Source organism: Streptomyces ficellus, from assembly GCF_030406405.1.
Classification (GTDB): Bacteria; Actinomycetota; Actinomycetes; order Streptomycetales; family Streptomycetaceae; genus Streptomyces; species Streptomyces ficellus_B.
Map to the genome: position 1 here is coordinate 1 of NZ_JAUEPL010000039.1, position 55,969 is coordinate 55,969.

At 71.4% G+C, this 55,969-nt stretch carries 54 protein-coding genes and 1 pseudogene (1 of these 55 cut by a window edge); 21 read left to right on the plus strand and 34 right to left on the minus strand.

The genetic code is table 11. From position 1 onward, the window contains the following. Window positions 1-160 (plus strand): annotated as a pseudogene (locus QWM81_RS22595) (ACP S-malonyltransferase); the annotation flags it as partial. Between the two features lie 75 nt (window positions 161-235). After that, on the plus strand, window positions 236-709 hold the full coding sequence (locus QWM81_RS22600; protein WP_290114108.1) for an MSMEG_6728 family protein: 474 nt from the start codon (window positions 236-238) through the stop codon (window positions 707-709). Between the two features lie 100 nt (window positions 710-809). Here QWM81_RS22600 and QWM81_RS22605 read toward each other — a convergent pair whose 3' ends face one another. The 3 genes from QWM81_RS22605 to QWM81_RS22615 form a co-directional block, all read right to left on the minus strand. Continuing rightward, on the minus strand, window positions 810-1,661 hold the full coding sequence (locus tag QWM81_RS22605; RefSeq protein ID WP_290114109.1) for a hypothetical protein: 852 nt from the start codon (window positions 1,659-1,661) through the stop codon (window positions 810-812). Between the two features lie 233 nt (window positions 1,662-1,894). After that, window positions 1,895-2,077: a hypothetical protein gene (locus QWM81_RS22610; RefSeq protein ID WP_290114110.1), complete on the minus strand. Its 183-nt coding sequence runs from the start codon at window positions 2,075-2,077 to the stop codon at window positions 1,895-1,897. Continuing rightward, a complete protein-coding gene (locus tag QWM81_RS22615; protein ID WP_290114111.1) occupies window positions 2,074-2,643 on the minus strand; it encodes a TetR/AcrR family transcriptional regulator in 570 nt (189 codons plus the stop codon). Before QWM81_RS22615 ends, QWM81_RS22610 begins: the two co-directional genes overlap by 4 nt. Window positions 2,644-2,713: 70 nt before the next feature. Here QWM81_RS22615 and QWM81_RS22620 point away from each other — a divergent pair, with 70 nt between their 5' ends. Next, a complete protein-coding gene (locus QWM81_RS22620; protein ID WP_290114112.1) occupies window positions 2,714-3,205 on the plus strand; it encodes an FBP domain-containing protein in 492 nt (163 codons plus the stop codon). Between the two features lie 4 nt (window positions 3,206-3,209). Here the strand turns inward: QWM81_RS22620 and tpg are convergent, their stop codons facing one another. From tpg to QWM81_RS22635, 3 genes are read right to left on the minus strand one after another with little or no spacing between them, the layout of a single operon-like run. Further along, window positions 3,210-3,764 carry a telomere-protecting terminal protein Tpg gene (gene tpg, locus QWM81_RS22625; RefSeq protein WP_290114113.1) on the minus strand — a complete coding sequence of 185 codons (555 nt, stop codon included), beginning with the start codon at window positions 3,762-3,764 and terminating at the stop codon, window positions 3,210-3,212. 3 nt (window positions 3,765-3,767) lie between these two features. Next, complete coding sequence (gene tap / locus QWM81_RS22630; protein ID WP_290114114.1) at window positions 3,768-6,200, minus strand: telomere-associated protein Tap; 2,433 nt, start codon at window positions 6,198-6,200, stop codon at window positions 3,768-3,770. A 42-nt stretch (window positions 6,201-6,242) separates the two neighbouring features. Then, the gene (locus QWM81_RS22635) at window positions 6,243-6,926 is read right to left on the minus strand and encodes a DUF5701 family protein (protein WP_435372426.1); all 684 of its coding nucleotides are present in this window, start codon (window positions 6,924-6,926) and stop codon (window positions 6,243-6,245) included. Window positions 6,927-7,110: 184 nt separating this feature from the next. Here QWM81_RS22635 and QWM81_RS22640 point away from each other — a divergent pair, with 184 nt between their 5' ends. After that, window positions 7,111-8,352 (plus strand): cytochrome P450 family protein, encoded by a 1,242-nt coding sequence (locus tag QWM81_RS22640; protein ID WP_290114116.1) that lies wholly within the window; start codon window positions 7,111-7,113, stop codon window positions 8,350-8,352. A 92-nt stretch (window positions 8,353-8,444) separates the two neighbouring features. Here QWM81_RS22640 and QWM81_RS22645 read toward each other — a convergent pair whose 3' ends face one another. Next, window positions 8,445-9,239, minus strand: coding sequence for a LysR family substrate-binding domain-containing protein (locus QWM81_RS22645; protein WP_290114118.1), 795 nt, complete (start codon window positions 9,237-9,239; stop codon window positions 8,445-8,447). A gap of 58 nt (window positions 9,240-9,297) precedes the next feature. Here QWM81_RS22645 and QWM81_RS22650 point away from each other — a divergent pair, with 58 nt between their 5' ends. Then, window positions 9,298-9,690, plus strand: coding sequence for a DUF5997 family protein (locus QWM81_RS22650; protein WP_290114119.1), 393 nt, complete (start codon window positions 9,298-9,300; stop codon window positions 9,688-9,690). A gap of 155 nt (window positions 9,691-9,845) precedes the next feature. On the opposite strand, the gene QWM81_RS22655 is transcribed toward QWM81_RS22650, so the two are convergent. The 3 genes from QWM81_RS22655 to QWM81_RS22665 all read right to left on the minus strand — a co-directional run bounded on the left by QWM81_RS22655 (window position 9,846) and on the right by QWM81_RS22665 (window position 13,426). Continuing rightward, a complete protein-coding gene (locus QWM81_RS22655; RefSeq protein WP_290114120.1) occupies window positions 9,846-10,856 on the minus strand; it encodes an aldo/keto reductase in 1,011 nt (336 codons plus the stop codon). Window positions 10,857-11,033: 177 nt separating this feature from the next. Further along, window positions 11,034-11,732, minus strand: a complete 699-nt coding sequence (locus QWM81_RS22660) for a hypothetical protein (protein ID WP_290114121.1) — start codon at window positions 11,730-11,732, stop codon at window positions 11,034-11,036. Continuing rightward, a complete protein-coding gene (locus tag QWM81_RS22665; protein ID WP_290114122.1) occupies window positions 11,729-13,426 on the minus strand; it encodes a PHP domain-containing protein in 1,698 nt (565 codons plus the stop codon). Before QWM81_RS22665 ends, QWM81_RS22660 begins: the two co-directional genes overlap by 4 nt. Window positions 13,427-13,633: 207 nt before the next feature. Between QWM81_RS22665 and QWM81_RS22670 the strand changes: the two genes are divergently transcribed. From QWM81_RS22670 to QWM81_RS22680, 3 genes are all read left to right on the plus strand, one after another. After that, window positions 13,634-14,992 (plus strand): jacalin-like lectin, encoded by a 1,359-nt coding sequence (locus tag QWM81_RS22670; RefSeq protein WP_290114124.1) that lies wholly within the window; start codon window positions 13,634-13,636, stop codon window positions 14,990-14,992. A 116-nt stretch (window positions 14,993-15,108) separates the two neighbouring features. Then, window positions 15,109-15,384, plus strand: a complete 276-nt coding sequence (locus tag QWM81_RS22675; protein WP_290114125.1) for a hypothetical protein — start codon at window positions 15,109-15,111, stop codon at window positions 15,382-15,384. Window positions 15,385-15,495: 111 nt separating this feature from the next. Further along, complete coding sequence (locus QWM81_RS22680) at window positions 15,496-17,520, plus strand: transglycosylase domain-containing protein (RefSeq protein ID WP_290114126.1); 2,025 nt, start codon at window positions 15,496-15,498, stop codon at window positions 17,518-17,520. A gap of 153 nt (window positions 17,521-17,673) precedes the next feature. Here the strand turns inward: QWM81_RS22680 and QWM81_RS22690 are convergent, their stop codons facing one another. The 7 genes from QWM81_RS22690 to QWM81_RS22725 all read right to left on the minus strand — a co-directional run bounded on the left by QWM81_RS22690 (window position 17,674) and on the right by QWM81_RS22725 (window position 24,270). Further along, on the minus strand, window positions 17,674-17,925 hold the full coding sequence (locus QWM81_RS22690) for a hypothetical protein (protein WP_290114190.1): 252 nt from the start codon (window positions 17,923-17,925) through the stop codon (window positions 17,674-17,676). A gap of 244 nt (window positions 17,926-18,169) precedes the next feature. Further along, window positions 18,170-19,345, minus strand: a complete 1,176-nt coding sequence (locus tag QWM81_RS22695) for a MalY/PatB family protein (RefSeq protein ID WP_290114127.1) — start codon at window positions 19,343-19,345, stop codon at window positions 18,170-18,172. 330 nt (window positions 19,346-19,675) lie between these two features. Beyond that, entirely contained in the window at window positions 19,676-21,157 is a 1,482-nt protein-coding gene (locus QWM81_RS22700) for an MFS transporter (protein ID WP_290114180.1), read from the minus strand. 482 nt (window positions 21,158-21,639) lie between these two features. Continuing rightward, window positions 21,640-22,011: a hypothetical protein gene (locus QWM81_RS22710; protein ID WP_290114128.1), complete on the minus strand. Its 372-nt coding sequence runs from the start codon at window positions 22,009-22,011 to the stop codon at window positions 21,640-21,642. Window positions 22,012-22,138: 127 nt separating this feature from the next. Then, on the minus strand, window positions 22,139-23,131 hold the full coding sequence (locus tag QWM81_RS22715; protein ID WP_290114129.1) for a DUF3048 domain-containing protein: 993 nt from the start codon (window positions 23,129-23,131) through the stop codon (window positions 22,139-22,141). 114 nt (window positions 23,132-23,245) lie between these two features. Beyond that, window positions 23,246-23,749 (minus strand): hypothetical protein, encoded by a 504-nt coding sequence (locus QWM81_RS22720; RefSeq protein ID WP_290114131.1) that lies wholly within the window; start codon window positions 23,747-23,749, stop codon window positions 23,246-23,248. A gap of 209 nt (window positions 23,750-23,958) precedes the next feature. Beyond that, window positions 23,959-24,270: a hypothetical protein gene (locus tag QWM81_RS22725; protein ID WP_290114132.1), complete on the minus strand. Its 312-nt coding sequence runs from the start codon at window positions 24,268-24,270 to the stop codon at window positions 23,959-23,961. 41 nt (window positions 24,271-24,311) lie between these two features. Here QWM81_RS22725 and QWM81_RS22730 point away from each other — a divergent pair, with 41 nt between their 5' ends. Beyond that, complete coding sequence (locus QWM81_RS22730; RefSeq protein ID WP_290114134.1) at window positions 24,312-24,482, plus strand: hypothetical protein; 171 nt, start codon at window positions 24,312-24,314, stop codon at window positions 24,480-24,482. Between the two features lie 84 nt (window positions 24,483-24,566). Here QWM81_RS22730 and QWM81_RS22735 read toward each other — a convergent pair whose 3' ends face one another. Beyond that, entirely contained in the window at window positions 24,567-25,013 is a 447-nt protein-coding gene (locus tag QWM81_RS22735) for an ATP-binding protein (protein WP_290114182.1), read from the minus strand. Window positions 25,014-25,273: 260 nt separating this feature from the next. Between QWM81_RS22735 and QWM81_RS22740 the strand changes: the two genes are divergently transcribed. After that, window positions 25,274-25,507 (plus strand): DUF397 domain-containing protein, encoded by a 234-nt coding sequence (locus QWM81_RS22740; protein ID WP_290114135.1) that lies wholly within the window; start codon window positions 25,274-25,276, stop codon window positions 25,505-25,507. A gap of 88 nt (window positions 25,508-25,595) precedes the next feature. Further along, window positions 25,596-26,504 (plus strand): helix-turn-helix domain-containing protein, encoded by a 909-nt coding sequence (locus QWM81_RS22745; RefSeq protein WP_290114136.1) that lies wholly within the window; start codon window positions 25,596-25,598, stop codon window positions 26,502-26,504. Window positions 26,505-26,764: 260 nt separating this feature from the next. On the opposite strand, the gene QWM81_RS22750 is transcribed toward QWM81_RS22745, so the two are convergent. From QWM81_RS22750 to QWM81_RS22765, 4 genes are all read right to left on the minus strand, one after another. Continuing rightward, window positions 26,765-27,577, minus strand: a complete 813-nt coding sequence (locus QWM81_RS22750; RefSeq protein WP_290114137.1) for an SAM-dependent methyltransferase — start codon at window positions 27,575-27,577, stop codon at window positions 26,765-26,767. 138 nt (window positions 27,578-27,715) lie between these two features. Next, entirely contained in the window at window positions 27,716-28,900 is a 1,185-nt protein-coding gene (locus tag QWM81_RS22755) for a hypothetical protein (protein ID WP_353938337.1), read from the minus strand. Window positions 28,901-28,951: 51 nt separating this feature from the next. Continuing rightward, window positions 28,952-29,488: a metallophosphoesterase family protein gene (locus QWM81_RS22760; protein WP_290114138.1), complete on the minus strand. Its 537-nt coding sequence runs from the start codon at window positions 29,486-29,488 to the stop codon at window positions 28,952-28,954. Between the two features lie 15 nt (window positions 29,489-29,503). Continuing rightward, window positions 29,504-29,722: an acyl-CoA carboxylase subunit epsilon gene (locus tag QWM81_RS22765; protein ID WP_290114139.1), complete on the minus strand. Its 219-nt coding sequence runs from the start codon at window positions 29,720-29,722 to the stop codon at window positions 29,504-29,506. Window positions 29,723-30,117: 395 nt separating this feature from the next. Here QWM81_RS22765 and QWM81_RS22770 point away from each other — a divergent pair, with 395 nt between their 5' ends. From QWM81_RS22770 to QWM81_RS22780, 3 genes are read left to right on the plus strand one after another with little or no spacing between them, the layout of a single operon-like run. Further along, a complete protein-coding gene (locus QWM81_RS22770; RefSeq protein ID WP_290114140.1) occupies window positions 30,118-31,227 on the plus strand; it encodes a type III polyketide synthase in 1,110 nt (369 codons plus the stop codon). Further along, window positions 31,217-32,437 carry a cytochrome P450 gene (locus QWM81_RS22775; RefSeq protein WP_290114141.1) on the plus strand — a complete coding sequence of 407 codons (1,221 nt, stop codon included), beginning with the start codon at window positions 31,217-31,219 and terminating at the stop codon, window positions 32,435-32,437. Before QWM81_RS22770 ends, QWM81_RS22775 begins: the two co-directional genes overlap by 11 nt. Then, window positions 32,434-33,006, plus strand: coding sequence for a cupin domain-containing protein (locus tag QWM81_RS22780; RefSeq protein ID WP_290114143.1), 573 nt, complete (start codon window positions 32,434-32,436; stop codon window positions 33,004-33,006). The genes QWM81_RS22775 and QWM81_RS22780 overlap by 4 nt, the downstream gene beginning before the upstream one ends. Window positions 33,007-33,082: 76 nt before the next feature. Here QWM81_RS22780 and QWM81_RS22785 read toward each other — a convergent pair whose 3' ends face one another. From QWM81_RS22785 to QWM81_RS22810, 6 genes are all read right to left on the minus strand, one after another. Then, on the minus strand, window positions 33,083-34,372 hold the full coding sequence (locus QWM81_RS22785) for an MFS transporter (RefSeq protein ID WP_435372427.1): 1,290 nt from the start codon (window positions 34,370-34,372) through the stop codon (window positions 33,083-33,085). Window positions 34,373-34,661: 289 nt separating this feature from the next. Further along, on the minus strand, window positions 34,662-36,095 hold the full coding sequence (locus tag QWM81_RS22790) for a flotillin family protein (RefSeq protein ID WP_290114145.1): 1,434 nt from the start codon (window positions 36,093-36,095) through the stop codon (window positions 34,662-34,664). A gap of 46 nt (window positions 36,096-36,141) precedes the next feature. Further along, entirely contained in the window at window positions 36,142-36,648 is a 507-nt protein-coding gene (locus QWM81_RS22795) for an NfeD C-terminal domain-containing protein (protein ID WP_290114146.1), read from the minus strand. Window positions 36,649-36,702: 54 nt separating this feature from the next. Then, the gene (locus tag QWM81_RS22800) at window positions 36,703-37,983 is read right to left on the minus strand and encodes a cation:proton antiporter (protein WP_290114147.1); all 1,281 of its coding nucleotides are present in this window, start codon (window positions 37,981-37,983) and stop codon (window positions 36,703-36,705) included. 211 nt (window positions 37,984-38,194) lie between these two features. Beyond that, window positions 38,195-39,724, minus strand: a complete 1,530-nt coding sequence (gene amaB / locus QWM81_RS22805; RefSeq protein ID WP_290114148.1) for an L-piperidine-6-carboxylate dehydrogenase — start codon at window positions 39,722-39,724, stop codon at window positions 38,195-38,197. Between the two features lie 211 nt (window positions 39,725-39,935). Beyond that, on the minus strand, window positions 39,936-41,111 hold the full coding sequence (locus QWM81_RS22810; RefSeq protein WP_290114149.1) for an NAD(P)/FAD-dependent oxidoreductase: 1,176 nt from the start codon (window positions 41,109-41,111) through the stop codon (window positions 39,936-39,938). 187 nt (window positions 41,112-41,298) lie between these two features. Here QWM81_RS22810 and QWM81_RS22815 point away from each other — a divergent pair, with 187 nt between their 5' ends. Then, complete coding sequence (locus tag QWM81_RS22815) at window positions 41,299-41,643, plus strand: LysR substrate-binding domain-containing protein (protein WP_290114186.1); 345 nt, start codon at window positions 41,299-41,301, stop codon at window positions 41,641-41,643. A gap of 145 nt (window positions 41,644-41,788) precedes the next feature. Here the strand turns inward: QWM81_RS22815 and QWM81_RS22820 are convergent, their stop codons facing one another. The 3 genes from QWM81_RS22820 to QWM81_RS22830 all read right to left on the minus strand — a co-directional run bounded on the left by QWM81_RS22820 (window position 41,789) and on the right by QWM81_RS22830 (window position 44,411). Next, window positions 41,789-42,316 (minus strand): DUF2613 family protein, encoded by a 528-nt coding sequence (locus QWM81_RS22820; RefSeq protein WP_290114150.1) that lies wholly within the window; start codon window positions 42,314-42,316, stop codon window positions 41,789-41,791. Beyond that, the gene (locus QWM81_RS22825) at window positions 42,309-42,752 is read right to left on the minus strand and encodes a MarR family winged helix-turn-helix transcriptional regulator (RefSeq protein WP_290114151.1); all 444 of its coding nucleotides are present in this window, start codon (window positions 42,750-42,752) and stop codon (window positions 42,309-42,311) included. The genes QWM81_RS22820 and QWM81_RS22825 overlap by 8 nt, the downstream gene beginning before the upstream one ends. Window positions 42,753-42,857: 105 nt before the next feature. Then, window positions 42,858-44,411, minus strand: coding sequence for an alpha/beta hydrolase (locus QWM81_RS22830; protein WP_290114152.1), 1,554 nt, complete (start codon window positions 44,409-44,411; stop codon window positions 42,858-42,860). 360 nt (window positions 44,412-44,771) lie between these two features. Here QWM81_RS22830 and QWM81_RS22835 point away from each other — a divergent pair, with 360 nt between their 5' ends. From QWM81_RS22835 to QWM81_RS22845, 3 genes are all read left to right on the plus strand, one after another. Next, window positions 44,772-47,675, plus strand: coding sequence for an FAD-binding and (Fe-S)-binding domain-containing protein (locus tag QWM81_RS22835; RefSeq protein WP_435372428.1), 2,904 nt, complete (start codon window positions 44,772-44,774; stop codon window positions 47,673-47,675). Window positions 47,676-48,011: 336 nt separating this feature from the next. Continuing rightward, window positions 48,012-48,161 carry a hypothetical protein gene (locus QWM81_RS22840; protein WP_290114154.1) on the plus strand — a complete coding sequence of 50 codons (150 nt, stop codon included), beginning with the start codon at window positions 48,012-48,014 and terminating at the stop codon, window positions 48,159-48,161. A 148-nt stretch (window positions 48,162-48,309) separates the two neighbouring features. After that, complete coding sequence (locus tag QWM81_RS22845; protein WP_290114155.1) at window positions 48,310-50,163, plus strand: glycoside hydrolase family 15 protein; 1,854 nt, start codon at window positions 48,310-48,312, stop codon at window positions 50,161-50,163. Between the two features lie 59 nt (window positions 50,164-50,222). On the opposite strand, the gene QWM81_RS22850 is transcribed toward QWM81_RS22845, so the two are convergent. Beyond that, window positions 50,223-51,728, minus strand: a complete 1,506-nt coding sequence (locus QWM81_RS22850) for a SulP family inorganic anion transporter (RefSeq protein WP_290114156.1) — start codon at window positions 51,726-51,728, stop codon at window positions 50,223-50,225. Between the two features lie 445 nt (window positions 51,729-52,173). Here QWM81_RS22850 and QWM81_RS22855 point away from each other — a divergent pair, with 445 nt between their 5' ends. The 3 genes from QWM81_RS22855 to QWM81_RS22865 all read left to right on the plus strand — a co-directional run bounded on the left by QWM81_RS22855 (window position 52,174) and on the right by QWM81_RS22865 (window position 54,197). Then, window positions 52,174-52,584 carry a MerR family transcriptional regulator gene (locus tag QWM81_RS22855; RefSeq protein WP_290114157.1) on the plus strand — a complete coding sequence of 137 codons (411 nt, stop codon included), beginning with the start codon at window positions 52,174-52,176 and terminating at the stop codon, window positions 52,582-52,584. A 65-nt stretch (window positions 52,585-52,649) separates the two neighbouring features. Continuing rightward, complete coding sequence (locus QWM81_RS22860; protein ID WP_290114158.1) at window positions 52,650-52,994, plus strand: STAS domain-containing protein; 345 nt, start codon at window positions 52,650-52,652, stop codon at window positions 52,992-52,994. A gap of 153 nt (window positions 52,995-53,147) precedes the next feature. Further along, window positions 53,148-54,197: a glucose 1-dehydrogenase gene (locus QWM81_RS22865; RefSeq protein ID WP_290114159.1), complete on the plus strand. Its 1,050-nt coding sequence runs from the start codon at window positions 53,148-53,150 to the stop codon at window positions 54,195-54,197. 74 nt (window positions 54,198-54,271) lie between these two features. On the opposite strand, the gene QWM81_RS22870 is transcribed toward QWM81_RS22865, so the two are convergent. Both QWM81_RS22870 and QWM81_RS22875 read right to left on the minus strand, forming a co-directional pair. Next, complete coding sequence (locus QWM81_RS22870; protein ID WP_290114160.1) at window positions 54,272-54,742, minus strand: SPW repeat protein; 471 nt, start codon at window positions 54,740-54,742, stop codon at window positions 54,272-54,274. A gap of 345 nt (window positions 54,743-55,087) precedes the next feature. After that, window positions 55,088-55,969, minus strand: the 3' portion of a protein-coding gene (locus tag QWM81_RS22875; protein WP_290114162.1) for a SulP family inorganic anion transporter. The gene runs 624 nt beyond the window's last position; only the last 882 of its 1,506 coding nucleotides appear in the window; its start codon lies off the right edge, out of view — the gene reads right to left on this strand; it ends in the stop codon at window positions 55,088-55,090.

Consider the following 55,969-nt stretch of genomic DNA (forward strand, 5'->3'; position numbering starts at 1 on the left):
GTCCGCCTCGGCACTGGGGACCGAGACATTCGCCGCCGACGCGGCGGGCACCCCCGGTGCCGTCGCCGGCCACAGCGTCGGTGAGATCACCGCCGCCGCGTTCGCCGGCGTCCTCGACGACACGGCCACGCGTCCGTACGAAGCCGAGCGCGGCACGGCGGGGCGATGCCGGGCAGGGCGCCCGGCGGGCGGCGCCGGACGTGCGGCGCCGGGCCGGGGGCGGTAGACACGAAAGGTGCAGACCTTCCTGCCGTACCCGCGGTTCACCGAATGCGCCGAAGCACTGGACCTCCGGCGCCTGGGCAAGCAGCGGGTGGAAGCGCTCCAGGTGCTGCGCGGGCTCACCGTGCCGGGGTACGGATGGCGGCGGCACCCGGCCGTACGGATGTGGACCGGGTACGAGGAGGCGCTGGTCCGCTACGGGCTGGACGTGTGCGAGGCCTGGACCGCCAAGGGCCACCGCGACACCTGCGCCGCCTCCCTGGTCGCCGGCTACCACGCCGTCCGGCCGGGCGCGCCCATCCGCCGGCAGGCGGAGCTCGCCGCGGAGGGAGAGCTACCGCCCTGGCTCGGCGACCCCGCCTTCCACCTCAGCCACCAATCCGCCCTGCTGCGCAAGGACCCGGGCTTCTACGGGACGCGCTTCACCGGGGTCCGGGACGACCTGCCGTATGTGTGGCCCGGCTCCGACCGGGACCCGGAGGTCTGATCGAGTTCGCCACGTCAGCGTGGTGAGCGAGGCCCCTGCTCGGCGCGCGTCGGCCCGGCCATGGGTTCGGGTGTTTGGGTGTTTGGGTGGTGGGACGGTCTCAGCGGGTGCGTACCGCGGTGACGGTGAAGCGTTCCACCTCGGCGATGTGCCCGCCCGTGGACGCGACGATGGTCAGCACCGGATCGGTCGCCTTGGTGAAGGAGACCGAAGACGACCACGGCTGGTTGCTGCCGCCGGCCGGGGGGCAGCACGACTCGCCCAGCGGCGCCTTGGAGGACGGCTGACGGATCTGTACGCGGATGCTTTCGTCCACGCCGGTGATGCGCCCGCCGGTCCGTACCGGGGAGCGGACGACGGACCCGTAGGCGGGCTTGGTCATGGAGAAGGTCGTGTCGTCGGTTCCCACGACCTCCCACGGGGCGTTCGGGCCGGTGCCGTACCGCACCAGGTGAATGACCGCCGCGCTGCCCGAGGACTCGGGGCCGCTCAGGCCCACGCCGATGCGGGCCTGCGTAGCGGTGACGGACCGCTTGGTGACGCGGTCGATCTCGCGGAAGCCCAGGTAATCCTGAGTGAACGACAGCGCCGTCTGCTCGGGGTCCAGATGCCAGGGCTGGTGGCCGCCGGCCGCGAACGCGCGCTCCCAGGCCTGGGCTTGGGCGAGTGTCGTGAAGGGCCACATCGGCTGCAGGCGCCCGACGCCGATGAGCGGCGCGCTGCTGGTGGGCGCCGGTGTCGTCGGCGACAGCGCGCTCGGTGCGGGGGCGGACGTGGTCGGGGACTGCGTCTTCACGCTGGGCGTGGGCGTCGAGAGTGACGGTGACGAGGCAGTCGGCGTGGGGGACGGCGGTGGCGTGTCGCGGGGCTCGCCGGAGGGATCGCAGGCGATGAGCAGCAGGCCCGTTACGGCGGTTACGGCACAGACGCGGAAGGGGAGCGTGATCTTCATTGATGCCCCAGGAAACGAGTACCGACCGTCGGCACTGTCTGTGCGACCATCTTGCCACCGGTCCGGCCCTCTAAACAAAGTCGTCCGTGAACGGGGCGCGTCCGCCGACGAAATGACCCGCCCTCCTCGAAGTCCGGCCGGTGTCCGCGCTCCTCGGACCAGCGAGTTCCTCGCGGGCCGAAGGAAGTTGATCCGCCTTTCGCACACGCCTGCGCTGCCGGGCAGGCTCACCGTCATGGTGGTCGCGGGATGTTCCAGGAACCGGGGTGACGCAGGCCGGGACAGTGCTGCTCGGTGACGGGACCGTCGTACGGGTGGAGTTGGACGGGCATGGCGCAGCGCCCCGACTCGGCGAGCGTGGAGTCCGGGATCAAGGTGTCCCCGGAAGCGGGGGTGGTGGTCGAGTCGGTGGTCATGGCCGGGGCCAGTTCCGCAGCAGGGCGTCGAGGGCGTCCAGGATCCGTGACCAGGTTTCTTGCGTGTCGGGGGCGCTGTGGCTGAAGCTTCCCGCCATCTCCAGGCTGACGTAGCCGTGGAAGACACTGCCCAGCAGCCGGACGGCGTGGGTCTGGTCCGGCTCCGTCAGGTCGTAGCCGCGCAGGATGGCGCGCGTCATCTGCGCGTGCCTGCCCCCGGCGCTGGCGGCGGCCGTCTCCGGGTCGAGCCTGAGCTGCGCCGCGGCGTAGCGGCCGGGGTGCTCGCGGGCGTAGTCGCGGTAGGCGTTCGCGAACGCCGCCAGGGCGTCTTTGCCTGCCCGCCCGGCCAGGGCGGCGGCCACCCGGTCGGCGAGTTCCGCCAGGGCCAGCAGAGCGATCCTGGTCTTCAAATCCTGTGAGTTCTTCAGGTGCGAGTACAGACTCGCGTCCTTGACGCCGAACCGCCGGGCGAGCGCCGAGACGGTCACCTTGTCGAAGCCGACCTCGTCGGCCAGTTCCGCCCCCGCCCGCGTGAGACGTTCCGCGGTCAGCCCTGCTCTCGCCATGACCATCCTCGTACAGCCGGAATCGATTAAGCATTTGCCTAATCATATTAGGCAGCTTACTTTACCCCCTATGAAGCCGCTGACTGAGCAAGAGATCCGTGCCGCGTTCCTGAACTGCACCAAGGGCGAGGCGAAGCGCCTGTCCGTCCCGAGGGACCTGGCCGACCGGCCGTGGGACGACCTGGACTTCCTCGGCTGGCGGGACCCGCAGGGCCCCGACCGCGCCTACCTCGTGACCGAGGGCGAAGGCCGCCCGAAGGCCCTCGCGCTGCGCTGCCCGAGCCCGGCCTCGTGGCAGCCGCGCCGCAGCATGTGCTCGATGTGCCTGACCACCCACACCGGAGGCGTCTCCCTGATGGTCGCGCCGAAGGCGGGGAAGGCCGGCCAGCAGGGAGACTCGGTGGGTGCCTACTTCTGCGCCGACCTGGCGTGCTCGCTGTACGTACGCGGCAAGAAGGACGCGGGCATCGGCGGACGGCTTCACGAGTCGCTCACCACGGAGGAGAAGATCCAGCGGACCGTGGCGAACGTCGCCGCGTTCATCGCCAAGGTGACCGCGTGACGCGTCAGAACGAGACGTCGAAATAGTCGATGTCGGTGAATTCGACTTCGAGGTTCTCGGCGCGGCGTCCGTTGTCCTTGAAGTAGATCTCCTGCAGGCCCTCGGCCACGATCTCACGCATCCGCCGGTCGTCGGCGCCCTGTCGCTGCGCCTCGAAGAGACGGTTGGCGTAGTCCGGGGGGAGGTGGACGGTCAGCCGGCGCAGCCGGCCGTCGTCGGTGGTGCCGATGGGCGCGGTGTAGCCGAAGCGCGCACGGGTTTCGACGGTGATGCCGGTGGCGGTGGCGGCCTCCTGGCGGCGGCGCTTGCGGACCTGGGGCTGCCAGCGGGCGCGGACTTCGGCGTCGATGCGGTCGGCGATGCCCTTGGGCGGGTTCTTCCGCTCCCCCTTGCGGTAACGCTCCACCGAGCGCTGTGTGACACCGAGGAGTTCGGCGACGGCCCTGGTCGTCCTGAGCTTGCCGAGGAGGAAGTTGACGCGGGCCTGGGTCGACTTGGGAGGGTTGCGAGTGAACGCCTCCTGCTCGGCGCGCTCCAAAGCGTCCTCGATGTCCCCCACGGCCTACTCTCCTTCGTCCATGACGGCGTCGCCGCCCTTGATGTGGCGGGCGGGGTTGTAACCCTTCTCCATCAGGTCGACCGCCCAGGCCATCTCCTCGACGCCCTCCAGCTTGGCCAGACCTGGCGCGGGGCCGACGCGGAAGACGCCCGGGACGGCCTTTCCGTCGTCGGTGCGCGGCAGGAAGTCGAGCGGGCTGGGACCGGCGGAAGGGTAGACGACACAGTCGGAGAGGACCGCGAGCGGGTACTGACCGCTCGTCTTCGCCATGTTGAGCATCTTGCGGTGCATGTTGACCCGCGCCTTGGAGATGATCGCGGCCCGGATGTCCGGGCGCCACGTCGGGCGCTCCAGCGCGGGCCAGCGCTCGCCGTCGCGGTAGTGGCGGCCCTGCGGGCGCTCACGCAGCTTGCCGACGCCGCCCTTGACCGTGGACTTGATCGCCGACAGCACCATGTCGACCATGCGGTGCCGGCCCACCGTACGGAGCAGGGCGTCGTCGTCCATCCGCGCGAGTGCGTCCAGGTCGCAGGCGTCGGCGAGCAGCAGGCCCGTGGCCCGCGGCTGGTGCTCGCGGATCGCGGCGCGCAGGTCGTCGGGGCCGGTGAGCCCGGCCTTGGCGGCGGGCAGGTGCCGGATCTGGTCCAGGTCGGTGTCGCCGGTCCTCTTCAGCAGCTGGTGGAGGGCCATGCGGGCGAGGAAGCCGCGCTCGTCGAGGTCCTTGGTGATGCCGAGGTCGGCCAGGGAGCCGACGTAGGCGTCCCTGAGCCGGTCGTGCCACGGGTCCAGGTACGCGCCGGTCTCCTGCCGCAGGAACGCCTTGACGGGCGTGACGTCGTAGCCGAGCTCGACCGCGTACGCCACGGTGGGGGTGGCGTACCAGGCAGGGCCCTCGGGGCGCAGACCGGACGGTGTGAACGGGCTCGGGAGGCGCGGGTCCACCTCCACGTGGGACAGGTCCACGAACCAGCTGCCGGGGACCTTCTTGTCGAACACCGGCCGCTCGACCTCGACCGGCTCGCCCAGGCCCACGGTGAGGCGGGCGGCGGCGGCGAGGAACGCGGTGTTGAGGTCGAGGCCCACGGCCCACGGCAGGGCGCACTCCTCGCCGGTGAGCAGATCCGGGTCGCGGACCCACTGGTACGCCTCCTCGTCCAGGAACCCTTCGGTCCACCCCTGGGCGACCGGGTGCTCCGGCGTGGCCTCCGGCGGCGCCGGGTCGGTCGCGGAGCCCAGGGAACCAGGGTTGTGGCCCTGGACCCACTCGCCGGTCGCCTCGTCCTTCACCGCGCGGGTCGGCGGTCGCAGCGCCGTCATCAGCTCCAGCCCCGACACGGCCGTGGAGCCGCGCGGGGTGATGACGCGCTGGGCGTAGACGCCGAGAACGCGGGCGAGTTCCGCCGGCGGCAGGTCGGCGGCGTCACCCCAGGCGCGGGCGTCAAGCGCGTCCCACGACAGGATGGCCAGCTGTACGCACTGGCGCCGGCCGGCCGTGGCGGGGCGGTAGACGCGCGCCCACGGGCCGAAGCCCCGCTGGGTGAGCCTCCACTTGGTACGGGCAAGCTGCTTGACGACCGGGTGGTCCTCCGGCAGCCGCAGCGAGCGGCGGGCCTCCGGGCCCTCCAGCCTGGGCGGGAGCCCGAACCGTACGGCCGCCGACTCGGTCAGCACGATCAGTGGGTCGGAGTCCTTGCCGTACCGGTGCAGCCGCGGCGCGCCGATGCCGGACTCGTTCAGAGTCCAGTCGACCAGCTGGGGGATGGTCTCGGCCGGGCACTCCATGACCAAGCCCCCGAGGCAGTACGCCGTGCCGTCACCGTCCAGCACCGCGAGCGGGCCACTGGAAAACCGCGGGTCGATGCTGGGCTTCGCCGCCGGAGCGGCCGTGCGCGCCGGACGCCGCGACGACGAACGAGGCGCGGGGTCCGGCGTGGCGGGGCCAACGGCGGCGGGTGCGGGAACGGCGGCGGCGGATGGGGCGGCGGGAGACGGCGCGGCGGCGGCGGTCGGCGCGGGGACGGGGGACGGCGCCGGGGCGGTGGTCGGCGCGGCCGACTCTGCGAGGCGGGCCACGTTCTCCGGCGTGGACGCCGCCTCGGAGCCGGGCTCGGGCTGCGAGTCAGGCTGAGGCTCCCACTCCCGCTCGGCCTGCGGCGTCGGCTTCGGCTTCGGCTTCGGCTCGGCCTCCACCGGGTACTTCGCCGCCCAGCCCTCCAGCAGCCGCTGGTACGCCTGCCGACGCGGTGCGCGCGGCTCGCTGCGGCCGCTCTCCCAGTTCTTCACCGTCTGCGTCGACGTCCTCAGCGCCTGCGCGAGACGCGCCTGGGTGATGCCGGCGGCCTCACGCAGCCTGGCGCGCTCGTCGGGCGACGGCAACTGCGGCTCGCCCTCCAGCAACGCATCCACTGCCGCGAACAGCTCTTCCTCGGTCGGCATGATCACCTCCGGCCCGGAACCTAGCACAATTTAACCCCGGATTTAGCCAGCGCTTTGAGGTTTGCGGCCCGTGGCCGAGGCGAAGCCCAGCCAGGTGTGCCGGTTGCCCGCCCAGCACCAGCCGACCTTGGGGGCGTCGCGTCGCTCGCGGCCGTCCCGCCCCGTGCCGTTGCTGATCCAGATGGCCGGGGTACGGGCGTCCAGGGCACCGTTCGCCTTGCGCAACCGGGAGCCGATGGTCATGAAGCAGTGGTCGCGCTCCAGTACCGCAGGCTGCTGGAGCACCCAGTGGATGCCCTCGGTGAGCAGCAGCGGGGTGCGGCCCTTCGCGATGAGGGCGGGCAGTGCCTCGTCCGGGCTCCAGTTGGCCATGAGGTCGCCGCGGTCGAGGCCGCTGACCAGGTAGAGGGGGGCGTCGGGCAGCTCGACGGTATCGAGGGGGGCGAAGCGGTCGACGTCGGTCATGTCGGCGACGACGAAGCCGGGCTTGCCGCCGTGGCGGAGCAGCGGCGCGAGGGCGGAGGCGGGAGCGCGGTCCGGGTGGACGGCGAGCAGAACGTCGCTGTCGCCTCCGCCCGCGCCCTCGGCGAAGGCGCGCAGCTCGGCGGCGGGCATCCCGGCGAGCTCGTGCACCCCGAGCTCGATGAGGTGTTCCGCCTGGGTGATCAGCGGCGGCAGAGCGGTCACGGTGGCGGAGGCAGTGGCGTTGGGCGCGGTTTCGGGCACGGTACTCCCTTGGTTCGCGGTTGGCGGCGGAGCAGTGGGCCCGGGGTGAACGAAACGGCCTGCCGGCATATTCCCGGCCGCTTCGTTCAACTCCGCCTGGCCTGCTGCCTACTTGACCTGGTGGACGGGTGAGCTCCACCGTTCCGTGGTAGCCAACCGTTTCGGACTCCTGAAGGGTTCCGCCGTGAACCAGCAATCCGCCCCGATCGTCCTCGACCCCACCGGCGCCGACCGGCACGCCGAGCACCGACTGCTGCGCGCCCAGGGTGCCGCCGCCCGCGTCGACTTACTCGGCGTGCAGGCGTGGGCCGTCACAGCGCCCGATCTGCTGAAGGAGCTGCTGACCAGTTCCTCCGTGTCGAAGGACGCCCGTCGGCACTGGCCGGAGTTCGACAGCGTCATCGCACGCTGGCCGCTTGCCCTGTGGGTCGCCGTGAACAACATGTTCACCGCGTACGGCACTGATCACCGCAGGCTGCGCCGGCTGGTCGCCCCCGCGTTCAGTGCCCGCCGCATCGCCTCGCTGGAAAAGACCGTCGACGACATCGTCACTCGCCTTCTCGACGCTCTGGAGGCCACCACTCCGCCCGGCGAGCCGGCTGATCTGCGCGAACAGCTCGCCGCTCCGCTGCCGATCGCCGTCATCGGCCACCTCATGGGCCTGCCCGAGAACCGGTGGCACGGCTTCCGCGCGCTGGTCGACGGCGTCTTCGACACCACGCTCACCTCCGAGCAGTCCGCCACGAACACTGAACGGCTCTACGGAATCCTGGACGACCTCATCGCCGCGAAGCGGGCCGAGCCCGGCGACGACATGACGTCCGTACTCATCGCGTCCCGCGACGCGGACGGCGACGGGTCGGCACTGACCGAGCAGGAGCTGCGCGACACGCTCCTGTTGATGATCAGCGCGGGGTACGAGACCACGGTCAACGTCATCGACCAGGCCATCACCGCACTGCTCACCCACCCCGATCAGCTTCAGCATGTCCGCGCAGGCCGCGCCGACTGGACCGATGTCGTCGAGGAGACCCTGCGCCACGAGCCGGCCGCCAAGCACGTGCCCCTGCGCTACGCCCTCGCCGACATCCCGCTGCCGGACGGACAGACCATCGCGAAGGGCGACGCGATCCTCGCCTCGTACGCCGCGGCCAACCGCCACCCGGACTGGCACGGTCCCGACGCCGACGCCTTCGACATCACCCGGGTCACCAAGGACCACCTCGCCTTCGGTCACGGCGTCCACTTCTGTCTCGGCGCGCCCCTCGCCCGCCTCGAAATCACGGCCGTCCTCAAGGCGTTCTTCCACCGGTTCCCGCAGGCGGAACTAGCGGTCGTGCCAAGCGAGTTGGAGGCCCTCGCCTCTTTGATCAGCAACGGCCACCAGGCGCTCCCCGTCCGTCTTCGTCCCCGAACGGCGGCCTGACGGGACCCCGCCCGCGCGCTGATCAGGGGGCCGGATTCCGCGCCGTCCCCGCGCCGTACCCGCTCAGTGCCGCTCAGTGCCGTGGGCACCGGCTAGGGGCGACGGCGAGGTTTGCCGCGCTTGCCGCCGCCCTTCGGGCCGCCTGAGCCGGCGGAGCCGCCGCGCGGGCTCTTGCCGGTCGACTTGCCGGCCGCGGGCTTCCGCCGTGCGTCGCCTGCGCCGGGGCGCTTGGTCTGCTTCCCCTGCTTCCCCTGCTTAGGCTGGGCCGGGGTGGCGGTGCGACCGCGCGAGCTGTTGACGGTGCGCCCGCGGACGATCCCGATGAAGTCCTCCACCAGGTCGGTCGTCTCCTCCTCGGGCCACGAGAGCGCGACGCGCGACTGGGGTGCGTCCGTGACCGGCCGGTAGGTGAGGTCCTTGCGGTGGTGGAGGCGGGCGAGCGACTGCGGGACGACCAGCAGTCCGATCCCGGCCGCCACCAGTTCGACGGCGTCCGCCGTGGTGGCGGGACGCTCGTTCGCGGGCCGGCCGGGCGGACGCTCCCAGTCCAGGGTGTCGTCGAGGGGATGCAGCACGATCTCGTCCGCCAGATCCTCGGCCGAGACCTCGTCGACCGCCGCCACGATGTGATCCTTCGGGACCACGACGACCGTCGTCTCGGTGTAGAGCGGGATCGCGGAGAGGTCCGTCCGGTCGACCGGCAACCGTACGAAGCCGGCGTCGGCGCCGCGACCGCGCAATACGTCGGATGCTTCGGCGGCGGACACCGCGACGAGGGTCAGCGGGGTCTCGGGCCGCCGCTCGTTCCAGACGCGCACCCACTTGGTCGGCGTCACGCCTGGGACATACGCGAGCCGGAAGGAAGGGGGTACGTCGGAGCCTGTCACCTCGCCAGGTTACCGGTCGTGGTCGGAGGTATCGCACACGCTCGCTACTCTTGACAGCATGACGTCGCACAAGAGCACCCAGACCATGAAGCCCGCGACCGCGGCGAAGAAGCTGGGTGTGTACCTCGAGGCCACCCCCACCGAGTTCCAGGAGGGTGTCGTCTCGCGCAGCGAGCTGAACGCGCTGCAGGCCGATCCGCCGGAGTGGCTGCTGGAACTGCGGCGCAACGGCCCGCACCCCCGCCCGGTGGTCGCGGCGAAGCTGGGCGTCTCCATCTCGGGCCTCGCGCGCGGCGGGATCACGGAGCCCCTCACCACGGAGCAGATCGACGCGCTGAAGAAGGACCTTCCCGAGTGGCTGGAGAAGGAGCGCGCCATCCAGGCGGAGGTCCGGAAGGAAGCCGTGCGGATCAAGGAGAAGAACGCGCCGCAGGACGATCAAGCCCACTGACCGCGTTCCCGCCTCTTGTCCGCCCTTGTCCGCGTCGGCCGCGCGCCCCGCAGGGCCGCCACCGGGGAGGGAAGCGGTGCGAGGCCCGGCCCGTGTGGGACTTCCGGGCCGGTCGGCCGGCGCGGAGTGGCGGCGTACACGGGCAGCCGGCGCGCCTACGCGCCGGCCGACTTCAGCAGCTGCTCGATCTCGGTGAGCTCGGCTTCGTCCAGCGGCGCCACCTGGAGTACGCCGAGATTCTGCTCGAGCTGCGCGACGCTGCTCGCGCCGACCAGCACGGACGTGACGCGCGGGTCGCGCAGCACCCAGGCGAGCGCCAGCTGCGCGAGCGTGTTTCCGCGTGCGGAGGCGAACGCGTCCAGTGCCCGCAGCAGGGCGAGCCGGTCCTCGGTGAGGGCGTCCGACCTGAGGAAGTGGCCGATCGCCATACGGGAGTCCGCCGGGATTCCGCGCAGGTAGCGGTCGGTGAGCTGGCCCTGCGCCAGCGGTGAGAAGGCGATGACCCCGGCGCCCGCGTCGGCGGACGCGGCGATCAGTCCGCTGTGCTCGATGCCCCGGTCGAGCATGCTGTACGGGTGCTGGTTGATCAGCAGCGGCGTGCCGAGTTCCCGCAGCATCCCGGCCGCTCGAGTCATCTGCTCCGGTGGATAGTTGGACAGCCCCACGTACAGCGCCTTGCCCTGGCGTACGGCGGCGTCCAGCGCCCCGACCGTCTCTTCGAGGGGAGTCTCGGGGTCGAAGCGGTGGGAGTAGAACACGTCGACGTAGTCCAGGCCCATCCGGCCCAGCGACTGGTCGAGGCTGGCCAGCAGGTACTTGCGGGAGCCCCATTCCCCGTACGGGCCCGGCCACATGTCGTAGCCCGCCTTCGTGGCGATGAACAGCTCGTCGCGGTAGGGGCGGAAGTCCTGGGCGTAGAGCCTGCCGAAGTTCGACTCCGCGCTGCCGTAGGGCGGGCCGTAGTTGTTCGCGAGGTCGAGGTGGGTGACGCCGGCGTCGAAGGCGCGCCGCAGCACCGCCCGCTGGGTCTGGAGCGGCGTGGTGTCACCGAAGTTGTGCCACAGCCCGAGGGAGACCCTGGGCAGCAGTACGCCGCTGCGGCCGCAGCGCTCGTACCGCATGTCGCTGTAGCGGTCGTCGGCGGCGCGGTAGGGGTCGGGCTTCATGGTGCGGTCTCTCCTGTTGGGCGGTGGGCGGCGGCGGTTCAGCGGCCGCCGCGGTGTTGCGGGGGCGGGTGGGCTGCGGCGGAGGGCTGTCAGGTCCGCCTCGGCAGTCTCGCTGCGGGGCTGTCGCGGGTCAATCGATTACTTCGCCGGTGTCGGGGGCGAAACTTTCGGCCCGCCTCACCGGACGCCATGGTCGGCGCAGCACCGGGTGGGGTCAGGGTCCTCGAACGGTACGAGGGTGCCGCCGGCCGCGGGCATGGTGGCGAGAGTGAGCCGCCCCGCCTGCCAGTGCGGGCGGACGTGCCCCCGGGTGACGAGGCGGGTGCCGCGGTCGGGGGCGCCAGGCGCGCCGATCACCGTGACCCTTTCGATCGCCGTCGTGGCCAGGAGGCGGGCGACGGTCAGCGTGCCGGTGAGGGCGCCGTGGCCGGGGTAACGCACCGCGCGCCCCGCGGTCCGGGCGCCGTGCTCGGCGGCGGCCACGGCGGCCCCACCCGCGAGAGCGGCAGGCCCGCGCAGCGGGCGGTCGCGCGGCGCCCGGCCGTGCGGCGGGCGGTCATGCGGCGGGCGATCGTCCGTCGCCCAGCCCGTGAGCGGGCGGTCCTCCTCCCGCGCGCTCCACAGCGCCAGGCCCCGTTCCGCCCCGCCGGGCGCCGACAGGCGCAGCCAGGCGGCCCGGGCCGCGGCCTCGTCGGGCAGCGGCAGCGCGATCGACACGGCGATGTGCGGGAACGGGCCGCTCCGCACCAGGTGCGTGCAGAACAACACGTCGTCGTCCAGGGCCAGTTCGTTCAGTTCGTCGGCGAGCGCGTGCACCTGCCGGTCGGCTTCGGGAAGTTCCCGGACCCCGGTGTCGACGCCGATGACGTATGTCATGAGGGAAGGACCCACACCGGGTTGGAGTAGAACCACAGGTCGCGCCACGGGTCGGCGTCGCCGACCACGTCCACGGCCGGGCCCGCCGGGTCCACGGAGGCGCCCATCAGGCCGGCCGCCGAGCGGTTGCCGTCGCTGCCGCGCAGGCGCAGGTACAGGGGGCGGTCGACGGGGCCGAGGGAGTACGTGAGGCGGACCGTGCCGGTCCGGCCGCCGGTGTCGTACGACCTGACGACCTTGGCCGTGGGCGCGGTGAAGGTGTCCTGGTCCGCCACCGCGCCGGTGACGTCGCCCTGGATGACGTCGACCCGCGCCAGCCGCGGTACGAACCCGGCCCAGTTGGGGGCACCCGCGAGGGCGATGTCGACCGTGAGCGTCACCTCCCGGCCGCGTGCGGTGTGCAGCGCGCCGCCGAGCGTGGCCCAGCGGCGGCCGTCGAAGACCCGTACGTCGAGGCCGCTGATGAGCTGCCCGTGGTCGACCCAGACGCGTCCGGCGCGGATGCCGTCCATGACGGCGGCGTACGAGAACCCCTCCGCGCCGACGTGGGTGCGGCTGTACTGGCCCGGCCAGTAGTCGCCCTCGGTGAGGTCGACGGAGCCGCCGTACACCGGGTCGGTGTGCTTGCCGTTGGCGGCGTAGTCCGAGGCGGGGCCACCGCGTACCGCCGTATCGGTGTAGACGTTGTGGGAGTCGGAGTTCGCCGTGATCCACCAGGGCTTGCCCTCGGCGAGGAGGCTGTCCCACAGGCCTCCGACGGTGGCGGTCATCCAGTCGAAGCCGCCCCAGGTGCGGTACGCCTCCAGGGGGAAGCCCGGGAACGAGTGGGCGCCGGGGCTGCCGTCGTACAGGCCGCGTGCCCGGCCCATGCCGGTCTTCTGCTCGATCCCGGCGGCCTGGTGGCCGGGCGCGCCCTCCATGCCGACCGCGATGGCGGGCTCTGCGTCGCGCCAGGCGCGGATCTCGTGCGGGGAGTCGACGCCCTCGCGGGAGGGGTGGTTGGCGAGCATGAGGACGTCCTTGACCTTGCGGCGCTGGACCTGCTCGGCCAGGAAGTGGAGGCCCGCGATGGCGAGGGCCTCGTTGGCGGGGGTGGAGGCGGTGGCCTTGCGTACGCCGCCGTCGTAGGAGGTCTCGAACTCCTTGAGGACCGCGACCTCGTTGCGGCCGGGGTGGACGAAGACGGTGCCGTGCTCGGCGGCCGGGATGTTCCACTCCAGGCCCTGGAAGACCAGCGTGTCCCGGTGGATGGCGCGGGCCTCGCGGATGTCGGGGTTGACCTTCTCCACGCCGATCCTGGCGTGGGTCTCGTTGCCGTGGTCGGTGATGACCATCCAGTCGAGGCCGTGGCGGGCGCCCTGGCGGACCTGGTCGGTGACGCGGTACTTGCCGTCGTTGCTGTACTGGGTGTGGATGTGGTGGTCGCCCGCGAGCCACAGGAAGCCGCTCGCCCGGTGAGGTGGCGCGGCGGCGGCCGTGGGTGCGGTGGCAGGAGGCGTGGGCGCGGCGGCGGCCGGGTTCGCGCCGGCGAGCACGCCCGCCGCCGATAGTCCCGCGCCGAGCAGCCCGGCACGGCGGAGCATCGAGCGGCGGGAGAGCTGACCGGGCGTCAGGGCCTCGTCGGGTACGGCCGGGTCGAAGGCGGGCGGCAGGGTGTCGCCCTCGTGCCCGTGGTGGTGATGGCCATGGCCCATGCCGGCTCCCGCGTCTCGTCGTTGGTCGTTTCGTCTGCGGTCGTTTCGTCGTCGGTCGTGCGCTGCCGACACTCGACACGGAAGGTGAACCTCGAACAATCACGGCCTGATCAACCGGCTGCCGGTGCATGACGATTGGTTTCGTCCCGCCCGGTTTCCCCGAGGCGCTCTGTACGGCAGGTGCGCCTGCCCTGAAGCTATGGGCCCATGAGACGACTCCTCGGCACCCTCGTCGCGGGCAGCCTCCTGGCCCTGGCCGGACTCACCGCGTCGGGCACGGCACCGGCGACCGCCGCCACCCCCTCCCCCGCCCCCGCTTCCGCCATCCCCTCCTCCGGGACCTTCGACGTCCTCACGTACAACATCGCGGGGCTGCCGCTCGGCCTCGGCGACAGCGATCCGGAGACCAACACCCCACTCATCGGTCAGCGCCTGGGCCCGTACGACATCGTCAACGTCCAGGAGGACTTCAACTACCACGCCTCTCTGTACGCGAACGACACGCACCCCCACCGCACGGCCACCAGCGGTGGCGCGGGTATCGGCGACGGCCTCAACACCCTGTCCGACTACGCCTTCGAGGACTTCCAGCGGGTCGACTGGACCGACTGCACGGGCACCGACTGCCTGACACCGAAGGGGTTCACGCTCGCCCGGGTCCGGCTCGCCGAAGGCGTCTTCGTGGACCTCTACAACGTCCACACCAACGCCGACACGACGGACGCGGCGCTCGCCGCCCGCCGCGCCAACATCCTCCAGCTCTCGCGCTTCATCCAGGCCAACTCGGCGGGCAACGCGGTGATCGTCATGGGTGACACCAACACGCGCTACACCCGTACCGGCGACAACATCCGCACGCTGCTCGATGACAACGGCCTGACCGACGCCTGGGTGCGGCTGGTGCGCGGCGGTTCCGTGCCCGCCCAGGGCAGCGACGCGCTGGTCTGCGACAAGGCGGCGCCGACCAATGACTGCGAGGTCGTCGACAAGGTCCTGTACCGGGGCGGCGGCCTGGTGAGCCTGACGGCCACCCGCTACAGCAACGAGTGGGCGTCGTTCCGCGACGCGGCCGGCGCGCACCTGTCCGATCACTACCCGCACGCGGTGAGCCTCTCCTGGTCCCTGCGGCCCGGCCTGCGCGCGAGCGACTTCTTCGGCGGGCCGCACGGCACGGCCTTCAACGACGCCGACGACCTGCCGGCCACGCCGACGCCCCGCACCCTGACCCTGCGCGGCGGCGCCCGCCTCGACGCGATATCGCTCACGCACGACGGCGGTACCGCGCTCCGCCACGGCGGCACGGGCGGCACCGCCACATCGCTCACCCTCGCGACGGGTGAGCACCTCACTTCGGCCACCCTCACCCGCGGTGAGAAGGACGGACGCACCCGGCTCTTCTCGGCTTCCTTCGCCACCAACCGCGGCCGCGTCCTCTCCGCCGGATCCCCCACCCGGGACACGGTGACGTTCACCGCCCCGTCGGGCTGGCGGATCGTCGGCTTCACCGGTCGGGCGGGGAACGAGATCGACAAGCTGGGGCTGGTGTACGCGCCCGTCCCCGGCTGAACCTGTCAGGGGGCGTGAAGCCGGGTGGGCGGGCCGTGTCGTCGTCGGCCTGCATTCGTTGCACATTTCAGCAGCAAAGACGGCATACCTTCTCCCCCTCACACACCTGGAGAGACATGTCCACTCAGCCCCGCACCCGACTGATCGCGGTTTGCGCCGGCATCGCGGGCGTGAGCATGGCCGGCGCCGCCCCGGCCGTCGCCGACCAGCCCCCCGCGGCCCTCGGCGCGCCCATCACGACCGACCTGAACAGCACGGGTCCCCTCGGGGCGCCGCAGTCCCCCGGGCAGGCCTCCCCCCTGCCGGTCGGCGGCGCCCTCCTCGGAAGTGGCCTCCTCGGTGGCCTGCCCGCCGGTGCCCTGCCCACCGGCGCCCTGCCCATCGGAGGCTGAACGCCGCGCGGCCGGAGCACGCGGTCGGAGCCCTCCTGAACAGGTGGCCGTCACGTCCCGTAGTAGGGGACAGCAAGGTCACCCGTACAGAAAGGGGGGCGATGAGCCGTGATGCGTCCCATCGGACGGGAAGCGTGGGTTCCGCGCCGACTGCCGGGAAACGTCCGCCGGTTCCGCGTCGATTACCCGCGCCGGGGCCTCCAGGGGCCGCTCAGGTGGGCCCCGTCGTGGCGGCAGTTGCTCGGGCTCGCGCTGCTCGGTCTCGGCGCGCTCGCCGCGCTGGTCGGCTACGTCTACTCCACGGTGCACGTCACGGACGTGAACGCCACCGCGCGGGCGGAGGCCAACGTCTACTACTGGGCGGACGGCACCCAGATGGTCAGTGTCGGGCCGGTCAACCGGCAGAACGTACCGCTGTCCGACATCCCGGCCTCACTCCAGAACGCCGTGATCGCCACCGAGAACGCCACCTTCTACACCGACCCCGGCTTCTCCGTGCGGGGCCTGGCCCGAGCCGTGGTCAACATGGCCCGCGGCCAGGAGGTGCAGAGCGGTTCGACCATCACGCAGCAGTACGTGAAGAACACGTATCTGACGCCGGAACAGACCCTGGACCGCAAGCTGCGCGAGCTGTGCCTGTCGGTCAAGCTGTCGAGGTCGCTGTCCAAGCAGGAGATCCTGCAGGGGTATCTCAACACCAGTTGGTTCGGCCGTAACGCCTACGGGGTACAGGCCGCCGCCGTCGCGTACTACGGCATGGACGCCAAGGACCTCGACCCCGCCCGCAGCGCCCTGCTGGCCGCGCTGCTCAAGGGCGGGGAGCTGTACGACCCTTCGCTGAGCGAGGCGCACCACCGCCGGGCCGAGGCACGGTGGCGGTACGTCCTGGACCGCCAGGTGGAGCTCGGCTACCTGTCGAAGGCCGAGCGGGCGACGTACACCGTCTTCCCCGAGCCGCGCCCGGAGTCGGTGTCCACGAGTCTGTCCGGCCAGACCGGCTATCTGGTCGACGTGGCCAACAAGTACATCAAGAACCGCACCGGGCTGACCACCGAGGAACTGGGGCGCGGCGGTTACCGGATCCGTACCACCTTCGACAAGGCGGAGGTCGAGCGGCTGCGCGGGACGGTGGAGGAGGTCACGCGGGAGTCGCTGGACCCGGCGCGCCGCATCGCCGACCGGGAGGTCCAGATCGGCGCCGCGTCGATCCGGCCGGGCGACGGGGCGATCCTGGCGCTGTACGGGGGGTCCGACGCGACCGAGCACTTCACCAACAACGCCGACACGGCGGGCGTTCCGGTGGGTTCTGCCTTCAAGCCGTTCGTCCTGGCGGCGGCCCTCCAGCACGGTGTCCGGTCGGACGGGGTGGTGGCGCGGGGACTGCCGGTGACCTCCGGCAGCTTCTACGACGCGACCGGCGCGCTCACCTCCGGTCGGGCACCACGGCTGCTGCCGGAGCGGGCGGGCGTCGGCGCGGGCGGCTTCCGGTCCGGGGAGGCCGGGGCTCCGTCCGGGCTTCCCACGCTGCGCCAGGCGCTGGTCCGGGGCGACAACGGCGTCTACAGCCGGCTGGGTGAGGACGTGGGCCTGGAGAAGGTGCGTGACATGGCTGTCGGCTCCGGGCTGTTGCCGCTGAGCATGGCGTCTTTGGAGCCGTCCTTCTCCGTCGGTACGTCCACGCCGAGCGCGATCAGGATGGCGGGGGCGTACGCCACGTTCGCCGCGGACGGGCAGCAGAGCGACCCGTACTCGGTCACCGCGGTCAGCCATCTGGGCACGCCGCTGGAGGGGCTGGACCGGCCGTCGAGCCGGCAGGTTCTCGACCCGGAGGTGGCCCGTGAGGTGTCCGGGGCGCTGCGGGACGTGGCCGTGGACGCCATGGCCCCGGACGCCATCCGTGCCCTGTCCCCGGTCGCCGCGGGCCGCACGAGTGAGGAGGACCGGCTGCCCGCGTCCTGGTTCGTCGGCTACACCGACCGGTTGTCGACCGCCGTGACCGTCTTCCGCAGCAGGCCGGGAACGGACGGTCTCCTGCCGCTGAACGGCGTGGGCGGCAACGAGTCGGGCCGGGCCGACTTCCTGCCGCTGCGGGTGTGGTCGTCGTACATGACCACGGCGTCACGCGCTGCCGAGTAGACGACGGGCGCGGCACGAAGAGGCCGGCGCCCGTCGTGGACGCCGGCCTCTCGGGTGGCCTCCCGTCCTAGCGGCTGCCGGTGAGCCTGGCGAACACCACCACGTTGTCCGAGTAGTAGCGCTGCGACTCGTCGTACTGGCCGCCACAGGTGATCAGCCGCAGCCCGGCATGATCGACGTTCTTGTAGACCTCGACGGTGGGGAATCGATTTCGATCTTCACGGTCAGCCGCCTGCCGTCCAGGCTGAGCATCACCGTGCCGTTGCCACCGGAGTCGTTCAGCTGGTCGAGGTCGATCTGGTACGCGGTCCCTTCGGCGGCGGCCGGGGAAGCGCCGGCCGCCGCGAGGCTGAGGGCGACGGGGAGGGCGATGAGTGAGACAAGACGAGTGCGCTGGCTTATCACGATCGTTCGTTCCCTTTCCGGCCACCCCTCGGGGGAGGGCGGCCGCGGTCGTCGGCACGGCGCGTCATTCGGCGTGGTGGTTCGGTGGCCGGCCGCAGGTAGCCGGTAGTACGCGCCGTGCGGGCGCCGTGTTCAACGCGGGCCCGGCCCTGAATACGGCGATGCCCGGCCACGGGGTGCGCGCGTGGCCGGGCGGCGAGGCGGGCGGGCGGGCGGTGAGGCGATCGGGCGGGCGGCGGAGGGATCAGAGGGCGTCGGCCATGCGCCGTACCGCTTCGGCGAGCAGTTCCGGAGAGGTCGCCAGGTTGAGGCGGACATGACCGGCGCCGCCGGTGCCGAAGGTCGGTCCGGAGCTGAGCGCCACCCGGCCCCGGTCGAGGAACGCGGCGGCCGGATCGTCACCAAGGCCGAGCGCCCGGCAGTCCAGCCAGGCCAGGTAGGTACCGTCCGCCGGCCGGTAACGGGCGCCGGGCAGGTGCGTGACGAGGGCTTCGGTGAGGAGGCGCCGGTTGTCGTCCAGGCCGTCCAGTACGGCGTCGAGCCACGCCCCGCCGTCCCTGAGGGCCGCGGTGTGGGCGATGACGCCGAGATGGCTGGGCCCGTGCCCCACCTCGGGTGGCATCGCCGCGAGGTCACCGGCGGCGGCGGGCCCGGCCACCGCGAGCGCGGCCTTGAGGCCGGCCAGGTTCCACGCCTTGGACGCCGACATCACTGAGAAGCCGCCCTCGGCGCCGGGCACGCTCAGGTACGGCACGAACCGGGCCGTACGGGAGACGACCGGAGCGTGGATCTCGTCGGCGACGACCCGTACGCGATAGCGGTCGGCCAGCGCTGCCACGGCAGCCAGTTCGCCGGCGGTGTGCACCGTGCCGGTCGGGTTGTGCGGGCTGCACAGCAGGTACGCGGCGCGCCGGCCGCCCGCGACGGCCTGCCGGAACGCGTCCTCCAGGGCCGTCAGGTCGATGCGCAGTCGCGCGTCGAGGGGCGCCTCCACGATCCGCCGCCGCATATGCTCCACGAACTGGTAGAACGGCGTGTAGACGGGGCAGTTGACGACCACCGCGTCATCAGGGCCGGTGACCAGCTTCAGTATCTCGACGATGCCCAGCATCACGTCGGGCACCAACCGCGTACGCTCCACCGCCAGCGTCTCCCAGCCCCACCGCTCGCTCGCGAACGACGCGAGCGCTTCGGCGTAGGCCGTCCCGGCGGGGTAGCCGGTGTCGCCCCTCTCCACGGCCTCGGTGATGGCCCGGGCGACGGGCTCGGCCAGCGGCACGTCCATCTCCGCGACCCACAGCGGCAGTACGTCCTCGGGATACGCACGCCATTTCACGCTCGTACGGCGGCGAAGCTGCTCCAGGGTGAGCCGCCGGAGCGGATTGGGATGGTCGGGCGAGCCGTGCGCCAAGTCCTCCATGCCCGGTGATTTTAGGCGACGGCCCTCAATGGAGCCGGCTGCCGGGCATGGCTCCACCAGGGTCGTCCGGGGTCGTCCGGGGTCGTCCGGGGTCGTCCGAAAGCGCCGCGGCGTCACTCGTGCCGGTGGTCCGGCCGCGTGCCGTCGCCGGATAACGGCTGCCGTGCGCCAGAGTGGGTGGGTGCGCCGGATCGCACCCTTCGCTCTCGCCGTCCTCCTCGGAGCCACGGGATGCGTGTCTGTACCACGTATCATCGCCGCGTCGCCTCAGCCGAAGCAGTTGGCGTCGCCGGCGGGCGATCCGGCGCCCTTTCCCCGTACCCCCGTTGATCACAGCCCGCCCGGGCCCGGCCCGCCCTTCAGCCGCTCGATGTCCGAGGGGCGCACCTGAATCACCAACAGGGCGATGAGCGCGGCGACGACGGCGAGGATCGCGGCCACGATGAACGCCGCGGAGACGCCGGACGTCAGTATCTCGTCGGCCCAGGGCGGCGGCAGCTCTCCGCTCCGCAGGAACCGCAGACGCTCCGCCGGGGTCGCCTGGGCCAGGAAGCCCGGCACCTGCCTCTCCGCCTCCCTCGCACTCGCCGTTCCGAACACCGTGACCAGGATGGACAGTCCGAGCGAGCCGCCGACCTGCTGGGTGGCGTTGAGGAGGCCGGACGCCGCGCCGGTTTCATGGCGGGGAACGTGGGAGAGCGCCATCAGGGTGAGGGAGACGAACTGCATCCCCATGCCGAAGCCGAAGACGAGCATGGGCCCCAGCACACTGCCCAGGTACGTGGAGTGCACATCGGTGAGTGTGAGCCAGGCCAGGCCCGCCGCCGCGAGCAGCGCTCCCGTGACCATGAACGGCTTCGGCCCGAAGGTGGGCAGGAGTTGCGAGGCGAGCCCCGCGCCGATCGCGATGATGGCGCTGACCGGCAGGAACGCCAGGCCGGCCGCCAGCGGGCTGAAGTCGAGGACGTTCTGCACGAACAGTGTCAGGAAGAAGAACATCCCGAACATCGCGGCCGCGAGGCTGAGCATGATCCCGTAGGTGCCCGACCGGTTGCGGTCCGCGAACATGCGCAGAGGGGTGCTCGGCTGTCGTGAGCGCCGTTCCACCAGGACGAACACCGCCAGGATCACCACCGCCGCGACGAAGGACGCCACGGTCAGCGCGTCGCCCCAGCCGTCCTGCGCGGCGCGGATGAACCCGTAGACGAGCACGACCATGCCGAGGGTGGAGGTCAGCGCCCCGGTGACGTCGAAGTTCCCGGGCCGGCGCTCGGACTCCTTGATCCAGCGGGGCGTGGCGAGGGCGATCAGCAGCCCGATCGGCACGTTGACGAAGAGCACCCAGCGCCAGTCGAGCCATTCGACGAGCATGCCGCCCGCGAGCAGCCCGATCGCGCTGCCGCCCGCGGAGACCGCCGCGAAGACGCCGAACGCGCGGTTGCGCTCGGGGCCCTCCTGGAACGTCGTGCTGATCAGGGCGAGGGCCGTCGGCGAGGCGATGGCGCCGCCGACGCCCTGGAGCGCGCGGGCGGCGAGGAGTTGCCCGGGGTTCTGCGCCAGTCCGCCGAGCAACGAGGCGAGGACGAACAGCAGGATTCCGAAGACGAACACCCTCCGGCGGCCGAGGATGTCGCCCGCGCGGCCGCCGAGCAGCAGCAGACCGCCGAAGGTGAGCGTATAGGCGTTGACCACCCAGGAGAGGTTGGTGGTCGAGAAGCGCAGCGCGCTCTGGATGTGCGGGAGGGCGATGTTCACGATGGTGATGTCGAGGACCACCATCAGCTGGCACGAGGCGATGACCAGCAGGGCCATCCCGTTGCCGCCGCCGCGCCGGGGGGTGGCGGTCCTCGGTGTGGGGGTCGGCCGGGGTGCGGTCACGTCGGGGACCTCTCGCCGGAGGGTCAGCGGACGGCTCCGGCGCGTCGGCGGGCGCTGCGCCGGGCGCGTCGGTCCACTGTTCGACGGTAAGTCCGGGACGTGGCCGGGACCAGTCGATCAAGGGCATACGCTTCGCGGGCCCGTCAGTGGCGTCCGGTGGCCCACGCGTGGCCGGTCACCGTCGGGACGCGCGGCTCGATCGCGCGCCCACGGGGCGTCCTCCGGCTCCACGCCGAACTCGGCGGCGAGGGCGTCGACATCGCGTACGCGGAGGTACACCAGCGCGTCGTGGCGGGCACCGCGCTTGTCGTGGACAGGGTCAACCGCGCCCTGCCGCGGGCGACTTCGACGAACGCGGGGAGGCCGGGTTCGAAGCGGGGCTCCCGCTGCCGGCGTCCGCAGCCGCCCCGGGGCGGTCACATGAGGTGGACGATGCGGCGTGGCGCGAACAGATGGCGGGCGCGGTGTTCGCGGCCGAGCTCTTCCGTCATGGCGGCGGACTGCCCCAGTCGCCTGTCGAGGGCCGCCCGGTCCTGGTAGTCGGCGCACCTCGTGCAGTCGTCGCTGTAGGGCGGTACGTGGGCGAGGTGTTCGGCCACGATGTGCTGGGCCAGCCGGATCTGCGCCGGTACCGAGCCGTTGGAGCCGTTGTCCACGCCGTTGCGGGGCGGCGGTTCGTCCGCAATCGCCTTCATCACCGTGTACGTCTCGACGCAGCCCTCGCATCCCCACATCCAGGCGGGCGGGATGGGCCAGTCGTCCTCGCTTCCGCGCGGGTCGTCGTCCATGGCGGCACCGTAGCGGCGCCGGGGTCTGCGCCGAGTGGGATCGACGGTTTCCGCCCACCGAAAGGCCGGATCGTGGTGTCGTGGTCCCACGACGCCACGACGTGACCGCCAGAGGCGTGAGCGGGGGTCAACGGGCTGTCAGGACGACCCAGACCTGGCCGGGGGCGAAGTTGAGGGGCTGTCCGGAGGGGGTGGTGAAGGTGGTGCCGCCGTCCGCCGCGGGCCGGCTCCACCTGGCCTCGTGGCTCTTGCCGTCGCGCAGTACGAGCGCGGTGCCGGAGCCCACGGTCTCCGTGTACGGGGAGACGTTGCCGCCCCGGTCCTGGAACCTGGAGGGCCGCACCTCGACCTTCTGCACCACGACGGTCGGGGCCCCCAGCCGTCCGTCGTCCGTGGTCCGCGCGGGCGCTCCGTCCATGGCCACCAGCCACCGCTTGTCGCTGTCCGACCAGGTGAAGGTGAAGCGTGCCGCCGGGAAGCGCACGGTGTGCTCGTTCACCTGCGTGCCCCCCGCCGGAGCGGCGCCGAAGCGGAAGCCGATGTCCTTGGAGTCGTCCGCGTCCGGTGCGGCGGCCAGGGCCCGTTCGGGGCGGAGGTACAGGTTGTGCGGTGCCGGGCGGTCCCGGTCCCGGACGTACGCCCCGGGGGCCTTCTCGGGCGGCAGGGGGAACAATGGAGCCGCGTTGATCAGAGGCTTCAGCTTCGACTGGACGCCCGAGTAGGCGAGGGCGGGGCGGCCGAACTGGCGCAGCAGCTCCAGGTCGGATTCGCGTGCGCTGCGCACCGGCCCCACACTCGCGGGCCGCTGCGACGAGAAGACGGCGAGGAGCCGGCTCTGTCCTGCCTCGACCTGCTCGACGTAGACGATGTCCGCCGCGTCGAGGCCGGTGTGCGGCCGCGCCGGACGGACGTTGTCGATCTTGACGGCGAGCACCGGGGCGGGGTCGGCGGGCAGTCCGGTGAAGGGCGACACGCCGGCACGGGCCGGGCTGGTCGGGCTGGTCGGCGGTCGGCGGTCGGGCTCGGAGCCCGAGCATCCGAAGAGGCCGGCGGCCATGGCGGCGGACGCCACCGCGGCGACGACCGCGCCGGCCGGTCCCGATCTGCGTCTTCCACTCATCGGCCCAGCTCCCTGCCTCAAGTGGACCACGAAAAGCGGCGCCGAAACAGAGGCGGAAACGGGTCAATGACGGCCGGCGGTCCGCCGCTCACGCAGGGCCGGGGCAGCCGTATGTCAGCTCATCGCCCCGGCGCTCCAGAGGGAGTACGCGACGACACCGGCCACGCACAGCAGCACCACCCAGGAACCGAGGCTCGTGTGCCGCCCTTTTCCCTGTCGCCCCTCCCTCTGCTGCCCCTTCCCCTGTCGCCCCTGACCCTTGCTCCCGGATCCGCGGGCCTTCCGCGGGCGCCGGGGCGCCGACACCCCCGCGCTCCCGGCGGTGGCGTCGGCGGCGGTCTCGGCGAGCAGGCGCCGGCACGCCGCGGCCAGCTCGGTCGTACCGGCGGTAAGCGGCACGATCGTCTCGGACCGCGCCGGGGCGGTGGTTCCGCCGTCGAGGATGCGGCCCGCCCGGATCAGGACCTCGTCGCGGCCGGCCGAGGGCGCCAGGCTGATCCAGCGCTTGACGTGCTCGCCACGGATGACCACGCCCCCGGAACGCTCCCGGTAGACGGTGTGCTCCCGCCACAGCACGCCCGCCAACTCGCCCGCAGCCTCCCGCAGTTGCGCACTCATGCGCCGCCCCCTCCTCCGTACGCCGATTGAAACAAGCACCGCACTCTAACGTCAGGTACACACCAAGCACGACGCCGGGGGGCGTGCCCGTGCATCGGGAGACCGCGGCGGCCGTGGTGCACGCCGCCGACCACGTCGATCCCGCCGAGCGCCCCCCGGCCCGGACACCCGCCGTTTCCCCTGTTCGGCTGACCCCGGGCCCGCGCGGCTCACACGTCGTGGCCCTGGGCGGCGAGCCATCGGTGGACGGCCGTCTTGTCGGCGACGCTGATGCGTACGGGACCGCCCGGGGCCGGCCCCTCGTCCTTGTTGAAGCCGGTGTCGGTGACCCGGGCGGTGACCCAGTCGGCCAGTTCCCGGGCGGCGTCGGCGGACAGGCTGCGCCGCTCCCAGCCCTGCCGGGCCTCCTGCGCGGCGCGCGCGTCGTGCCGTGCCGCCTCCTCCAGCCATACCGGTACGAGGCGTTCGACGACCTGCTCGTCCGCCGGGGAGCCGGAGTGTGCGTCTGCGGATTGGTTCATGCGGTGATGTGTGACCGGTCGCGCGCGCCGCCATTCCACGGTTGCGCCGAATCGGTAGCTCTGCCATCGGGCTCCGGCAACCGGAGCTGCGGCAACCGGGTGAACTCGGGCCGCGCCGCTCGCCCGCCGTGGCGGTCAAGGGTGACAGCGCCCTGTCGCACATCCTGGAGGACGTCATCTCCGAGAACCTCTCGGCGTCCGTCCGGGACTGATTCGAGCGAAACCGATCCGCATGGCGGTGGCGTCGTGCGGACCGTCCCGGCGGCCGTGAGCCGCCACCGGCAGGGGTGGTGCGACTAGCTGTGGCCGGGGCCCGAGGCGCCGGGCAGGGAGAGGGCCGCCCACACGGTCTTGCCCCGTATCGGCGCCCGGTCCCAGGACCAGGCGTCACTCAGCGCGCCGACAAGGGCCAGGCCCCTGCCGCTCCCCGCCCCGGCGTCGGCGTCGCGCGGCCGCGGCGGGTCGGGGCTCGGGTCGGCGACGGCGCACACCACGGAGCCGGGGTACTGGAAGAGCCCGAGCCACACGGGGTACTCGTCGGTGACCGGCGAGAACGGCGCGACGGCGTGCTGAACGGCGTTGGTGACGAGCTCGCTGACGACCAGCGCCATGTCCGGAACCAGCGCGGGCAGCGCCCATGAGGTCAGGGTCGCTCGCACGAACCCCCGCGCCTCCCTCGCACTCCCCGGGCAGCCGCCGAGGCCACACGCGGCGAACGCACCGAGCCCCGCGTCGGGCGGCAGGCCACCGCCGCCGTCACGCGCGGGCGGCGCTTCCCCGTCACCGGTGAGCCAGGGCGGGTCACCCCGCCTGACATCCGTACTCGATAAGGCCGACATATGAGCCGTCACTGGGCATGTCCCCTTGCACGCTTCGGTGTTGGACGCTGCGGCAGCCGATCTGGAACGAGTATCGTCGGGTGTGTCGCCAAAATGCAATTGCATCTGAGATTGCATTCACGGGCGACGCGAACACCTGGACGAAAGCGGAGGGGTTGGTGGGTATGGAGTTCTCCAACGGCATGCGGGCCGGAGCACTGAACGCGGTGACGTGGACCAAGAGCAGTCACAGCAACGCCACGGGAAACTGCGTCGAGTTGGCGGCCCTTCCCGACGGGAACGTGGCCGTCCGCAACTCCCGTGACCCGCAGGGGCCGGCGCTGATCTACACCCGTGACGAGATCGCGGCCTTCGTGGCAGGCGCCCGGGACGGCGACTTCGACTTCGTACTCGGCTGAAAAAAGACCACGCGAGCGATACGGCGCCTGGTTCGCGTGGCCGGGTGCGGGATACTGTCATGTCCTTTCAGTGAGCAGGAGCGCCCCGATGGCCGCAGCGGAACGAAGCACGTCGTTGTTCGTCCGGCCTCTGGGGGCGGTCGAGAACAACCCGACCGCCCTGAGGCTGATTCTCGGCGGCAAGCTGCGCGAACTGCGCGTCAGCGCCGGACTCGACCCGGCGGACGTCGACACACGTCTGGGCTTCTCGCGGTCGAAGACCAGCCGCCTGGAGCTCGGCCGGCACGGCTGCAAACCCGCCGACGCCCAGGCCCTGTTGCGTCTGTACGGGGTGGAGGACGAGGAACTCGTGGCGGAGTTCCAGCGGCTCGTGGCCCAGTCCCGCCGGGCCGACTGGTGGAGCTCCTTCAGTGACGTCCTGTCCGACTTCTTCACCCCGCTGGTCGCGCTGGAGGGAGCGGCCGCGATCATCCGCACGTACGAGCCGTTCTACGTGCCGGGCCTGTTGCAGACTCCCGCCTACGCGCGTGCGGTGATCGAGTCGGGGCCCGCCCGCCTGCTCGCGCATGAGGTCCGGCGCCGGGTGGATCTGCGCCAGGAGCGCCAGCATCAGCTCGACCAGCCGGACGCGCCGCGCCTGTGGGCGGTGATCGACGAGTCGGTCCTGATGCGTACGGTGGGCGGACCGCGGGTGATGCGCGAACAACTGGAGCACCTCGCCGCGATGATGCGGCGTCCCCGCGTCACCGTGCAGATCGCACCGCTGGACGTCACCGCGTCGGTCGGGGTGGGAACGGGCGTGACCTATCTGCGGTTCGCGCTCGGCGACCTCAAGGACGCCGTCTACATCGAGCACTTGACGGACAGCACGTTCAGCCAGAAGCCCCAGGTCGTCGAGCAGTACCGGGACATGATGGACCGGCTCGGCGCGTGTGCGCTCACACCGGCGGATTCCCTCGCGCTGCTGCATGAGCGCCTCCACGCCTGCGGCCGCTGACGCGGCGCGCGGACGCGGGACGCGGGACGCTGACGCGGCGCGCGGACGCGGGACGCGGACGCGGGACGCTGACGCGGGACGCTGACGCGGCGCGCGGACGCGGGACGCTGACGCGGGGCACGGACGCGGGACGCTGACGCGGCGCGCGGACGCGGGACGCTGACGCGGGGCGCGGACGCGAGACGTGGTGTTGCGGCACCGGGGCCGGACGCGGGTGAGCCCGTCCGGCCCCGGTGCCACGAGCCATGGGCGGCGGGACGCTAGCGGACCCGGCCCACGCCGCCCCACTCGACCCATTCGTCGGTCTGCTGGGTGGGGGCGAGGTCGTTGTCCGGTCGCCACGTCGACACTTCCACCAGGCCCGGTTCGATGATCTCCAGGCCGGTGAGGAACTGGGTGACCTCGTGCTCCTCGCGCACCCGGCCCCAGTGCCCGCCAGTGGCCTCCGCCATGAAGTCCGTCACGAACTGGCGGATCTCCGGACGGTCGCTGACGAGCTGGCACACCACGAGGAAGCTTCCCGGTACGAGCCTGTCGGCGACGCGCCGCACCAGAGCGGCCGGGTCGTCCTCGTCCGGGATGCAGTGCAGCACCGACACGAACAGGGCCGCCACGGGCCGGCTGAAGTCGATCAGCCGGCGGGTCTCCTCGTGCTCGAAGATGCCCTCGGTGTCGCGCATGTCGGCCTGGATGACGGCGGTGCGGTCGTTCTCGTCCAGCAGAGCGCGGCCGTGTGCCAGCACGATGGGGTCGTTGTCGACGTAGACGACGCGGGAAGCGGGGTCGATGGCCTGGGCGACCTGGTGGACGTTGTCCTGGGTGGGCAAGCCGGAGCCGTGGTCGATGAATTGGCGGATTCCGTACTCCGCGGCCAGCACGCGCACGACCCGCCGCAGGAAGTGGCGGTTGTTGACCGCCAGCGCCTTGGTGCTGGGCACCTGCTTCAGCAGGATTTCGCAGGCCTCGCGGTCGGACGCGTAGTTGTCGCTGCCCCCCAGGAAGTAGTCGTACATGCGCGCCACGCTGGGCACATTCGTGTCGATGGCGTCAGGGCTCCACAACTCGCGTGCCATTTGGTCCTCATCCCCGTGTTGGCCGTCGGATCGTACGAGAGGCACATCGTAGGGACGGGCGGCGCGGCGGGAGGGGAAATGCCGCTGATGAGGCGCCGCGCGGGGCCGCTTTCAGCCACCGCTCATGGCATGGCCTGCTCAGGCTGGGAGGGCGGGGCCGGCGGTGTCGTGCCAGCGTTCGAGCCGGCGTTGCAGCACCTGGAGGGCACCGCGCTGGCGTCCGGGGACCAGGCGGCGCAGAGCGATCAGGGAGGGGGCCAGGGCGCGGGCCGTTTCGGGGTCGTTCAGTCGCTCCCACTGGTGGTGGGCGCGGTCGACGGCGCCTTCGACGTCGGGGTCGTCGCGGGTCTGCTGCCGCTCCAGCCGGGCCTGGGCGGCGGTCATCCACAACCGGCAGCTCTCCGCCGGGTCGCCCGCCAGGCGGGCGAGGTCGGCCCGTACCTCCGTCCAGTGGATCGCCTGGAGCGAGCCGGGGCCGTGCGTCTGGCGGGCGTGCCGCTCCCAGGCCGCGGCGGCTGCCGCCGCCTCCTCGTGACGGCCGGCCTGGGCGGCGGCGAGGATCGCGGGCAGCGCGTCGGTAGCGGTGTACGTGTCCGTGGGGGCGGCGGGGGCCGGGGGCACCGGGGACACGAGGGACGGCACGGGTGCCTGCGGCGCGACCGGGAGGTCGGTGGCGAAAACGAGGGCGCCGTGGCCGCCGGGCTGCGCGCTTGACTGCGCGATGGCCTGCGCGTGCAGGTCGCTGAGCGGGGGCCGCGCCCCGCTGCGCCAGATGGCGGCGCACGCCTTGAGGTAGTCGGGGGCCAGGATCGTACGGCGCCCCGGCGGCGGGACGACGCGGCCGTAGAGGCGTACCCCGTGGCAGAGGGCCAGGGGCGCGCGGTCGGTGGCCAGGTGCTGCCAGGTCTGCTCGTCGGCGGCCAGATCGACGACCACGGTGGTCGTGCCCGGCCGGCGCAGCTTCAGCTCTCCGGCGATCCAGTGCCACGGAAGGCCGGTGTAGCGCAGGGTCGAGGGGGCCGCACGGGCGAGGGCCAGGTGCGGCAGGCGCTGCCTGGGGTCGAGGTGGAGCTGCCCGGTGATGTAGAGGGACAGCGGGCCGGGCGCTGCGACGACGGCCCGCAGCCGGGTCAGGACGGCCTGGGGGTCGAGCGGGTCCGCCAGCTCGACCAGCGTCGCGGCCGCGGTGCCGGTCAGCGCGCCCGGAGGCACGGCGGCGAGCGCGGGGAGCACGCCCACCGCGTCGATCAGACGTCCCTTGCCCATGGGAGCCGCCGCCAGCAACAGCGCGGTCCCCGCCGCGTCCTCCCTGTCGATCACCACCCCAGAACCGTATCCGTACCGCCCCGTCCGGTCCGAAGGGGGGCGGAAACCTCACCGGTCGCGGGAGGGCGCGGGCGCTCCGGCCGTCGTACGCGGCGGCAGGCGGTGGAGCCGGACCTCGGTCAGCCGACCGCCGGAGACGGCGGCGGTCATGTACGTGCGGTAGGGCTGGCGCCTGCGGTCGGTGGGCGAGCCGGGGTTGAGCAGCCGCAGCCCGCCGGGCGCCGTGGTGTCCCAGGGGATGTGGCTGTGGCCGAACACCAGCACGTCCAGGTCGGGGAAGCGCTCCTCGCAGCGGCGTTCGCGGCCCTGGGCGGGACCGGTCTCGTGGACGACCCCGAACCGCAGCCCGCCGAGCTCGGCGCGTGCCACTTCGGGCAGGCGGGCGCGCAGCTCGGGGCCGTCGTTGTTGCCGTGGACGGCGAGCAGCCGCCTGGCGCGGGCCTCCAGTAGATCCAGGGTGGCGACGTCCACCCAGTCGCCGGCGTGGATCACCACGTCGGCTTCCTCGATGCCCGCCATGAGTTGCGCGGGCAGCTCTCTGGCGCGTGTGGGCACGTGCGTGTCGGAGGTCAGGAGCAGGCGCACGGCGGGGCCGCCCGGTCAGCGGTGGTGGTGGGGCGGGACGGCGAGCCGGGCGCGCCAGGAGCCGGAGGGCGGGTGGGCGCGCCAGCCCCGGTCCCAGTCGGCCCGGCGCGAGGCCGGGCGGGGCCGGTGGCACTCGGCGGCGCGTTGGCAGGCGAGCGCGGTGAGTACGGCGGTGAGCGCCGCGAGTTCGGTGGCGTTCGGGCAGCCGTGGACGATGCGCAGGTGGTGGGGCATTCGTTCATGGTCCGGCTCCCCTCGGCGCGGGGCAGCCGCTGTTCGCCCATCCGGGCGCACGGCCCGGTCCCGGCGCCTTTCCGGCGGGCTTCGGCAGCCGGGAGCCCCGAGCGGCACGGGAGCCCCGAGCGGCACGGACCCGGGTGGCGCGGGGCGGGCCGGACGGCCCCGTATTGCTCCTTATGGGTGACACGGATGCGCACCCCGTCCTGCGCTGTTGTTGCGCCGCCGGATCGGCGTGAGCCCCGTACGAACGCGATGCCGCCGGTATTCCACCGGGTGGGGAGGGCGCCGTGTCACCGATTTGACGTAAGGGGGCGGGAATTCCTCGACGCGCGCGACGAGCGCCGCTCCGGGATTCTTTGAGGTGCAATCGCGACGAAAGGGCTTGACTCATGGCCACGTTGTGCAGACCGGCGGTCTCCGTTCCGGAGCATGTGATCACCATGGAGCAGACGCTGGACCTGGCGCGCACCATCCACGCCGACCACCCCCAGCTTCAGCTGGCCTTGCGTCTGATGGAGAACACCGGCGTGCGGAAGCGGCATCTCCTGCGGCCGATCGAGGAGACGCTCCGACACGACGGCTTCGAGATACGCAACCAGATCTACGAGGCGGAGTCCAAGGCCCGGGTGCCCGCCGTGATCGAGCAGGCGCTCAAGGACGCGGAGCTCCGTCCCGCGGACATCGACGTGATCATCTACGTCTCCTGCACGGGTTTCATGATGCCGTCACTCACGGCGTGGCTGATCAACACCATGGGCTTTCGCGGCGACACCCGCCAGGTGCCCATCGCCCAGCTCGGCTGCGCCGCGGGCGGTGCGGCGATCAACCGGGCCCATGACTTCTGCACCGCCTATCCCGAGGCGAACGCGCTGATCGTGGCATGCGAGTTCTGCTCGCTGTGCTACCAGCCCACCGACCTCGGTGTGGGCAACCTGCTCTCCAACGGCCTGTTCGGCGACGGCGTGGCGGCCGCCGTGATGCGCGGCCGGGGCGGTACGGGCGTGTCGCTGGAGCGCAACGGCTCGTACCTGGTGCCCGAGACGGAGGAGTGGATCGCGTACGACGTGCGTGCCACCGGGTTCCACTTCAAGCTCGACAAGCGGGTGCCCGGCACCATGGAGCCCCTGGCGCCGGCCCTCAAGGAACTGGCGAAGCAGCACGGCTGGGACGCGTCGGACCTGGACTTCTACATCATCCACGCCGGTGGTCCGCGAATCCTGGACGACCTCAGCAAGTACCTGGGCGTGCCGCCGGAGGCGTTCCGCTTCAGCCGGGCCACGCTGACCGAGTACGGGAACATCGCCAGCGCCGTCGTCCTGGACGCGCTGCGGCGGCTGTTCGACGAAGGAAGCACCCATCACACCGCACGCGGTCTGCTCGCGGGTTTCGGCCCGGGCATCACGGCCGAGATGTCGCTCGGCCGCTGGAGCGTCGCCGACCGCGTACCCGATCACGTACCCGACCGTGCCCTGGTGGAGGAACCGACCCGTGCTGGATGAGACGACCACAGCCGCACTGCCCCCCGTACGCCACTGGCCCGCCCTCGACCTGTTCGGGGTGGAGTTCGACCCGGTGCTCGCCGAGCTGATGCGCGAGGGACCGATCAGCCGGATCAAGCTGCCCAACGGGGACGGCTGGGCGTGGCTGGTGACGCGGTACGACGACGTCAGGGCGGTCACCAACGACCCCCGCTTCAGCCGGAAGCTGGTCGTCAAGAACGACGTCACCCGGCTGGCCCCGCACTTCATCCCCGTCGACGGTGCGGTGGGCTTCGAGGACCCCCCCGATCACACCAGGCTGCGCCGGGCGGTGGCGCCCGCGTTCACCACGCGGGGCGTGGAGAAGCTGAGGGAGCGGGCCCGCGCGCTGCTGGACGAGCTCGTGGACGAGGTGCTGGTGGACGGGCCGCCGGCCGACTTCACCGAGCGGCTGCTGGCGCCGTTCCCGCTGGCCGTGGTCTGCGAGCTGATGGGCGTGCCCGCGATCGACCGGCCGAAGATGCGCGAGTGGACCGGCCTGATCCTGTCCTCCGCGCAGGGTGCCGAGCGCAGCCAGCGGGCCAAGGAGGACATGTGCGACTACTTCGCCGACCTGCTGCGCCAGCCGCGCGACGGCGACAGCGACGACGAGGGGGTCATGGGGCTGCTGGGCACCGCCGTGGCGAACGGGGAGATCACCGCCTCGGAGGCGGTGGGCCTGGCGCTGCTGATCCAGATCGGCGGCGAGGCGGTCACCAACAACTGCGGCAATATGCTCTTCATCCTGCTCACGCACCCCGAGCACCTGGCGCGGCTGCGCGAGGAGCCGGCCGTGCGGCCGCGTGCCATCGAGGAGATGCTGCGCTACATCCCGCACCGCAGCGCCGTCGGTCTGTCCCGCATCGCCCTGGAGGACGTGACCGTGGCGGGTGTACGCATCCGGGCCGGCGATCCGGTCTACGTCTCGTACCTGGCGGCGAACCGCGACCCGGACGTCTTCCCGGACCCGCAGACGCTGGACTTCGACCGGGAGCCCAATCCGCATGTGGCGTTCGGGTACGGGCCGCACTTCTGTGTCGGTGCCATGCTCGCCCGGCTGGAGACCGAGCTGCTGGTGGACGCCTTCCTCGACCGGTTCCCAGGGCTTCGCTTCGCCGTCCCGGTGGAGGAGGTCCGGTTCCGCCGCGGTGCGCTGATCCGCGGGCCCGAGTCGCTGCCGGTGACCTGGTGACCGCGCACCAGGGGGCGCCGGCGTCCCTGCTGGCCGAGGCCCCCGACGGCCTGCTGGTGCCGACCGGGCACGGCCGTACGCTGCGGGCGCCCGCCCAGCAGGTCACCTTCAAGGTGACCGGTGAGCACTCCCGGGCGGCGTCCAGCTTCGAGGTGATCGTGCCTCCGGGTTTTGACGTCGGGGCCCATGTGCACGCCCGCAGCGAGGAGTTGTTCTACATCCTCGAGGGCGAGCTCGACGTGCTCGCCTTCGAGCCACGGGTCCGGACGGGCGACGACTGGCGGCACTGGGAGTCCCTGTCCGGCCGACGTACCGTCCTGGCCACGCCGGGCACGGTGATCGTGGTCCCGCCGGGCTGCCCGCACGCGTTCGCCAACCGTACGGACAGGCCCGCCAAGATGTTCTTCCAGGCGTCCCCGCCCCCGGATCACGAGCGCTACTTCGAAGAGCTGATCGAGATCCTGGACCGGCCCGGGCCCCCGGACCACGCGGCGATCTCCGCGCTGCGCGGCCGCTACGACATCGAGCAGATCACGCCACTGCGGCACGACGCGCACCGGGAGCCATGAGCCTTGGGCCGCCGGCGGGCGGGGGGCGGGGGGCGGCGGGCGGCAGGGCGTCCGTTGGCGGAAGCGTGGATGTCGGTCAGTCCAGTTCCTTGTGGGCGCTCTCGGGCAGCCGCAGGTACACGGCCACGGACACCAGGCACAGGAGGGACACGTACCACGGGAACAGGCCCGGTCGGCCCAACTCCTTGAAGAGCGTGCCCACGTAGGGCGCCGTCCCACCGAAGAGCGCGACGGTGAGGGAGTAGGGGAACCCGATCCCGGCGGCCCGCACGCGCGCGGGGAAGATCTCCGCGTTGACGGCCGCCGAGATCGAGGTGAACCCGGTCAGCAGGACCATGCCCGCGCACTGGACCAGCAGCAGCGAGCCGAAGGAACCGCCGATCGAGCGCAGCAGCGGCACGCTCAGCAGGGCGAAGCCGACGCCGAAGAACAGCAGCAGCGGTTTGCGGCCGTAGCGGTCGGACAGGAGTCCGCCGAGCGGCTGGAGCAGGGCGAAGAAGGCGAGCGAGAGCGTGCCGGCGAGCAGCGCGTCGGCCTTGTCGATACCGGCGTTGAGCTCGGCGTACGTGGGCAGGTAGGAGGTCCAGGTGTAGTACGCGATGGTGCCGCCGGCCGTGATGCCGCAGATGAGCAGCGATTCGCGCGGGTGGCGGCGCAGCGCGTCGAAGAGCCCGGGGCGGGGCTGGGCGGCGCCCTCCCCGGTGAGGCGGAGCGTCTCCTCGGCTCCGCGCCGGATCCAGAAGCCGACGAGGCTCAGCACCGCTCCCACGAGGAACGGCACCCGCCAGCCCCAGCCCTCCATCTGTCCGTCGCCGAGGCCGCTGACGAGGGCCGCGGCGATACCGGAGGCGGCGAGCTGGCCGATGGTGGTGGAGACGTACTGGAAGCTGGAGAACAGACCGCGCCTGCCCGGCCCGGCCGACTCGACCAGAAAGGTGGTGGACGCGGCGAACTCACCGCCCACTGAGAGACCTTGGAGCAGCCTGGCGGCCACGAGTATCACCGGGGCGAGGATGCCCACGGAGGCGTACGTCGGTGTCAGGCCGACCAGGAGGCTACTGCCGCCCATGAGGAGGATGGTGGCGGTCAGGGCGACGCGCCGGCCGTGCCGGTCGGCGACGGCCCCCATGAGCAGCCCGCCCACCGGCCGCATGAAGAAGCCCACGGCGAACACGGCGAAGGTGGACAGCAGGGGGACCAGGGAGTTTCCGGAGCTCTTGGGGAAGATCTGGCCGGCGATATACGTGGCGAGAAAGGTGTAGGCGTACCAGTCGTACCACTCCACGGCGTTGCCCACCGAGGCGGCGAGCAGTTGCCGGACGGGGCGGCGGGCGTGAGCGAGAGTCTGCGTCATGATCACGGCCATCCCCGCGCCGGCCGCGCCGCACACGTGCGTGACGCTCGTAGCGGTCCCTCGTTGGCCACATCCCGACGAGCCGGGCGCTGACTACGGCGGTCTGCGGGATGCTGCCAGGTGGGAGAAGCTGCGGCTGCGCTGATCGCACGTGCGGGTGGCCCGGCTCGTACGCGGTCGGTCGAGTGGAAGGGGGTGGGGCGTGGCGCCCGCGCTCCCTGCCAGCGGCACGTCGGCGTACGCCACACCCCTCCCCCTCCCCCGGCTCAGCATCGGCGTCCCCCGCCCGCCCGGGCCGTTCTCAGCCGGTGACGGCGATCCTGCCGTCGTCGGAGGGCCGGTCGGCGGGCGTGACCGCCGCTTCCCTGCCCTTTCCGGTGATGCCGTGCAGCATCTGCGTCAGGTCGACTCCGGTGGCGGCGCTGAGCAGTTCGATGCCCTGCGTCACGTTGTTGGCGACCGTGCGCGGCAGCTGGCCGGCGCCGTCGGTGGAGATCACGGTCATCTTGTCGATGGCGCTGAGCGGTTCGGCGGCCTTCGCGACGACCTGGGGCAGGATCTCGACCAGCATCTGGATGACGGCGGCATCGCCGTACTGGGCGAAGGCGTCGGCCTTCTTGCGCATCGCCTCGGCCTCGGCGGAGCCCCGGGCGGCGATGGCCGCGGCCTGGGCCTCGCCCTCGATGCGTACGGCGTCGGCGAGTGCGGCGCGGTGCGCCTTCTCGCCCTCACCGGTGAGGCGGGCGCGCTGGGCTTCTGCCTCGGCTTCCTTGACCTGGGCGATACGGCGGGCCTCGGCCTCCTGCTCGGCCCGGTAGCGGGCGGCGTCGGCGGGCTTGCGGACCTGGGTGTCGAGTTCGCGGTCGGTGAGCGCGGCCTGCCGTACGGCGACCTTCTCCTGCTGGCTGAGGATCTCCTGCTGGCGGTCGGCCTCGGCGAGCGGTCCGGCGGCCGCGGCCTTCGCGGCGGCCTCGTCCGTCTCGGCCTTGATCTCGGCCTGCTTGAGCGCGAAGGTCCGCTGCGCGATCGCTATCTCTTCCTCGGCCTTCAGCCGGGCCTGCTCGGACGCCCGGCGGGCGACGGCCTCGGCGATGTCGGCCTCCTGCTTGGCGCGGGCGGCCTCGGGCCGGCCCAGGTCCTCCAGGTAGGAGCCCTCGGTGGTGATGTCCTGGATCTGGAAGGCGTCCAGCACCAGACCCTGCCCCGACAGGCTGGCCTCGGCCTCTTCGGCGACCTGGCCGGCGAAGGCGGCCCGGTCGCGGATGATGTCCTCGACCGACATCCGGCCGACGATGGAGCGCAGCGCGCCCGACAGCACTTCCTGGGTGAAGCCGACGATGCCGTCCTGCTGCATCAGGAACCGCTGGGCGGCGGCCCGGATGGAGTCCTCGGTGCCGCCGACCTTGACGATCGCGACACCTTCCAGGTTGGCCTTCACTCCGCGCAGGGTCACCGCGCCGCGCACGGCGACGGGGATGTGCCGGGAGGAGAGGTCAAGGGTGAACTTCTGCTGGACGAAGGGGACGACGAAGACGCCACCGCCGACGACGACCTTCTGGCCGCTGTTGTCGGTGAACACCCGGCCGGTGTCCGGATCGGTGGACTTCTTGCCACGGCGCCCGGTGATGATGAACGCCTCGCTGGGTCCGGCGACCTTGTAGCGGGTGATGACGACGAGGGCGAGCAGCACCATCAGCACGACGATGCCCACCACAGCGGTGAGTACAGGGCTCATATTTCACATTCCCTTGTGTAGAGAAAAAAGAGGTCGGAAGCGGCGGTCAACGTGTGACGGGCCTGACCGAAACGGATGTGGAGGACAGGACGGAATCGACCCAGACTTCGGTACCGCGTGCGACCGGAGTGGCGCTCTTCGCGGCGTACTTGACCGGCTGCCCGCCGAGGTGGAGCAGCACCTCGCCATAGCCCGACGCCGGGATCGCGGTGACCACCGAGCCGGAGGTGCCCACGAGGTCGTCACCTCGAGGTGCCTCATCCGTCCGGCCTCGCATGAGGGCACCACTCAAACGCCAGGTCAGCCAGGCCGCCCCGATGCCGGCGAGGACGCCGACGCCGGCCGCTCCGGCGGCCCCGAGCCCGGTGGCCCCGAGCGTGATCGCCCCGGCGAAGCCGAGCATCGACATGAATCCCGCGATCACGGGCAGGGACAGCAAGCCGTCCAGCCCACCGCCGAACCCGTCGAACACTCCCTCCAGCAGCCCGTCGAAGAGCAGCGCCAGGACGAGCAACACGAGTCCCGCGACGCCGAGACCGAGAAACCATCCCATTTCGTTATTCCTCACGGTTGGCGGACATTGGACGGTCACCACTGTCCTCAGGAGTCAGCTGTCGCGGCGTGCGCCACTGACGGTTGGTCGGGTTTCGCGGTCGCCGCCGGTCGTGTCGCCCCCGGTCGCGTCGCCCCCGGTCGTGTCCCCCGAGGGGATGCCGGCGATGTCGTCAACGTCGAAGATGCGGGCGATGGGCACGTCGGTGCTGCTGTGGGCGATGATCGAGAAGGCGATGCACACGGCGATGAGGGTGTATGCCTCCTCGCCCTGCGGAATCCCGGATTGGAGCACGAGCAGCCCGTACACGACCGAGGCGAAGCCCTTGGGGCCGAACCAGGCGGCTACGAGCTTCTCGCGACGGTCGAAGCGCGTGCCGATCAGTGAGATCAGCATGGATGCCGGACGGATCAGCACGATCGCCAGAATCACGGCGATGTACCCGCCGATCGACAGGTCACCGAACAACTGGGGTGTCAGCAGGGCCCCGAACACCAGCAGCGCGGCGAACTTCGCCAGCTCCGCCAGCGCCTCCCCGAGCGGCTCGAACGCCGTCTTCGCCTCGGCCGACACCGCGGTGAACACAGCGCCGGCCGAGAAGGCGGCGAGGTAGGGGTTGGCGTGTGTGAGGTGGCATGCCGCGTACAGCAGGACGGCGGTGGCCAGCGGCAGCAGCGGCTGCAACTTCGGCTCGGCACCGAGGAGGTGGAACCGTACGAGACCGTTGACGACGAGCGGCAGCACGATACCGAAGGCCAGGCCCAGCGCCAGTTCCAGCCCGATCTTTCCCAGTGAGGATTCCGCGTGACCGGCTGTGGGCCCTGCGGCGGCGATGAGGATGAGCACGACCGGCAGGGCGAGTCCGTCGTTGATACCGCTTTCGATGTTGAGCAACTGCCGGAGCTTGGCGGGGACTTCCTTGCGGCCCACGATCGCCGAGGCGAAGACCGGGTCCGTGGGAGCCAGGACCGCGCCGACGAGGAAGGACGTCGTCCAGTCCAGACCCACCAGGTAGTGGGTGGTCAGGGCCATGCCGACGAAGGCGATCGGCATGCCGAGCCCGAGCGCCCTGGCCGGGTTCTTCCAGTTCTCCCGCAGCTTGGGGAACGAGACATGCATGCCGTCGGTGAACAGCACCGCGAAGAGGGCCAGATCGGCAGTGACCGAGACGATCTCACTGTCCGGGGTGATGTGGATGAGGCCCAGGAAGCCGTCGCTGACCAGCGCGCCACCGACGAGGAAGAGAAATGAGGTGGACAGGACCGTCCGCGCCGCAAGACCCGACAGCAGCACGGCGATGAGCAGCGCGGCACCGAAGACGGCGACGAGCACCATGAGAAGATCCCCCGATCGGCAAAGACACGTGTCCTGTATCGCCGACCAGGCTTCCCGGCACTCCGCTTGCGACCTTACACGCTCCCTACGCCTTATTGACAGGTCCTTGACTCCCAGCGGCTGTCGCCCACCGCGCGGGGCCGACCGTCCCCGTTCCGTGTGCGCCGGCACGGGGACGGTCAGTCGCGCTGGTGGTGGATGAGGCGCGGGTCTAGAGGAAGCTGACGTTCTGGGCGAGGGCGAGCTTGCCGGAGTAGTTGATGGTGTTGGTGGCCGGGCGCATGTAGGCGCGCCAGGCGTCGGAGCCGGACTCGCGGCCGCCGCCGGTCTCCTTCTCCCCGCCGAAGGCGCCGCCGATCTCGGCGCCGGAGGTGCCGATGTTGACGTTGGCGATGCCGCAGTCGGAGCCCTCGGAGGAGAGGAAGAGTTCGGCTTCGTGCTGGTCACGGGTGAAGATGCTGGAGGACAGGCCCTGCGGGACGTCGTTGTGCAGGGCGATGGCCTCTTCGAAGGCGTCGTAGGTCAGTACGTAGAGAATGGGCGCGAAGGTCTCCTCCCTGACGACGTCGGTCTGTTCGTCCACGCGGAGGAGGACCGGCTCGACGTAGGCGGCCTGCGGTGCGGCGTCCGCCAGACGCCGGCTGCCGCCCGCGAGGATCTTGCCGCCCTGTGCCTGGGCCCGGGCGACGGCGTCCTGCATGCCGTCGAGGGCCGTGCTGGAGATGAGCGGTCCGACGAGGGTCTTCCGGTCGAACGGGTCGCCGATGGGGAGCTTGGCGTACGCGGCCGTCAGACGCGCGACGAGCGTGTCGGCGATGTCGCGGTGGACGATGAGGCGGCGCAGGGAGGTGCAGCGCTGTCCCGCGGTGCCGGCGGCGGCGAACACGATGCCCTGGACCGCGAGGTCGAGATCGGCGGAGGGAGCGACGACGGCCGCGTTGTTGCCGCCGAGCTCCAGCAGGCTGCGCCCGAACCGGGCCGCGACACGCGGGCCGACGTCGCGGCCCATACGGGTGGAGCCGGTGGCGCTGATGAGCGCGACGCGCGGGTCGTCCACGAGCTTCTCGCCGACGGTGCGGTCGCCCAGCACCAGACGGTGTACGTCGCGGGGGGCGCCGACCTCGCCGGCCGCCTGGGCCAGCAGGCGGTCGCAGGCCAGCGAGATGAGCGGGGTCAGCTCGGACGGTTTCCAGATCACGGTGTCCCCGCAGACCAGCGCCACGGCGGTGTTCCACGACCAGACGGCGGCGGGGAAGTTGAACGCGGAGATGACGCCGACGACGCCGAGGGGGTGCCAGGTCTCGGCGAGGCGGTGACCGGGCCGCTCGGAGGCGATGGTGCGGCCGTAGAGCTGGCGGGACAGGCCGACCGCGAAGTCACAGATGTCGATCATCTCCTGGACCTCACCGAGCGCCTCGGAGCGGATCTTGCCCGCTTCGATGGTGATGAGGTCGGCCAGGTCGCTCTTGTGGTCGCGCAGCAACTCGCCCAGCCGGCGGACGAGTTCACCGCGGCGGGGCGCCGGCGTGGTGCGCCAGGTGAGGAACGCCTCGCGGGTGGCGGCGATGGCTTCCTCGGTGTCGGCGGCGGTCGCGGCGGTCAGGCCGAAGAGGTTCTCGCCGGTGATGGGGGTGCGGGCATGGAGGTCGGCGCCGTCCGGGACGGTGGCGCCGACGCGCTCCAGACTCGTACGGGCCCGGGTGCGCAGGTCCTCGGTGGTGGGCAGGGTGGTGCTGACCATGATGCTCCCTTGAGGGGTGAGGGGTGAGGGGTGAGGGGTGAGGGTGAAGTGTGAGGCGGTTGGGCCGGCGGGGTCAGTCCGGCGCGCCGTCGAGTTCCAGTTCCGGGCGACGTGGAATGGGCGATGGTGCGCCTTCGTGCCGGCTCCTCGTAGAAGCCACCGGGTGCATGCCCATGGCCCCGAAGACAGGCCGGGACCTCCCGCGTGCATGTCACACCACGTGGGCTTCGGGCCGGACGCCGGCGCCGGACCGGAAGCGGTCGGCGCTGAGCGGGGAGATGTCGACGAACGGGGTGCGGCCCAGATACAGGTCGCGCACGATCTCGCCCACGGCGGGGGCCTGGAGGAAGCCGTGGCCGGAGAACCCGGTGGCGTACAGGAAGTTGTCCAGTTCGCCGGAGCGTCCGATGAGCGCGTTGTGGTCCGGGGTGACCTCGTACAGTCCTGCCCAGCCGCCGGCGGTCTCCATGTCGGCCAGGGCGGGGGCGCGGTGCCGTACGACGTCCCGGAAGAGTGCGAGCCATTCGGGGGTCCAGGTGGTGTCGAAGCCGTCCGGCTGGTCCGGGTCGGCGAGGCCGAACAGCAGCCCGTCGTCGCTGTTGTGGAAGTAGGCCGACGAGGCGAAGTCGATGGTGAAGGGAATGCGAGGCGCCGGGGGTGTCAGCGGCTCGGTGAAGGCGACCTGACGGCGCACCGCCCGTACGGGCAGGTCGACGCCGGCCATGTCGCCAATCTGTCCCGACCAGGCGCCAGCCGCACAGATGACGGTGGAGCAGGAGATAAGGCCCTGGTCGGTGTGCACGGCCGTGACACGGTCGCCGGTTGTGTCGATGCCGGTGACCGTGGTGTGCGTGGCGAAGGTGACGCCGGCCCGGGAGGCGGCGCCGGCGTATCCCCTGACGACCAGGCCGGGGCGGGCGTGGCCGTCGGTGGGTGAGTGGACGGCGGCCACGAGGCCCTCGGTACGGATGTACGGACACAGCCGGCGGGCCTCGTCGGGGCTGATCATGCGGCTGGGGACGTCCAGATCGTTCTGGAGCCGGACGCTGATCTCGAAGTCGGCGGCCTGCCGGGCGCTGGTGAGCAGGAAGAGATAGCCGACGCTGTCGAGGCGGATGTCGGCACCTGGGCGGTGCGGGAAGTCCCGGTAGGCGCGGAGACTCCGGCTGCCGAGCTCGATGTTGAGCGGGTCGGAGAACTGGGCGCGCACTCCGCCGATCGGCTTGCCCGAGCTGCCGCAGCCGAGTTCGCCGCGCTCGACCACGACGATGTCGCGCACCCCTGCCTCGGCCAGGTGGAACGCGATGCCGACACCCATCACGCCGCCGCCGATGATCACGACATCGGCGGTCCGGGGAACGGTGCGGAAGGTGGATGAGGTGGACAAGAGGCCGTCCCTTCCCGGGGCCGACGCCTCAGGCGGAGGACATCCGTCCGGGCGTGGCATGGGCTGTCAGTGGCGTGACGGAGAGCGCTGATCAGCTGCCTGTCCGTCATCGTGCAGCAACCTGACCGTTGGCGTCCATGACCAGTTGGCGGGTTTGATCTGGGCGAGTTCCCAGCTGCGCTCCCTGGTGGAGCTGACCAGGCGCTGGGCTGTACGCCCGGCGGGGTGTCGCAGCAGATCACCCGGGTCTCGGCGGGTACGCGCGGCCCATCCGCGTCTGGCCGTACGCAGTCGCGACATGGACGTGGACGAGCTGTACGACTCCGTCGCCTCCGGCGGTGTGGACCTCGCCCTGGGCCTGGACTATCCGGACGTACCCATCCCTCGCGAGCCGGCCCTGCGGGTGATGCGGCTGTACCAAGAGCGGTTCTCGCTCGCGGTGCCGGCCGAGGCGATGGACGGCCGATCATGCACGCCCCGCCGACACGCTCGCGAGGACGAGCGGCTCGCTAGCGCTCCGAAAGGCGTATGACCAGGCCGGCTCACCCGGAAGGCAGCACGACGGGGCGAGCCCCCGGCGACTCGACCGGACCAGCTTGCGCAAGCCGCCTCATCATGGCTCCGGACGTGCTGCTGCGTCCGAGCTCAGAGTGCGCACGTGTCGACGGGCCGCCGGTTCAATGGCCGGGCTTGGCGTGCCCGCCGTGGTCGCCGAGCTGGGCCTCGAACCAGTTGTGCAGGGCATCGACCAGCCGGGGGTCGTCCGTGGCGTAGGTCAAGATGGCTCCGTCCGCGCGCTCCCCGTACCGCACCTCGAAGCGGTCATAGCCGTCCTGGAGCTCGGCGAGGCCGGGCATGTCCGCGCCGTGGATCCGAGCCGGGTCTGAGAAGTCACCCCGGCTGAACGCCTGGGCCTCCTTTCGCAGATGCGCGCGTATCAGGTCGACCTGCTCGGCATCGCCGCGCCGGTCGGCGACGACTTCCTGGATTCCGCCCGTTGCCGTGGGCGTGAAGTGGTGCGTGGTCTGTTCGAGGTCGAAGGGCATCACGCTCTGGCCCCGCTCGGCCACCGCCTTCTGCCGGTCTGTCTGCCGGTCGTCCGGGTCCTGCTGTGATCCGCCGGCCACCAGGGCCACAGCCACCGCCGCGCCGACGACGGCCGCAGCCGCACCCGCGCCCAGGGCCCGGCGACTGCCGTTACTCACCCAGTGCCTCCACCATGACGTCCAGGGCGTGCAGTACGCCCGCTCTTTCCTGATCCGGGATCGATTCAAGTAGTCGGGAGAACCGCTCCCGTCGTGCGTCGTCGAGGTTCTGCGCAGCTCGCCGTCCCGAGGAGGTGAGTCGCAGTACGACGCCCCGTCCGTCCTCGGGTGCCGGGACGCGTTCCAGCCAGCCGCGGGCGGACAACTGCCCGACCAGTCGGCTCACGGTGCTCTTCTGGAGCCGCAGCCGACGGCTCAGTTCCACCTGCCGCAGTTCCCCTTCCTGCGCCAGCTCGCCCAGGGCATGCGCCTCGGAGACGGGGATCGCCTGGCCACAGGGGGTTGTTTCCGGCTGGTGCAGCCCGAAGGCGCGGATGAAATTCCCCAGTGCCTTCTGGAGGACAACCGGGTCATCGGTCCTGCGATCCTTCGACATGGTTCGACTGTACAACCAGAAGGTTCGGCAGCACAACCACTCGCCCTATAGCTCGGCCTTGAGGCGCGACGGACAGCGGCTTGGCCGGCCGTTGGCTGCGCTGGTTCAGTCGCTCGGTGTGGTGCTTGGGCCGGCGATGCCGCGTGCCCGGTCATGACAGGTCTTGCCACGGGGCGGCAGGGTGCCCTTGATCAGGTAGTCGTCGACGGCGTTTCTCGTGCAGGAGCCCATGGTGTAGAAGCCGTGTCCACCCGAAACATTGACCACCAGGCGCGCCTTGGCAAGCTGGCCTTCCACGCTCCTGGCCCACTGCGCGGGTGTGGCGGCGTCGAAGGAGTTCTGCACGAGCAGGATCTCCGGCGCTCCCTCGGTCTCCAGTGCCCGGCCGGCGTTGGGCAGGGACTTGGCAGGCCAGTAGACACAGGCGTTTCGCACCACGACGAAGATGTCCGCGAACACCGGCGCGACCTTGGACAGTTCCTCGTTGGCTTCGGCCACCGCTTGCGCGGTGCGCTGATCGGGGCGCAGGTGCAGGCAGCGCACTGCGTTGTTGCTCTGAGACACCCACTGCTGGTCGCCCTCTGCGGCGGGCTCGTCCCGGAGGAGCTCCGTCAGCGGTGCCATGTCACCCCTGAACGCGGCGCCGAGATTCTGAGCGAGCTGGGGCCACTGCTCCTCGTGGAACATTGCGGACATGAGCATGCCGACGACGCTCAGACCGGTGATCGGCTCGTTCCCGTTCGCCTGCAGCGGCTTGGCGTTGAGCTGGGTGACCAGGTCGTCGATCTTCTTCAGAGCGGCGCTGCGGCTGCTGCCCATGGGGCAGTTCTCGCGGTCGACGCAGCTTTGGACGAAGACCTTGAGCGCGGTCTCGAAGGCCACCGCCTCGGTCGCACTGTCTCCCGGCCACACGGTGGGGTCGACGACCGAGTCCAGCACCATCCGCCCGGTTCTGGTGGGGAACTGATCAGCGTAGAACTGGCCCAACAGGGTCCCGTAGGACACCCCGTAGAAGTTCAGCTTGTCGTCGCCGAGGGCGGCCCGCACGACGTCGAGGTCCCTGGCCGCGTTGTCGGTGCCCACGACGGGCAGCAGGTCGCCCGCTCGCTTCTTGCAGACCTCGGCGAGGGCCTTGCCGAAGGCAGGCGATTCCGCACCCGTCTTGCGTTCCAGGTCAGCCTGCTCCCGCCGCGTCTGGCAGTGCACTTCGCTGCTCTCGCCGACGCCGCGCGGGTCCATGCCCACGATGTCGTAGCGCGCCCGCACGCCAGGACTGAAATCAGCCCCGGAGCCGTAAAGGTAGTCCAGTCCTGACGCCCCGGGGCCGCCGGGATTGGTCAGCAGCGACCCGATCCGCTTCTTGCTGTCGGTGGCGGCAAGACGGTTGAGGGCAATTTTGATCGTCTTGCCATCCGGGCGGGAGTAATCCAGCGGCACCTCGACGGCAGCGCATTCGAACCGCAGTGAGTCCGGTACCGAGTCAGGCACCTCATCAGCCGGGCACGCGCGCCACGTGACCTTCTGCCCGTGAAACGCACTCATGCCCTCACGCGGCACCTGCGGCGCTCCTCCCGGTGCCGGCGAACCGGTGGCACCGCTGCACCCGGCAGCCAGAGCACAAACCATGGCCATACTGGTCGCTCGCAGGATCACACGCATTGGAACACCTTGTCTCCCAAGTGCCTCACCGCGGGCTCATGGCTGCCATCGCCTGCAGTCCGCGCGTCCAGGCGCGGCGGCGGTTCTCAACGCGATGCTAAGAGCCGAACACCAATCCGGCCTGCCCAGCCACCCAACCGGCGCACCCACGTCTGTACCGCGGCATGCGACCACTGCTTACCATCGCCGAACCTGACCAGGTCAGACCAAGAAGAACAAGCTAAGTACTTTTTGCTTCTTTACCGTCAATCCTTTCGATCTGCTCGTCCTTGTGGGATGTGCCGCCCGACCCGCATCGTGAGGTGGACCAGGTCGAACGTGACCGGCGAGCACCGAGGAGCGAGCACAGTGACCACGACCATGCGGGACGTCGGCAGCCTCGATGCGGCAGCTCTGACCGAGGCCCTTCGCCGAGGGGACTGCGGCGAGGTCGCCGGTGACGCCGGCCGCCGGGCGCAGTACTCGGCCGACGCCTCCAACTACCGTCGCGTCCCGCTCGCCGTGGTGTTCCCGCGCGAGCGGCAGCACGTCCTCAACGTGATCGCCGTCTGCCGCCGTCTGGGGGTGCCGGTCACCTCGCGCGGTGCCGGCACCAGCACCTCCGGCCAGGCGCTCGGGCCGGGCGTGGTCCTGGACTTCTCCCGTTACTTCAACCGGCTGCTCGCGCTGGACCCGCGGGCCGGGACCGCCACGGTGCAGCCGGGCATCGTGCTGGACGACCTGCAAAGGGCCGCCTCCGGCCACGGCCTGCTGTTCGGCGCCGACCCGTCCACCCACAGCCGCTGCACACTCGGCGGCATGATCGGCAACAACGCCTGCGGATCGCACTCGGTGGCCTGGGGGCGTACGGCCGACAGCGTCCTGCAACTCGAAGTGGTCACCTACCGGGGCACGGTGCTCCGGCTCGGCGAGATGACCCAGCAGGAGATCGAGGAGGCCATCGCCGCAGGCGGCGACCGCGGGCGGCTGATCGGCTCCCTGTACCGGCTGGCGCAGAGCAACCTGGCCGTGCTGCGCACCGGGCTGGGGCGGTTTCCGCGGCAGGTGTCGGGTTATGCGCTGGAACACCTACTGCCGGAGCACCGGTTCAACCTCGCCCGAGCCCTCGTCGGCAGTGAGGGAACGCTGGCCGTGGTGCTCTCGGCGACCGTCCGCCTGATCTCCCCGCCGCCCGCACGCGCTCTGGTCGTCCTCGGCTTCCAGGATGCCTGCGCCGCCGCCGACGCCGTACCCGCCCTGCTCAAGCACCGGCTGCTGGCGCTGGAGGGGCTCGACCACGCGCTCACCGACATCGTCACCCGCCCGGAGACCCGGGCCGCGATCGACACCCTGCCGGCCGCGCCGGCGTGGCTGTTCGCGGAGCTGGGAGGCGCGTGCGACGAGCTGCCCTCGCGTGCCACGGCACTTGCCGAGACCGCCCGGCAGGCCGCCGGTTTCACCGGCAGCGAGGTCATCACCGATCCCGCGCGCGCCCAGCGGCTGTGGCGCATCCGCGAGGACGGAGCGGGCCTGGCCACCCGCCTGCCGGACGGCAGCGAGGCCTGGCCGGGGTGGGAGGACGCAGCCGTCCCGCCCGGCCAACTCGGCTCGTACCTTCGGCGATTCACGCGACTGCTCAAGCAGTACGGCCTTCAAGGTGCCGTCTACGGGCACTTCGGCGAGGGCTGCCTGCACGTCCGTATCAACTTCGACTTCACCACCGAACAGGGCACCGCCGTCTTCCGCGCCTTCGTCACCGACGCCGCGAAGCTCGTCGCGGCGCACGGCGGCTCGCTGTCCGGCGAACACGGCGACGGCCAGGCCCGCTCCGAGCTACTGCCCCTGATGTACGGGCCGGATGTCATCAGCCTGTTCGAGGAGTTCAAGAACATCTGGGACCCCGACAACGGCCTCAACCCCAGCATGATCGTGCGCCCGCTGCCCATCGACGGCAACCTCCGGGTCAGCCCGCACCGCACCCCGCTGCCCCTGGCTCGTCCGGCGACGGGCTTCTCCTTCCGCGCCGACGACGGAGACTTCGCCAAGGCCACCCGCCGCTGCGTCGGCGTCGGCAAGTGCCGCACCGCCGCCCACCGCGGCGACGTCATGTGCCCCAGCTACCGGGTCACGATGGACGAGAAGGACTCCACCCGCGGCCGCGCCCGCCTGCTGTACGAGATGACCCAGGGTGAGGTGATCACCGACGGGTGGCGGTCCACCGAAGTCCGCGACGCGCTGGACCTGTGTCTTGCCTGCAAGGGATGCGGCGCCGACTGCCCTGTCGGTGTGGACGTGGCCACGTACAAGTCGGAGTTCCTGCACCACCACTACAAGAGGCGCATCCGGCCCCTCTCGCACTACACCATGGGCTGGCTGCCGCTGCTGTCACGGCCGGCGGCCCGGATGCCGCGGCTGGTCAACGCCCTTACCTCCTCCCGTCTGGCGCCGCTCGTCAAGCGGCTCGGCGGTATCGCCTCCCAGCGCGAGATTCCGCGTTTCGCGGACGAGACCTTCCTGACGTGGTTCCGCCGCCGCACAGCGCGGGGGGAGGGCCCGCGGGGGCCGGTGATGCTGTGGGTGGACTCCTTCAACAACCACTTCACCCCCGAGGTGCTCAAGGCCGGGGTCGCCGTGCTGGAGAACGCCGGCTTCCGTGTCCGGGTCCCGGACGGTACGCAGTGCTGCGGGCTGACCTGGATCACCACCGGACAGCTCGGCGTCGCCCGCCGCATCGCCCAGCGCGCCACCGCCGCCCTCGCCCCGGCGGTCGCCGGCGGCGTCCCGGTCGTGGGCCTGGAACCCAGCTGCACGGCGACCCTCAAGACCGATCTGCCCGAACTCCTCCATGGCGACGACGACGCCCGCGGCCTCGCGCGGGCAACCGTCACGCTCGCCGAACTCCTCGTCCACCACGCCCCCGACTGGGAGCCCCCGCGGACCGAAGCCCAGTCGATCAGCCAGACCCACTGCCACCAGCACGCCACGTCCGGCTTCGGCGCCGACGCCGAACTGCTGCACCGCATGGGCATCGACAACACCCAGCTCGCCTCCGGCTGCTGCGGCCTCGCCGGGAACTTCGGCTTCGAACGCGGCCACTACGACGTCTCCGTCGCCGCGGGCGAGCAGGTCCTGCTCCCCGCGGTGCGCTCGGCCGCCCCCAGCACGCACGTGCTCGCGGACGGCTTCAGCTGCCGCACCCAGATCGCCCAGCGGACCGACCGCACCGGCACCCATCTCGCGCAGCTCATCGCCCGCGCCCTGCCCCCGGCCGACACCTCGGCCTGAGCCCCCGCCACTTCCTCTCCCTCCGACGAGGAACACTCCCGTGGCTGACGCACCTCTCGCTCATCGAGGACCGGGGCCCCAAGGAGATCGTCGTCGTCTCCCACCGGCGCACCGGCAGGAACGGCATCCCGGTCATCGACAACACCGCCCGAGGCGTCGGCAAGGACGGGACCCGCATGAGCCCCATGACCCACCGACGAGGTGGTCCGAGTGTCCTCCGCGCCACGGCGCCGCCACAGCGGCGCTCGCCTCGCGCCAGGCAGGGGCCAAGGGCACGCTGGTGGTACAGGTGCGTGCCGGCGACGGACGCGTTCCCACCCCGGAGGTGAGCTCGCCATGACAGTCTTCCTGGCTCTGGTTCTCCTGGCCGTCATCCTGGGACTCATCGGCGCCGTGGTGAAAGGTTTGGGCTATCTGCTGGCCATCGGCATCGTGGTCTTCGTGCTCGCCTTGGCATTGCTGTTCACGCGCTCCCGCCGCAGGTGAGGAGAGCGGCGGATTCGCTCGTGTTCCGCCCGTCGAGCCGACCCTGTGACAGTCGCCGTGCCTGCCGCCTCGGCGCGCGGGCCCTACTGATCCCGTGGCGGGCCTTGCGCCGGCGCGGGGTGACCGGGAGTGGGAGGAAGCTGTGGCTGTGGCCGCGCGTGCGTGGAGGAGCCTGGAGAGGCATGACGGGTATCTGCCCATCGCTGACCATGGGCTGATCGGCGACGGTCGCGGCTCAGCCCTCGTGGGGCGCGACGGGGCGATCAGTTTCATGTGCGTACCGCGCTTCGACTCACCGCCGCTGTTCTGTGCTCTGCTCGACCGGCACCGCGGCGGCCGCTTCCTCATCGCCCCGGACGATGTCCGCCACAGCGCTCAGCGGTATGTCGAGGACACGGCGGTCCTCGTCACCGACCTTCGCACGCCGACCGGCGTCGTGGAGGTGACCGATGGCTTCGCGCTGCGTCCGGCGACCCGGCTGGAGGTGAGCGGCCGGCCAGGAACGGGCCGGCTGCTCCGCTGCGCCCGCGTCACACACGGCGAGGTGGATGTGCGCGTGTCGCTGCACCCGCGGGGAGGCGGGCGGCTCACCCGCACGCCGCACGGCTGGGACGTGGACTGTCCGCGGCAGCCGCTCTCCCTTCACCTCGCCTGCTCGCACCCCCTGTCAGGGCTCGACAGCACCATCCGCCTGACCGCGGGGGAACAGCTCTGCGTCGTACTCGACTGGGAAGCGCACGCCACTCGTCCCACACAGCCCGACGCGGCGGAGGCGGCTCTGGCGGAGACGGTGCGTGCGTGGCGGCGATGGACGGCGTACGTGGTGCCTGCCGTGCCGCACCCGGAGCTGGTACGCCGCTCGGCCATCACCCTGAAGCTGCTGGACCACATGGACAACGGGGCCATCGTCGCGGCACCCACCTCCTCGCTGCCCGAGTGCATCGGCGGGGCACGCAACTGGGATTACCGCTACGCGTGGATCCGCGACGCCGCCTACGCGGTCTTCGCGCTCCGCCGCATCGGGCTGCCGAAGGAAGCCGGACGCTTCCTCGAGTGGGCTCTGACCACCGCCGAGTGGCAAGACCGCCCCCGCGTCCTGTACGACGTCGACGGCCGCGCTCCCGCACCCGAGACGGCTGACGACGCGCTGGAGGGCTATCGCCGCTCCCGGCCGGTGCGCTGGGGGAACGCCGCGACCGAGCAGGTGCAGCACGATGTGTACGGGGAGATCCTCGACTGCGCCTTCCAGTGGTCCGCCACCGGCGGCACCCTCGGCAGCGACCTCTGGCAGCGCCTTGCCGGCCTCGCCCAGAGGGCCCGAACGGCATGGAGCACACCCGATCACGGCATCTGGGAGGTACGGACCCCGGGCCGGCCGTTCACCTACTCCGCCGCGATGTGCCAAGTCGCCCTCGATCGAGCCGCCCGCCTGTGCCGGCGCCTCAACCTGCCCGGAGATGCGGACACATGGGCCACGGAGGCGCGTCACCTCACCGAACGCATCCTCAGCGAGGCGTGGGACGACGAAGCCGGCGCACTCACCGAGCACCTGGGCACGGGCGGAGCCCTGGATGGTTCACTGCTGGCTCTCCCCCTCCGCCGCGTGGTTCCCGCCGACCACCCGCGCATGATCGCGACGACCCGTGCCATCGCCGACCGGCTCGGCGCGGGGGGCGGCCTCCTCCACCGGTACCTCCCCCAGCACTCCCCCGACGGCATCGACCAGCCGGAGGGCGCGTTCCTGCTGTGCAGCTTCTGGCTGGTCGACAATCTCGCCGGACAGGGCCGCGTCGACGAAGCCCACGAGCTCTTCGACCGGTTGTGTTCCTACGCGAACACGCTGGGCCTGCTCCCCGAGGAGATCGACCCCACCACGGGAACGTTCCTCGGCAACTTCCCGCAGGGGCTCAGCCACGTCGGCCTCATCTCCAGTGCGGTGGTCCTCGGACGCACCCTTCGAGGGGCGCGTCCCGAACTGTCCACGCACGCGTGGTTCAGCTGAGGCTGTGGTGCGTCCCGCTGCCGGCCGGCACCGGTCAGTGGCTGCCGGGCCGGCGCCGGTCAGTGGCTGCCGGTGAGCTCGCCGCTGAGCTTGCCGTGGATGTGGGCGCTCGGCTGGTTGAGGCCCGTGATCTCGACCGTCTTGCCGCGCTGCGCGTACCTGGTCTCGATGGCGTCCAGGGCGGCGACGGAGGACGCGTCCCAGATGTGCGCCGCGCTCAGGTCGATGACGACACGGTCGGGGTCCGTGGCGTAGTCGAACCGGCCGACGAGATCGTTGGACGAGGCGAAGAACAGCTCGCCGGTGACCCGGTACACCACCGTGGTCCCGTCGGGATCGGTGACGGCGGTGACGTCGGCGAGGTGGGCGACACGCTTGGCGAAGACGACCATGGCGGTGACCGAGCCCACGACGACGCCGATGGCGAGGTTGTGGGTGGTGACCACACACGCGACGGTGATCACCATGACGGCGATCTCGCCGGCGGGCATACGGCGGAGGGTCTTCGGCGCGATGGAGTGCCAGTCGAAGGTCGCGAACGACACCATGACCATGACGGCGACCAGCGCGGCCATGGGAATGTCGGAGACCACCGGGCCGAAGACGATGCACAGCACCATCAGGAAGGCTCCCGCGAGAAACGTCGACAGGCGGGTGCGGGCGCCGGACACCTTCACGTTGATCATGGTCTGGCCGATCATGGCGCAGCCGCCCATGCCGCCGAAGAAGCCGGTCACGATGTTGGCGATGCCCTGGCCGATGGACTCGCGGGTCTTGGATGAGCGGGTGTCGGTGATGTCGTCGACGAGCTTGGCGGTCATCAGGGACTCCATCAGGCCGACCAGCGCCATGGCGAAGGCGTAGGGGGCGATGGTGGTGAGGGTGTCCAGGGTGAACGGCACGTCCGGCAGGCCCGGGACGGGCAGCGAGGAGGGCAGGTCGCCCTTGTCACCGACCGTGGGGACCGCGATGCCGGCGGCGAGGGTGATGGCGGTCAGGATGACGATGGAGACGAGCGGGGCGGGGATCACGGTGGTGATCTTCGGGAAGAAGACCATCAGCGCCAAGCCGCCGGCGAGGAGGGGGTAGACGGCCCACGGCACGTCGCGCATCTCCGGGATCTGCGCCATGAAGATCAGGATGGCGAGGGCGTTGACGAATCCGACCATCACGGACCGGGGGATGAACCGCATCAGCTTCGCCACGCCGAGCGCGCCCAGCGCGACCTGGAACACCCCGGCGAGGATGACGGCGGCGATCAGATAGCCCAGGCCGTGCTCGCGGTTGAGCGGCGCGACGACCAGTGCGACGGCTCCGGTGGCGGCGGAGATCATGGCGCGGCGGCCGCCGACGATGGAGATCACCACGGCCATCGTGAACGAGGCGAACAGACCGATGGCCGGATCGACGCCCGCGATGATCGAGAACGAGATCGCCTCAGGGATGAGCGCGAGCGCGACGACCAGACCGGCCAGCACCTCGGTGCGCCACACCCGGGGATCGTTCAGCCACTGAGGACGCAGACCGCGCAGCCGCGCGGCAGGAGAGGTTACGGGAGAAGACAACGAGAAGGCACCTGTCGTACTCAGGCGCACCCCGACGACGTACGGTCGCGGTGTGCGGCGGGGAAGGGCACCGGCGAGCCCGGGCGGACACGGGCGCCCGGCGGTCGACGCGGGGCACGGCCGGCCGAAGGCCTCAAGCAGGCCCGACGCGGTGTGCGGCGAGCGGACGGGCCGCGGGCCGCGGGTCGGTGGGGGTCGTGATCAGTCAGGGGCGAAGCTTCACGGCGGGCAGGCAGCGGCGCCGGGCACCAAGGACTCGCGCACGCTCTCTCCTGCAAGGCATCGGATCTTCGCCGGGGGCACCATCGGCCCCGGCACTGCGACGGCGGGCACAGTACAAGCCGCGACCGCCACTCACTCGAACTCTACCCTAACGTTAGGGTAGAGATGCGCCAGGTGGTTGCCTGGGCACCTCAGTAGCGATCACGAACGGTAAGGCCGGCGCATGGACAGCACGCATATGCAGATCGGGGAGGTCGCCGAGCGCACAGGGCTGTCTCTGCGGACGATCCGGCACTACGAGGAGACGGGCCTCGTCGTCCCCTCCGCCCGCTCCCAGGGTGGCTTCCGCCTCTACACCGAGCGGGATGTCGAGCGCCTGATGGTGATCCGCCGCATGAAGCCGCTGGGGTTCAGCCTCGACCAGATGCGCGACCTCCTTGACGCCACCGACCGCCTGGACGCCGTGGACGGTCTCGATCCGGACGAGCGCGATGCCCTGCTGGAGCGCGTCAGCACCTACGAAAGAGCCGCCACGGAGCAGGTGGCGAAGCTGCGCACCCAGCTTCAGCGGGCTGAGGACTTCGCCCGCACCCTCGGTGAGCGCCTGAAGCGGGAGGCGGGGTCCGTGCCGTAGGGAAGCGGACGGTGGCAGGATGGAGGGAAGGGTGCAGAGCTGGTTGACCGGCAAGGAGGCCCGCCGTGGCAAGTGATCCGAGCGCCGCCGCCGTGCCGCAGACCGCGCCCGTCACGATCACGTCGGCTGACGGGCAGCGCGCGGTTCTGGACTTCCGGGGGGCACTGGACGCGCACATGGTCCGCGAGTTGGAGGAACGGTTCGCCGACCCGCGGCTGACAGAGGCACGCACATGGGTGCTGAACATGCACAACCTCACGCGGATCGACCTGGCGTGCGCTTACGCCTTGCTCCGGGCCGCCACCATGCGCCCCGACCCGGTCGCGATCACCGTCCGGGGGGCCAGACGGAACGTGCACCGCACGTTGCGCGAGGTGGCATTCGACGCCGTCGCCGCGTTCCAGGACTGAGTCCGTTACGTCACCGGGCCCGGCTGTCGGCGCCTTCGGCGGTCAGCGCAGGTGTTCAGGGCAGGTATATGGACGCGCGGCCTGGGCACTCACAGCCGTGAAAGACCCTGCCTTGGGATGCCCGGCCCCTGATGTCCGCGTGGGAGACCGCTTATGCGCGCCGTAACCGTCCGGCCCATGACCGCTCAGTCACTGGAAGTCGGGGACGTTCCCGAGCCGGTGCCCGGCGGGGGCGAGCTGCTGGTGGCGGGGCTGGCAGTCGGGGTCTGCGGTACCGACAAGGAGATCGTGGCCGGCGAGTACGGGTGGGCGCCGCCGGGTCGGGACCGGCTGATCCTGGGCCACGAATCGCTCGGCCGGGTCCACCAGGCCCCGCCGGGCAGCGGTTTCGAGGCCGGGGACCTGGTGGTGGGGGTGGTACGGCGGCCCGATCCCGAGCCGTGCGGCGCGTGCGCACGGGGCGAGTTCGACATGTGCCGCAACGGCCACTACACCGAGCGGGGCATCAAGGAACGCGACGGATATGCCAGTCAGTTGTGGACCGTGGAGCGTGACTACGCCGTCAAGCTGGCTCCGGGCCTGGAGGAGGTGGGGGTGCTGATGGAGCCCACCACCGTGGTCGCCAAGGCATGGGAGCAGGTGGAACGGGTCGGCGGCCGGTCCTGGTTCGAGCCGCGGAGGGCCCTTGTGACCGGGGCGGGTCCGATCGGCCTGCTGGCCGCGCTCCTGGGCGTGCAGCGCGGACTGGAGGTGCACGTTCTGGACCGGGTCACCGCCGGGCCGAAGCCCTCTCTGGTGGCTGCCCTGGGGGCCACGTATCACAGTGAGGACGTCGGTCAGGTGACGTCCGCGCTGCGTCCCGACGTGGTGATCGAGGCGACGGGGGCGGGGCCTGTGGTCTTCGACGCGATGGCGGGGACCGCGACCTATGGGGTCATCTGCCTCGCCGGCGTGTCCCCCAAGGGGCGGCGTCTGTCCATCGACGCCGGAAGCATCAACCGGGAACTGGTGCTGGAGAACGACGCGGTGGTGGGCTCGGTCAACGCCAACCTGCGCCACTACCACCAGGCCGCCGACGCACTGGCCGAAGCGGACATCGCATGGCTGGAGCGGATGATCACCAGGCGGGTACCGCTGGAACGCGCCACCGAGGCTTTCGAAGCTCAGGACAACGACATCAAGGTGGTCATCACCCTGGGCTGAAAGCTGAGCAAGAAGCCGAGTTGAAAGGCTCCGGTGCCGTCGGCACCGGAGCCTTCCGGGTCGAGCGTGTCAGCTCATCGCTCCATGGCGGCGGGGCCGGGGCCTCCGCGGGCGCGTCCGCGTCCGCGGCGATCGCTCATCGCGGCCGCGGCCATGGCCAGTCCGAGCAGCAGTGCCACGGCGCCGACGATGACGTTGTTGACCACACTGCGGGTCGTATCGACGTTACCCGCCACGACCCACGGTGAGACGATCGTCCACGCGCCGATGGCGCACGCGGCCCAGGCCATGGCGTGGGTCCGCTCGTACGCCGAGGTGAATCCGCCCATGCACAGGGCGTAGGCGATACCGGTGATCAGGTTGGTCACCGCCAGAGTGGTGAGACCGCTGAACCCGGCGATCCATGGGGAGGCCGCCAGGTAGAGACCCGTCAGAAGACCGAGGGTCTCGACGGCCTGGCCGCGGGGAGTGCTGGTCGCCCGTTCGAACCGGGAGCGCATCTCGGCCAGATCGGGGTGTTGCTCGATGCTTGGATGAGTGGTCATCGCGGGCCCGCCTCCTGTGGAAGACTTTATCTGCCCTTTATCTCCTATATAACTCCTTTTCCGTCATTCTGGTCAACAGGCAGGTCTCCGCCGGTCACCAGCGGTCGCGACCGCCGTGGGCGCCCATGAGGCGGGACCGGGCGGCAGGATGCAACGATCCAGGAGTCGAGACGGCAACCTTGAACTTCCGTGCCACCGCCATGGCCGCGGCCACCGGCGTGCTGCTCACCGCCGGTGCCGCGACCGCCCAGGCCACCGAGCACGAGCGCGGGCCCGGGCCCGGGCCCGGAACGAGGCCGTTGCGATCATCAAGAACGACCGGCTGACGCCCTCGTCCGTCGTCGACTACGTGCTGGACGCCGACGGGACCTGAACCGCGGCTCCGGCCGGAGGCAGCATGCGTACCGGTTCCGTACCGGCGTCGTTGTGGCGCTGCGCCCAGTTCTCCAGGGCGACACGGCACGCGTGGTCGAGGTGGCGCAGCCCCGACAGGTCCAGCTCGATCGGCCGGTCCTTCGGCAGGGCCTCCAGCTCGCCCAGGATCCTCGGCAGCCGCAGGAAGGTGGCGTTGCCGGTGATGGCCGCGACCAGACGGCCACCGGTCAGTTCCCGGACGTCCACGTGGAGGTGGGAGGTCTCCCACGCGGTCTTGCAGACCGCGAGCAGCAGGCCCAGCATCACGCCTTCGAAGAGGTTGGTGACCAGGATGGCAGTGGCGGTGATGCCGAGGATCACCGCCTCGCCCCGGTGTTCGCGCCACAGCGGGGCCAGCTCCTTGACGGGTATGAGCTTGCAGCCGGCGTGCACCAGCACGCCGGCGAGCGCGGCGAGCGGGATGACGCCGATGGCGGCGGGCAGCAGCGCGACGAACAGCAGCAGCCACAGGCCGTGCAGGATGCGCGAGAGGGCCGTGCGGGCACCGGCCTGGACGTTGGCGGAGCTGCGGACGATGACGGCGGTCATCGGAAGCGCGCCGAGTACGCCGCAGACGGTGTTGCCGACTCCCTGAGCCATCAGCTCCTTGTCGTAGTCGGTGCGCGGCCCGTCGTGCATGCGGTCCACCGCGGCCGCGCTGAACAGGCTCTCGGCCGAGGCGATCAGGGTGAACGCGAGGACCGTGCCGATCGCCGCCACTCCGGCGAGGTCGCCGAAGTCGCCCAGGCCGGGGGGCTGGACGGCTTCCAGCAGGCCCTGCACCTCGACCTTGGCGACGGGCAGGTTGAACAC

Excerpts from the sequence above, each read along its gene's own strand:
- QWM81_RS22785 (WP_435372427.1), bottom strand. The coding sequence starts at position 34,372 with ATGGCCGTGATCATGACGCAGACTCTCGCTCACGCCCGCCGCCCCGTC.
- QWM81_RS22720 (WP_290114131.1), bottom strand. The coding sequence starts at position 23,749 with ATGAGTGCGCAACTGCGGGAGGCTGCGGGCGAGTTGGCGGGCGTGCTG.
- QWM81_RS22650 (WP_290114119.1), top strand. The coding sequence starts at position 9,298 with ATGACGTCGCACAAGAGCACCCAGACCATGAAGCCCGCGACCGCGGCG.
- QWM81_RS22740 (WP_290114135.1), top strand. The coding sequence starts at position 25,274 with ATGGAGTTCTCCAACGGCATGCGGGCCGGAGCACTGAACGCGGTGACG.
- QWM81_RS22765 (WP_290114139.1), bottom strand. The coding sequence starts at position 29,722 with ATGCCCCACCACCTGCGCATCGTCCACGGCTGCCCGAACGCCACCGAA.
- QWM81_RS22830 (WP_290114152.1), bottom strand. The coding sequence starts at position 44,411 with ATGCGTGTGATCCTGCGAGCGACCAGTATGGCCATGGTTTGTGCTCTG.
- QWM81_RS22660 (WP_290114121.1), bottom strand. The coding sequence starts at position 11,732 with ATGACATACGTCATCGGCGTCGACACCGGGGTCCGGGAACTTCCCGAA.
- QWM81_RS22680 (WP_290114126.1), top strand. The coding sequence starts at position 15,496 with ATGCGTCCCATCGGACGGGAAGCGTGGGTTCCGCGCCGACTGCCGGGA.
- QWM81_RS22695 (WP_290114127.1), bottom strand. The coding sequence starts at position 19,345 with ATGGAGGACTTGGCGCACGGCTCGCCCGACCATCCCAATCCGCTCCGG.
- QWM81_RS22675 (WP_290114125.1), top strand. The coding sequence starts at position 15,109 with ATGTCCACTCAGCCCCGCACCCGACTGATCGCGGTTTGCGCCGGCATC.
- QWM81_RS22870 (WP_290114160.1), bottom strand. The coding sequence starts at position 54,742 with ATGACCACTCATCCAAGCATCGAGCAACACCCCGATCTGGCCGAGATG.
- QWM81_RS22745 (WP_290114136.1), top strand. The coding sequence starts at position 25,596 with ATGGCCGCAGCGGAACGAAGCACGTCGTTGTTCGTCCGGCCTCTGGGG.
- QWM81_RS22825 (WP_290114151.1), bottom strand. The coding sequence starts at position 42,752 with ATGTCGAAGGATCGCAGGACCGATGACCCGGTTGTCCTCCAGAAGGCA.
- QWM81_RS22610 (WP_290114110.1), bottom strand. The coding sequence starts at position 2,077 with ATGACCACCGACTCGACCACCACCCCCGCTTCCGGGGACACCTTGATC.
- QWM81_RS22855 (WP_290114157.1), top strand. The coding sequence starts at position 52,174 with ATGGACAGCACGCATATGCAGATCGGGGAGGTCGCCGAGCGCACAGGG.
- QWM81_RS22840 (WP_290114154.1), top strand. The coding sequence starts at position 48,012 with ATGACAGTCTTCCTGGCTCTGGTTCTCCTGGCCGTCATCCTGGGACTC.
- QWM81_RS22710 (WP_290114128.1), bottom strand. The coding sequence starts at position 22,011 with ATGGACGACGACCCGCGCGGAAGCGAGGACGACTGGCCCATCCCGCCC.
- amaB (WP_290114148.1), bottom strand. The coding sequence starts at position 39,724 with ATGGTCAGCACCACCCTGCCCACCACCGAGGACCTGCGCACCCGGGCC.
- QWM81_RS22790 (WP_290114145.1), bottom strand. The coding sequence starts at position 36,095 with ATGAGCCCTGTACTCACCGCTGTGGTGGGCATCGTCGTGCTGATGGTG.
- QWM81_RS22605 (WP_290114109.1), bottom strand. The coding sequence starts at position 1,661 with ATGAAGATCACGCTCCCCTTCCGCGTCTGTGCCGTAACCGCCGTAACG.
- QWM81_RS22800 (WP_290114147.1), bottom strand. The coding sequence starts at position 37,983 with ATGGTGCTCGTCGCCGTCTTCGGTGCCGCGCTGCTCATCGCCGTGCTG.
- QWM81_RS22865 (WP_290114159.1), top strand. The coding sequence starts at position 53,148 with ATGCGCGCCGTAACCGTCCGGCCCATGACCGCTCAGTCACTGGAAGTC.
- QWM81_RS22620 (WP_290114112.1), top strand. The coding sequence starts at position 2,714 with ATGAAGCCGCTGACTGAGCAAGAGATCCGTGCCGCGTTCCTGAACTGC.
- QWM81_RS22615 (WP_290114111.1), bottom strand. The coding sequence starts at position 2,643 with ATGGCGAGAGCAGGGCTGACCGCGGAACGTCTCACGCGGGCGGGGGCG.
- QWM81_RS22655 (WP_290114120.1), bottom strand. The coding sequence starts at position 10,856 with ATGAAGCCCGACCCCTACCGCGCCGCCGACGACCGCTACAGCGACATG.
- QWM81_RS22725 (WP_290114132.1), bottom strand. The coding sequence starts at position 24,270 with ATGAACCAATCCGCAGACGCACACTCCGGCTCCCCGGCGGACGAGCAG.
- QWM81_RS22770 (WP_290114140.1), top strand. The coding sequence starts at position 30,118 with ATGGCCACGTTGTGCAGACCGGCGGTCTCCGTTCCGGAGCATGTGATC.
- tap (WP_290114114.1), bottom strand. The coding sequence starts at position 6,200 with ATGCCGACCGAGGAAGAGCTGTTCGCGGCAGTGGATGCGTTGCTGGAG.
- QWM81_RS22715 (WP_290114129.1), bottom strand. The coding sequence starts at position 23,131 with ATGAGTGGAAGACGCAGATCGGGACCGGCCGGCGCGGTCGTCGCCGCG.
- QWM81_RS22750 (WP_290114137.1), bottom strand. The coding sequence starts at position 27,577 with ATGGCACGCGAGTTGTGGAGCCCTGACGCCATCGACACGAATGTGCCC.
- QWM81_RS22795 (WP_290114146.1), bottom strand. The coding sequence starts at position 36,648 with ATGGGATGGTTTCTCGGTCTCGGCGTCGCGGGACTCGTGTTGCTCGTC.
- QWM81_RS22670 (WP_290114124.1), top strand. The coding sequence starts at position 13,634 with ATGAGACGACTCCTCGGCACCCTCGTCGCGGGCAGCCTCCTGGCCCTG.
- QWM81_RS22665 (WP_290114122.1), bottom strand. The coding sequence starts at position 13,426 with ATGGGCCATGGCCATCACCACCACGGGCACGAGGGCGACACCCTGCCG.
- QWM81_RS22835 (WP_435372428.1), top strand. The coding sequence starts at position 44,772 with ATGCGGGACGTCGGCAGCCTCGATGCGGCAGCTCTGACCGAGGCCCTT.
- QWM81_RS22700 (WP_290114180.1), bottom strand. The coding sequence starts at position 21,157 with ATGGCCCTGCTGGTCATCGCCTCGTGCCAGCTGATGGTGGTCCTCGAC.